The following is a 57,671-nucleotide window of genomic DNA, read 5'->3' on the forward strand; positions in this document are numbered from 1 at the left end:
ACACTCGGGAGAATGTCGGGAAAAAATCTGGAACTCTGGTAGCCTCCAAACCTATGAGCAACCTGCTGGACGAGTTGGACAAGAGCATCGCCGAGCTGCGGCGCGCGATCCGCGATGCATCCGCCGCCGGCGACACGGAGCGGGTCGGCGAACTCCGGGTGCAACTTCGCCGAACAGAACGTGCGTGGGATGCACTGCTGGAGACCGACGAACCGACCCAGTCGGCCAACATGCCGGGCCAGCCGACATCGGCCGAACCCCCATCGACGGCGCTACCTGCTCGCGAGCACGTACAGCGAGCGTTGGTGCTCCTCCAGACACCCGCCGCGCCGAAGCTCATCGTCGACGTCCACGACGCGTTCTTCCCTGGAGACCTGACGACAGCCAAACTGTCGAGTCTTCGCCGCGACGAAGAGCGGTCATACCGTGCTGCTCCCGGCGCTCGCCCCTACTACCTGTGCCCGGCACTCAACCACGAGCTTCTGTCGCCGGCCAGAGCATTGCTCACGATCAGCACCTGGTCGCTCGAGCAACGCATCGTCGGCCCACTCTCGCCGCGGGTGAACTTTCTTACCGGCGCGATTCGAATCGCCGAGGCAATTCGTGGGATGCGAACAGCTGGTTCGGAACCCACGCCGGCCGCGATGCGCTTGCTGTGGCGGTTCGCGACCAACATCCCCGACGCGATGCCGCCGGAGGCGAGCCTCGTCGTCAAGGACCTGGACCAGGTGATCGACGCGGCCCTCACCGAATTGGAAGTTCACTCAGACGCCGATCACGCGGCCAGAACCGCGTCCGCGCGACGCGCACGAAAGCAACTGAACGACGAACAGCAACTGTTCGGCGCACCGCTGCGACAGGCCCGGCTTGAGCAAGCCGACTCCTGACACAGGAACAACCCTGATAGACCCTTCTGCCCCTTCTCCTCAAGGAATCACACTGCCGTGAAGGTAGCTCCTGACAGCCGTTTGGACGCGTTGCGTGGGTCCGCGACCCGTCTGAACTTCAACGCTCGGTCACTGGCCGCGCTCGAGAACAATCCGCGCTGCACCCTGCGATCGGTCCTGGACGCCTCCGGCTCCAACAAGAAGGACATCGCGGAACATGCTGGATACCGAACTCAGTTCGGCCAGTCCACCTTCGCCATCACCCGTGGCAACAACTTCGAGAAGATGGTGAAGGCCAACGGATGCGCCGAACTGCTGCGCGTACTCCGAGACGTCCTCGACCTCCCCATTCCGCAAGTCGGGTACCGGGATCTCAATGACATCGGCGGGGTCAGCACACCGTCAGTCCGTCACAGCGAGACCGAAAAAGCGCTGGTCGCGGCTGCCCGAGGCGATGGAGATGGTCCCCTGTACGACCATCCGCTACTGCGTTTGGAGGTCGGCGGCCAGCTCGTATTCCTCGAGCCGGACCTGGTCGCGTTCAAGTTCGGCGACAAGTTCTACGTCGTGGAGATCAAGAGCTTTCCGGTCGTCGACGGACAGGCTGACCCCGCACTTGTGAAGTCCGCGACCACCCAGGCATGCGCCTACATTCTCGCGCTCCGCACGATGCTCGCGGATGCCGGCATCAACCCAGACGTCGTGTCCGACAAGATCGTCCTCATCGGGCCGAAGAACTTCACCAACCGACCGACTGGAGCATTTGTCGACGCGCGGAACCAGGTAAAGAACCTCGCCCGGCAGCTGGACCGAATCGAACGCATCGGCAACCAGCTCGACCTGCTGCCCCAAGGCACGACATTCGACCTGGACAAAGACAAAGATGGACATCCTCAGCGTCCGCAGTCCGAACTGTTGGAAGCGCTCGACTCCGTGCCGGCTGCGTATCGGCCGGACTGCCTCAGCCATTGCGAAATGGCCTTCTTCTGCCGGTCGCGGGCGCGGGCCTGCGGAAGTCTCGATGTCCTCGGACCAGCGGTCACCGAGCCTTTGGGCGGTATCGACACCATAACCATGGCATTGGGGCTCGCGCGCGGCGAACTCGAGCCGAACCAAGAACAGGTCGAGATAGCTGTCGCGCTGCGACACGCGGCGCGGCTGCGCGCCGAACTGGTCGACATCGGCGGTACCTCGACGAGGGGCGGGCGATGAGCAAGGTCTCGGCCCTTGCGCGCCTCGAAGCGATGGAATCGATGAGGGCAGTGCCCATCACGAAATTTCGCCACCGACGACTTTCAGCCAAACCACTGGTGGTCATCCCGCTAGTTATGGCCGGCGAGGCTGGGTCACCGCTCGCGGTGATGGTCGGATCCGCGAAGCGGTCGGCACGACTGATCATCGTCGGTCAGCCCCGCAATCCTGATCAGCGTTTCATCTTCGCTGCTGAATTCGGCAGCGTCGTGATGAAGTACATTAATGAGTTCCGCACAAACCGCCGCGAGATTCGCACCAAAGGCGGCGGATCGCGATCTCAGTTCGTTGCCGCCCCGCAGATTCTGGTGCCCAACCGTGGTGGGATCCAGGCACTGAAGGATCTGGGACGTACCTGCCGCTTCCGCAAGACAACCGGCGACTATCCAGTACCCGCTGTCGTGCCTGAGCTGGGCACATGGCTTACAGCCCTGACCGACTCCGCGGAGCAGGCCGGAACCTCGATGCTACTGGCCGTCACCGATCTTCTTACTGAACACTGGGCTACTGGTCAGAGCACCTTCGAGGACCAAAACCTGGCTTCCGTCATGGCTTGGATCGCCCCACCTCAGAACGTCAGTGTCGAGCAGGCCCTTCTCGACGCCGAAAACCCGGTCATCTGCCCACCCGCCGGACCGTCGACGTCTCCGGAATTCGATAATCGACAGCTGCAGTCGGCCATCCGGAACTTCGATGCCGCGCGGCAGTCCGGAAATGTGGATGCCATCAACGCCGCGCGGCAGGAACTTCACGACCTCATCGGCGAACAGATCAAACCAACGTGGCGAACGATGTGGGACGCCGTCGCTCAACTGAGCAGTGTCCCCGAGGCGCCAAGCGCGGCAAAACGTTTCGAATCGGACTGCGCAACGTTCACCGCGTTTTCCGACTACCAAGACTCTGGCACTGCGCTGCCCCAACGTGCACGAGACAACGCAGTAGGAGCCGCAAGACGACTCAGCCGACATGAACGGGCCATCGAAGAGTTCGAAGCTGACATGGCCTTCGACGACCCCTTCGTACTCGCCGACCGACGAAGCATCGGCGAAGCGTTCGCCGGAATCGTTGAAGCTGCAGAACCTGACCGAGTCGTCATCAGCGACAACAATCGTCGGATTTTGCGGCCTCGCTTCGTCATCCGGACTCTCGATCCCACCCGACTCACAGATGAAACCCAGTTGATCAGCCCTACCATGCCGGACGGCCACAAGGCCAAGATCGTCACAACAGAACTCGCCGCCGACTCCAGTCTCGTCACCGTCGAAGTCGTCGGCGGCATGGGCACGCCTGCCAAACCGAAATTCGGGTCGGTCCCCGAGGTCGGCCAAACCGTCGCCTACCTGCCGGATCCAGGCTGGCGACCCATACCTCAATTCCCACCTGCTGAGACAGCGCTGTGGACACACACCGACACGACGGCTCCCGATCTCGACATCTCGAATTCCATCACAGCGAACACCGAGGAGTGGGGCGATGACGACTGAGAACCTGATCGACGCCGATCCTGCTACACGGGCTGCAGCGGTCACGGAACGAATCATGACCGATCTAGCCGACTCTGATCACCGGGCGGTCGTGGTCGACTCACCGCCCGGAGCTGGCAAGAGCACGCTCGTCGTACGCGCTGCGGGCGAGCTCGTTGCCGGAAACGAACGTCCGATGATCGTGGCACAGACCAACAACCAGGTCGACGACCTCATCCTTGGGCTGGCTCGAGCACACCCAGGAATTCCGATCGGCAGACTCAGCGGCGGCGAGTACCGGCCATCGCCCGAGATCGCCGGTGCCTGCACCAGCGATACGAGCCTCGCTGCCCTGTCCGCGTGCCGAATCGTCGTCGGCACGTCCGCCAAGTGGGCGGTGGTTCGCGACAGCCAGTTCGGTTGGGCCATCCTGGATGAGGCGTACCAGATGCGCTCCGACAAGCTCCTGCAGATTGTCGAACGGTTCGATCGGGGACTGTTCGTCGGCGACCCCGGCCAGCTCGATCCCTTCACTATCGCGGAAACCGAACGGTGGACGGGCCTGCCGCACGACCCGACCAAGAACGGTGTCAGCGTCATGCTGCAGCACAATCCACACACTCCCGTGCACAAGCTGCCGGTGTCGTGGCGCCTCCCAGTGTCCGCTTCGCCCATTATCCAGGAAGCATTCTATCCACTGGTCGAATTCACCTCCGGCACGACAGAAGGCACACGATCCCTACAGTTCCGAACCAGGAGCTTCGGCTCCTCCGCACTCGACGAGACACTCGAGATGGCTGCGGCAACCGGCTGGGCCTACCATGAACTTCCCCGCCGCCATGTTCCCCGAACAGACGGTGAGACCGTCCAATCCGCGGCAGACCTCGCCACCAGATTGCTCGACCGTGGCGCCACCGGATACTGCGAACGCGACCCTGACGGTCGCGAGCTCCAGGCCACCGACATCGCGATCGGAGTGGCGCACCGCGACCAAGCCGACCTCATCCGAGCCGCGCTGAGTCGATCCAACAACCCCGCTGCCCGAGAGATCACCGTCGACAACGCCAACCGGCTTCAGGGGCGCGAGTACGAGGTCGTCATCGTGATGCACCCGCTGTCAGGCAGACGTGATGCGACCTCATTCCACCTCGAGTCCGGCCGATTGTGCGTTTTGACCTCTCGGCATCGCCAGGCCTGCATCGTCGTTGGCCGAGCAGGGATCACCGACCTACTGGACAGCCACCCGTCAACCGAGCCGATCCACCTCTCGGTGCCGGCGAAATTCCCTGACGGCTGGCAAGCGAACCAGGTGGTCATGGCTCACCTCGCCCAGAACCGGATAGGAGCATGACTGCCATCACCATTCCCACCGGCTCGGGTGCTGACGTGACTCGGGTGCCGCGCGGACTGCGCAGGGTGACTTCACCTTCACCCTGCAGAATGCGGCACAAAATGATCCCACACGGCACGAAGTCAGATTATTCCCATTCATTTACATTGGGAACGGGTCGCCGGGTGTACCTGCTCTCCTCCATGTTTATCCAATACGCTCGACCACACCGTCAGTAGTATTCGCGCACGTAACCGAGTGCCTTCTCGAACACATCGCTGTCCCGAATCTTGAACTGTATGTAGAGGGTTTGGCGCAGTACCTGACGAACCTGCTTGTCGCCTTGGATCGTGTCCTGCCAGCCGTCGAAGCGGACACCCCGCACCACTTCGTCGATCCGGCTCACCACATTGCCGACAATGATGGGTGTCTCGTCGGTTTCCAGCGCCTCGAACAGTTCGGTCAGCGCTGCCTGCCCCTGCTCCTCGCGCGGGACCTGCTCCGCAGCCTTTTCCGCCACCGTGTCGCGAGCCAACTCCAGCAGATCACGCAAAAACTTGAGGCCCGATTGCTGGATCCCGGCGTATTTTTCGCGCAGCGCGTTGAGACGCTGACCAAGTTCGACGAAGACCGGGTTGTTGAGATGACGAGCGATACGTGCGGTGACCTGCTTCTCTATCTCCTCCCTCGACACATCGGGCCCTTTGCCCTGCATCAGATCTTCGATGGTCGCCGCGTCGAGCACGATCTCCTCGGAGCTCTGCGGAATCTCGACCTGTACATGCTCGTTGATTAGAACGATGGTTTTGGCCCCGAGCGCATGCCACACCAGACGGCCGGTGACGTCGGACGGCCGCACCGACTCGTAAACATCTGTGAGCCAACGGTAATCGTCGCGGAAGGAAGTAAGGATCGGATCGGGGCTCAGTGCCTCCCACAACTGGGAGACGATGCTGTAAGCCCGGCCGAACGCGTCTTTGGTGTCATCGTCCGCGATCGCGGACTGAGCCTGGACGAGACCTTCGTACCCGCCAACTGTTCGATCGACCCCCGGGAAGAAGGCCAGTGCCGTCGCTATGGCCGAACACACTCGATCGATGTGTCGTGGATGCCGGATTTGCAGGCAGGATGGTGAAGCCTTCGGCCAGTGATCGGCGGTGCGGTTGACCGGTCCGTGTCTGACCAGCCCCCGGCAAGGCGAGTCGACTCCGCGACCGATATCTGTGTCTACTGGCATGACGCCCTCTACGGACTCAGCGTTGCGTGAGGTGGTGGGCGCGGAGCCGCTATGGATCCCGTGACTCAGAGGTACTGAGCACCTTATCTTTCCGGCTTGTGTGTCGGTCACCCGACGTACTCTGGCGCCGATGAGTATTGCAGGCGTAGAGGGTGCGTATCAGGGGGCTCTTCGGGCGTTCAAGACCCCGATGCTCGATTTGCTCCATCAGACGTATGCGCCGTTTGTGGTGACCATGTTGGCGACAGTGTTCACGGTCGAGCGTTCCGCGGTGGCCGTGGCGGACGCGCATGCGGAGATCAGCGATGCGTTGAACCAGTTGCGCGCAGTGGGATACGGCGAGGAAGACCAGTTGCCATTGCCGGTGGGCAGCGCGCGTGATCTGTGCCGTCAGTGGGTGAACGCTGGGTGGCTCGTGCGCCAGGTGCTGGACAACGAGGTCGAGGTGTATCGGCTATCTGCGCACGGCGTGGGCGCGTTGGAAGTTGCGGGCCGGGTGGGAGGTTCGCGGACACGGGTGTCGGAGTCGCGGGTCCGGACGCTGTTGGAAGCAGTTGAGCGGCTGGCGCAGGACGCCGACCCGGATGTGACGGCGCGGATCGCCCGTCTGAGAGGGGAGATCCAGGAACGGCAACATGAGTTGCGGCGGCTCGAGGCCGGTGGCCCTGTCGAGTCGATCGATGATGAGCGGCTGGTGGAGGAGACGGAAAACGTTCTGCATTTGGCGCGGGAGCTGCCAGCAGACTTTGCCCGCGTGGCGGAGTCGATCAAGGCCATGCAGCGGGACGTGGTTGCTGATCTTCGGCAGGATGTCCGGCCGACGGGGGAGGTGTTGCGTGAATACCTCGAACAAGGACAGCAGATCATGGACGCAACGCCCGAAGGGCGCGCGTTCGCAGGGGCGTTGCGGTTGATCGGCGATCCAGAGCAGATCGATGATTTGTCGAGTAGGTTGCGCACGGTGCTGCGGCATCGGTTCACCGCACAGTTGACCGAACCGCAGCGGCGGGAGTTCACCGATATCGCACGCCGGATCGAACGAGGCGTCAAGGAGGTGCTGACAGCGCAGCGGCAAGCGTCGCACGTGATCACGACCCAGGTGCGCAACCATGATCCGATGCGGGACCGGCAAGTGGACGAGTTGCTCCGTGAGGTGATGACCGGCTTTCAACGATGGATGCCCGGCTCCCGGCGCGGTGAGCCAATCGAGCCCCTGCGCCGCCTACCAACCGCCAGCGTCGAGCATCTGCGTCAATCGGTGAGCGATCTACGCCCATTCCAGGCGCCCGCACCGCTGGCCGAGTGGAACCCGGACATGGTGCTGGACACCGATACCCGGGCATGGGGCGGCCCGAATTACGCGGCGCTGGATGAGCATCTAGCACGGTTCGCCGCCGACACGGACACCATCGAAATCGCGGCTGCGTTCGGTGCGGCACCCGAAAAGATCCGCCGCCCAGTCGATTTGCTCGGTCTGCTCGAGCTCGCGCATCGCGCCGGTATGACCGAAACTGGAGAGGTTGTGACCGTCGAGGCGGTCCGACCGGATCAAATTCGGCGGCGATTCGCGTTCGGTGGCGTGGTCGCGGCGACGAGGGAGGGGGCGGCGGATGAGTGAGACGAATGCCGACGACAGCTCGTGGTCGGAGATGGAGATCACTGGGTTCATCGACCCGGTGTCGATGGAGGAAGACCCGACCGAGTTGTTCGCCGGCGACACGGGCACGCTGGACGCGCAGGTGCGGCGGGTGCTGGTGAGACTGCTGCAGCGCCGGTTCCTGCTGGCCGACAAGAATCCGACGCAGTGGCGAACGCTACTAGAGAACCAGCAACTCATCGAGTCGCGGCTACACGACATGTTCGTCCGGCTCGTGATCGATCACGAGCGCGGCATCGCCCACAAGCAGCAGGTGCGATCAGCGGAACTCGATGTGCCGATCCTGTTGAGAGACGACCCCTACAACCGCGCCGAGACGCTGGTACTGGTCCACCTGCGCACGGTATTCCAGCAGGAACGGGTCGCCGGTGAGATGTCGGCGCGCGTCGATATCGAAGAGCTTGAGCAAACGGTGCTGACCTACTTCGATCCTGATGACACCAACCTGGCACGAGGGCAGCAAGAGATCCGCAGCGCGGTGACGCGGTTGGCCAAGGAGGGGTTGATCGAGGAGGAAACCTCGGGCCGGTACCGGATCACGCCGCTGGTGGAGGTCGTGATGAGCACGGAGAAACTCAGTGAGCTGAGTCAGTGGTTGCGTGAACGCAACGACGGCCCAGGCCACATCGACGACGCCACGGGAGACACCGCGTCATGAATATGATCGACACGCTGTTCGGGCTGATCCCCGAGGCGTCCCGCGGCGAGCAGTGGGTGGCGCGGGATCTGCAGCTTGTCAACTGGGGCGGGTACGACGGGCATCATCGTGTGCGGTTCGCGCCCGGCGCGACCCTGCTGTGCGGTGAGTCCGGATCGGGCAAATCGACTCTGATGGACTCCTATATCGCGTTGATCATGCCGCACACGATGCCGTTCAACGGAGCCTCCAATGGTGGTGTCGTCGGTCGGCCGCGTGGCAAGGATCAGCGCAACATCCTGTCGTATGCGCGGGGGAAACTCGATGAATCCCGTACTGGCGGCGAGACGAAGGCCCGGGTTCTGCGCGGCGACGGCCGGGACACCTGGTCGGCGATCGCGATGACATGGGTGGATCAGTCCAGTGCGCAGTTCACTGCCGTGCGGGCATGGTATGTGCCGTCGTCGGCCCGCTCCCTCGACGACCTCGTCAAGGTACGAGCCACCTGCGACGGACCCTTCGACCTACGCATGCTGGCGGGACCGGCGAACAAGCGGCTCGCCGAGCCCGCAGTGAAAGCACTCGGACTTACCTGCCACCCCACAGATCTGGAGTACACCGCGCGGCTGCACACTGCCCTCGGGATCGGCGCCGCCGGTGACGGAAACAAAGCAGTCGCGCTGCTGGGCCGGATTCAGGCAGGACAGCAGATCACTACCGTCGATGCGTTGTACAAAACAATGGTTCTCGAGGAACCCTCCACCCTGTCCACGGCTGATGAGGTGGTCAAGCAGTTCGACGAACTGTCCAGCACGCGCAAACAGATGACCACGGCGCGCCAGCAGGTCAGGGCTCTGACCCCGATCCGGGAGCATTGCAGCACAATCCACGACGCGCGCGAGCGCGTGCGCATGATCGAGGTCATCGGATCGTTCACCGACTCCTCGTCGCCAGCGTGGTTGTGGCGGCACGAACGACGAGTCGAGTTGCTGCGCGCTACCAAGGAAGACCTACGGCAACGTCGCGAGGGAGCCGACCGAGAAGTCGATGCGCAGTCGGCTCTCGCCGATGCGGCCAAATCCGAACTGGAAGGAGTAGCAGAGACTCTGCGTGCTTCCGGCGGCGACAGGTTGGACAGAGCCCATGGCGCGCTTCGCGAGGTGGACAAGCGACTCGACGAGGTCAGACGGGCGCGCACGCGACTCGACAAAGTGTTGCATGTCCTGGACGCCGAGGTAGCCGGTGAAGAGGATTTCGCTGCGTTGGTCATAACCGCACGCCGATTGCTCGATGACAAGATATCCAGGCAAACCGCTCAGAACAACTTCGCCGAAGCTAAGGCGCACCAGACGACCTTGAAGCACGGACTGGTGGAGTTACGTGCCGAGCGCAAGGCCGTCGCGGCTCGTCGGGGCAATATCCCCACCGAGTTGCATCGAGCGCGCGCGGCGCTCGCGGAGGCCGCTGGTCTCACGCTGGATGATCTGCCGTTCGTCGGTGAACTGATCGAGGTGCATACCGTATTCGAGCCGTGGCGCGAAGCATTCAACCTCGCCCTGGGCGGGTTCGCCACCAAGATGCTGATCGACATCGCACACCTGAACACGTTTCGCGAAAAGATCAACACCGTGCGCACCGTTAGGCGCATCCAGTTCGAGGGCGTGCGGACCGGATTGCGGGACGAGATCGGGCTCGACGATCGCAAGCTGCCCGGCCGCCTCGACTATCGTCCCTCGCCGTTCACGGCCTGGCTCAAAAGCGAACTCGTCAACCGGTTCGACTATGTCTGCGTCGAAAACCCCCGTCTGCTGCCACAGCATCCCAAGGCACTCACGATCACCGGTCAGATCTCGGACGGCACACGCGGTGCGCACGGCGGCCAGGGACGGGCCAACGTCCTCGGCTTCACCAACGACCGGCTGCTGAAGGGCCTCGATGAACAGATTCGCGACGCCGAGAAACACGAGACCACCGCGGACAAGCGATTGAAAGACGCGCAGGACGCCCTCGACTCCTTCGAAGACCGCCGCAGCGCCTACCGTGCTGTAACCGAACTGTCCTGGGATCAAGTCGATGTCGACTCCGTCTCGGCCGAACGGGACCGATGGACAAAAATCATCGACGAGGTTCACTCGAACAACCCCGAAATCGACCGGCTGCAAGCGCGATTGAATGCGCTGGAGGCCAAGGTGAAGGACCTCGCCGAGAAAGCGGTCCGGGCCAAGCTGAAAAAGGAAGGCCTCGACGACGCTTGGAAAATAACCACCGCCGACGCAGCCGACGCCCAACAGGAACTCGACACCGCCCGCCAGTCCGGTCGCGAGATCAGCGCGGAGCATCGCGACTATCTCACCGCATTGTTCGGTACGGGAATCACTGGCGATGTCCCAGCCGACGAGGCCCTCAAGCGATTCGATGCCGCCACCCACCGTGTGACCGATCGGCTCGCCACCGATCGACTGACGGCGACGAACGCGATCGCCCGGGCCAGAAACGCACTGTCCGAAACGTTTTCGACATTCGTCGAACGCTGGCCGAACCCGAACCTCGGTACCGATCCTGATGCCTCCTACGATGATTTCGAACGCCTGCTCACCGACCTGGAGACCAGCCGACTGCACGAGCTGGAAAGCCAATGGCGCGACAGCCTGCTGAAACTGTCGGGCAACGACCTCACCAGCCTCGACAGCGAACTCGCCACGGCCATCCGGGAGATCCGCGACCGGATCGAACCGGTCAACCGCATCCTCGCCGACCTGGCTTTCTCCGATGATGACCATCGACTGCAGATCGACCCACAGGAAAGCCACTCGACCGTTCGCGCTCGCTTCCGCAAGGAGCTGCGTGATGTCCGCCGCCTGATCGACCAGGCCGGCACCGACACCGAACGCGAGCGTGCCTACGGCCGGATGGCCAAGGTGATCGACCGCATCCGACGCACGGCCCCGGACTTCGCCGACCTGATCGACGTGCGCAACCACATCCGCATCAGCGCCGAAAAGCGCAACGCCGCAAACGAACACGTCGCGCTCTACGACCACATCGGAGAGAAATCCGGCGGCGAGTCCCAGGAACTGGTGGCCTTCATCGTCGGCTCGGCCCTGCGCTATCAGCTGGGCGATGCGGGTGCTGAACGGCCCCGCTACGCTCCAGTCTTTCTCGACGAAGCGCTCATCAAGGCCGACGCCCGCTACACCGGTCGCGCCATCGGTGCCTGGCGTGGTCTCGGATTCCAGCTCATTATCGGCGCCCCCAACGACAAGAACAGCGCCATCGAACCGCATGTCGATGCCGAGTATCTGGTGCTCAAGGACACCCAGAGCCGCTCGTGGGCCAAACCCATTATCGGCGTGCCCGAGGAGCAGGAGTGACCGCCCGTCTGGTGACAGTGCAGGAGGCCGTTGACTCGGTTTGCCGCAGAATCGACCAGAAGTGGGCCGACGCTGTGTGCGCCGAGCACGGTATCGATGCCCCCGTGACCTTTTCGGTGCCGCTTCGCCCCGGCCTGTCGACGGGGAAAAGAGTCGGGCAGATCGGGTACGACCGCTGGCACGAATGGCATGTGGCCTGGCGCCTGTTCGAGACAAAAGTCATCAGTGGAATCGAACGGGTCCAGATCATCCGCAAACCGGTGACGATCCGCGGTGTAGCTGATGAGTTCCCGGCGATGCTCGTAGCCGAAACTCCCGCCGCCGCTATCGAACTCGTGGCCCGAGCCCAAGCGAGCCCCCTGGCCGTCGACATCGATCGGGCCCGCTCCCTCGCCGCGGCACTCGCCGCCGTCGGCGCGAGTCTGACTCCAGCAACCTTGAAGGGCACCTACCGGCTCGCCGACTCCGACACAGCAGTTCTGTTCGAGGCTGTGTCCTGGTTACGCGACCACCCCGACGTGGGCGGCTGGACCGCCCGCCAGCTCCCGGTCCCCGGTATGCACTCGAAGTGGCTCGAAACCCACGGTGCGCTCCTGGCGATGGTCGCAGGCCGCGACGTGCGCGCCGAAGTCAGGCCACGACTCGCCGTCGTTCACCTGACCTACGTCGACCACGACTACGCCGCTTCGGGCAGACGCAGGCACGACTCGTGGACCACCGGCGACGTACACAATCTCGCGTACGAGCCCCGGGTCGTCCTCATCGTCGAAAACCGTGACTGCCGCCTCTGGTTCCCACCTGCTCAGGACACGATCATCGTCGAAGGAGGCGGCAAGGCCGCCGCGTCTCTGCTTGCCAGCATCGCCTGGATACGCGAGGCCGAACACGTTGTCTACTGGGGTGATATCGACGCCGACGGCTATGCGATCCTCGATCGGCTTCGCGCCGCGATGGGCACACCTATGACCGACAGCTTGCCTGTCAAGACCGTCCACTCCATCCTCATGGACGCTGCCGACCTGCACCGGTACGCCCGTCACGGCGTGAACCACGACAAGGCCGGTCGCCCGATCAAGCCTTCGCCGGCGCGGCTCACCCACCTCACCCAGTCCGAAGCGGACGCCTACGACTCCGTCGCCACCGCAGGACCCGCGCCTTTCCGGCGAATCGAGCAAGAGGCAATGCCACTTTCTGACGTTGCGGCACGACTTGAGTCATTGATCAACACTCTCTCGACTCCGACCTTGCTTCCCGATCGGTGACACCTCGATCCACACAGCCAGATCTGAGATACGCCCGACGACAACGATCGTTTGACCAGTGGGTTTCTTGGGAAACGCTGAGGACTGACGCGGATTCTGCTACCAGGCAAACAGTCCTCGCTCCACATGCCACCTCGCTCCCGGATCATCACCTGAGCCGCCCTGGCATAGCGATCACGACTTGTTTATCGAAAGAGCAAGGTCCAGAACCCGCCGATGACACCGCTCACCAAGTTCAGTGAGCGCCGTCACCGAATTTCAGTCGGAAGCGGGCGCTCCCCCGACCTCCGCTGGATCTGCGCACGCAAGGTACTCGTCGCGTGCGCTAGCCGAGCTGAGCGCCAGCGATCCGGCCAGCCAGGCCCTGTCTCCGCGATTCGGCGCCTGTTCGTTCAGTGCGCGGGCGAGTGGGCGGACGGCGGTACCCGCGGGGTCGCTGTAGCACGGATAAACATCGACATGATCGGCGAACCCACCCGTCCTGGCCGAAGCCGAACTCATCGAAGCGACCACCGCCGCCCTGGCCGCCGTCGGCCTCCACACCGTCACGGTGCGGCTGTCCGACCGCCGCTTCGTCAGCGCCCTGGCCACCGACGCCGGACTGCCAGCCGACTCCTGGGACCGCTTCTTCATCACCCTCGACAAGCTCGACAAAATCGGCTGGGACGGTGTCCGCGCTGAACTCACCGACATCGGCCTGCCGATCGAGTCGATCACAGCGGCTTTGGACAAGATCAGCAGTCTCCGCGAAGTTCCCGCCGAGAAACTCGCCGACACCCTCACCACTGCCGTGCCGAGCCTGCCCGCAACCGTGATCGAGGATCTTGCGGCCACCTCCGCCAGCCTCGATCGACTGGCCCAGCAGCGACCGCTGCAGTGGAGTTCGACCCCACACTCGTGCGCGGCATGGGCTACTACACCGGCCAGATCTTCGAAATTACCCACCCCGAGGTGTCCAGCTCCGTCGCCGGTGGCGGCCGATACGACAAACTCATCGGCCGTTCTCTCGGCAAAGAAGTGCCCGCCTGCGGATTCTCGATCGGGTTCGAACGAATCGTCGGACTGCTCACCGACAACATCGCGCGAAACGCCACTGCCATCCTCGCCGAATCCGACGTCTCTGTCGCTGACACCCTGGCTGTCGCCCGCGACCACCGCACCGACGACCGGATCGTCGAAGTCGTCCGCCGCAGCGCCAAACTCGGCGCACAACTCAAACGACTCCAAGCCGCGGGATTCAAGTTGTGGAGGACGGGATGCGCCGCACGTGACACGGCATCGTCGAATCACATTGTCACGCAGGACATCGACGCAGGCGGCCCGCCGCTCGCTCGCACATTAGCCGAGTCGACGAACTTTGCCCCGGCAGGCATCTCCAACTGCGACCGTGACGACGGCACCCAGTGGCCACAGATCGCCGAGCGGCCCTGCGGGGTAAAGTGTTACAGCTCTGTGCGCGCTTGCGACCACTGGCGCTCGAATTGGTCTTGGGATATTTCTTCTGCGTCGAATTCGGGTTGCTCTGCTATTTCTTCGATTGGCGCGATCGGTATTTCCGCGACTCCGGCGGTAGCGGTTTCGTGGGTTTCGTCGGCCCACTCGAGATGCCCATCGCGGTAAACCTGAACTCTGCGTGTTTCCCAGTTGTCGTCGCCGACTTCGTGGAAGTATTCGACGGGCTCGTCCTCGAAATCATGGTGCCAGGCGACTTTCACGTATCGCATGTTCAGTTCCTTCCTGACCGAATGATTCGTCCTGCAAGATCTAGGGGTCCAGTGTTCGGTATCACGAATACTCCAGGTCGCCCCTGTACAACTGTGAGGCCGGTGACGTCGATCTCGATGAAGTGGGTGAACTTCTGGCCTGCCCAGGGTACGCGTAGAAAAGCGGCTGATAACTGGCCAAGCGTTCGGGTTCCGGGCTCGATGTCGGTCAAGTACTGGCCGTCGCCGTAGCGAGCGTCTTTGGGGTTCTGCTCGCGTAGGGAAGGGTGCAGTTCTTGGCTTTCCAGGATTCCGTCATGCCCTTCTTGGTTTGTGTAGTGGTAAAGGGTTTCAGGTGTTGGTTGGCCCGGTGCTTGGTTCTGTGGATTGCCGCCGGGGCCGGTTGAGCATTCGTTGGGTATGAGGCCGAGGGGGTCTGACCAGGTTGTGGGGTTGTGGGGGTAGGTGTTCGGGTTGGGTGCAGCGGCGAGGCCGAGTGGGTCTGGTGTCAGGTACCGGCCGGTGGTGGGGTCGTAGCTGCGGTGGAGGTTGTAGTGCAGCCCAGTTTCGGGGTCACGGATCTGGCCGGGGTAGCGCAGCGGTGTGCTGGTTTGCCCTTGCCATGTTGTGTTGCCCCATAGGTCGGTTGTTGCTGTGGCCACTGTGGTGGCTGTGCTGGGTTCGACGAGTTCGCTTGGGGTGCCGACGAGATCGGTGATGATCGCGTAGAACTCGCGGTCGACGGTGTCCTGGTCGGTGGTCTGAGTGATCGGTGAGTATGAGCCGGGGTGGTACTGCCAGCGCGTGGTGGAGTCGTCGGTTGATTGCTCGATGAGCCGGGTGCCGTCCCAGGTGTAGTCGATGCGTTCGAGGACGGCCCTGTCGGTGTCGAGGCGTTGTTTGCTGATTCGCCGCCCGAGGCCGTCATAGGTGTAATGCCACCACTGATGATCGGGTGTCCAGACGTCGGTGAGTTGGTCGAAGCCGTTGTAGCGGTAGTGCCAGATGTCGGGCTTGCGGGAGGGGCGCGTTGTTGTTTTGCGGATGAGGCGCCCGGATTCGTCGTACCGGTAACGCGTGCGGCCGTCGCGGATCAGCTGATTGTTTCGATATTCCCGGTCACCCGCGTTGCGATCCGCGGCCGGTGGCGCAGCCTGTCCAGGGGTGCCCGGCCCTGTGGAGATCGGGGCGTGAATATCATGCGCTACACGGGATTCCGGTATCGCGAGTGCATTGATGATGTTGCTCAGCGAGTCATAGGCGTATTTCTCCGCGAGGATTCCGTTGCGTGCGATGGCGGTGACGCGACCGGCCCGGTCGAGTGTGTAGTCCCGGCGCGACGGTTCAGTGTCCGGGCGGGTCAGGACGTGGCAGGTGAGATATCCATCGGGGCGGTAACGATATTCGTCGGAACGGATCTGTCGAGGTGCCGGTCGGGACGACGGGCCGAGGTCGAGGTCGAGCGAGGTGCCCGGGTAGGCGGTGACCTGTTGGCCAGCGACGTAGCCGATGTCGGTGAGTTGACGGTTCACCGTGATTTCGCCGAGTCGCCAACCGGTGAGACGACCGAGCGGGTCATGAGCGAAGTCGATGTGGTGCCCATCGGCGCCCATCGCGCGCACGCGGCCACCGGAGTCATAGTGCCAGGCGGTGGTGGCGCCTTTTGGTGACTGACGGTGGGTTCGACGGTTGTGCTCGTCGTATTCGTAGCGCATCACCCGTTGATCGTCGAGGCGTTGCGTCGCCAGGTTTCCGGTTGCGGTGAAGGTGAATTCGAGGGCGCTGATGGTCTGGTCGGCCGTGCCGGTGAGGGCGGTCAGTACTCGCCCCATCGGATCGTGGGTGTAGCGGACCCAATCGCCAGTGTCGGTGGCGATGGCCGTCAGATGACCTAGAACGTCGTAGGTGTGGTGGCGTGTGTCGCCGGTCGCTGGAGTAACGCTCGCGACTCGCCCACACCGGTCGTGTGCGTATCGGATTGTGGCGCCGCCGTAGTCGGTTTCGGCGATCAGACGTCCAGCCTGGTCGTATTCATAGGTCCAGGATTGACCGAGGGGATTGGTGATGGCGGTAAGGCGGCGTTGGCTATCCCAGCTGTAGTGGGTCGTGGAGCCATCTGGGTCAACGCGGGAGCTGACCAGGTCGAACGCGCCGTAGGTCAATCGTGTGAGGTTGCCTGCCCGGTCGGTATGCGTGAGAAGGTTGCCTTCGCCGTCGTAGGTCCAAACCTCCTCGTGCCCGTCGGAGTCGATGCGCCGCAATAGCTTTCCATCGGGAGCCCACTCGTAGTGGGTCCGGCCGCCCATGGGGTCGGTGATTCGAACGGGGCGGCCGAAGTGGTCACGGTCGATGCGGGTAACCGCCCCGGATGGATCAGTGATCTGAACAGGCAGCCCGGCGGCATCGACTTCGACGCCGGTCCGCGCGCCACCCGCGCCGATTGTCTCGGCGACCGCGCCGTTCGGGTGGTAGCTGTAGGACGTCCGTGTCCCCGCGGCATCGACGCTGCCGACAAGATTGCCGTTCTTATCCCATTCCTGTTGCCGCACGGTGGCGTCCGCGTCGACGACTCGGGTAGGACGGTTGCGCCACATGTACTCGATCTCAATGCTGCGTCCGTCTGGGCGGGTTACTTCGGCGATATCGCCGTCGCGCGTGTACCGGTATTGGGTCACCGCACCGTCGGGTGCGATAACTCTCAGCGGTTTGCGGTCGGCGTTGTAGTCGATATGGGTTCGGCCGCCACCGGGCTCGACGAGATCGCGAAGGCGCAAGTCACGATCGAAGCCGTGGGTGGTGCTCGCGCCTAGCGAGTCGGTGACGCTGGTGAGACGCCCTGTGCCGTCAGGGAATTCGAGATAGTCGAAGTCGGTGTCGAGAACGCCTGCGGTGCCTCGTTGCTGGATGACACGACCGGCTTCGTCGTAGGTGTTGACCATCTGGTTGCCGTTGGAATCGGTCCAGGACGTCAACCGATGCTCGTCATCGTAGGTGTAGGTCGTGGTTGCACCGACGGCATTCACGACCGCCGACAGCGCTCCATGCGCGTATGCGAATTCCCGTAGTCGGGTACGGATTTCGGCACCATTGGGGTCGACACCGATCAGTGATAGTCGGGTCACTCGACCGGCCGTGGTGTTGATGCGGACACGGTATCCGCCGGAGTGTGACACTTCGGTCGGGACGCCGTTGGTGTCGTAGTGGAAGCGGATCCGGTTGCGGTGGCGGTCGGTGATCGCGGAGATGGCGTAGTTGCCCAGGCGGGATTCGATGCTGTCGAGGCCGGGTTCGGGAGCGAAATGCCACAGTATTTCCCGTTGTTGGTCCCAGATCCGGTAGCCGCCGACCTCGGTGCGGGTCAGTGTCCACTGCTGTCCGCCGGTGACCGGTTCGGTGGCGATACCGACTTCGGCGTGGGGGTAGGCCAGCATGATGCCGTCCTCGCCGAGGAAGGTGACGCCGTCGTGTTCGACGACCAGGCGCATGTCCAGGGTCGCCGACCAGGAGGGACCGAACCAGCGCCCGTATCGGTAGTTCGAGCGGTGCGTGCGCCGCAGTGCGAGTGCGAGGACGCCGGGTAGGTCGACATCGGTTTCGGGGAGCAGGAATTCACCGGTCGCGATATCGACCGGGTCCTCGGAGCAGGTCTTGTCGCCGGGGGTGCGGTCGTTGTCCGCGCCGTTCTCCCGTGCGGTATCGCCTGCACCGTGATCGGCGTCGGCGCGTTCCTGCGGCGTGGGATGCTGTGATGGCGAATCCTGGTGCGGTGATTGATGTTCCGGGGATGCACCGTCGTGGCCGCCGGGGTTCGTGCCATCCTCCGTATGTGGAGATTCGGGGTCGTGCGTTTGGTGCGGGCTCTCGCCGCCGTGCTCGGTAGGGGTGTCTGGCGTATCCGGATGCTGGGTGGGTTGACCCGGCTCGGGACCCGAATGCGCGGGAGTCTCGGTGCTGGCGTGTGGCGCTGCGGGTGGATCCGAATCCGGTCGCCCCGATGGCGTCTCGGGATTGTGCTGTGAGGGTGCCTGTGGCGCGTCACCAGGATGCTCCCCGCTGGGAGGAGGTTGCGACCCAGGCTGTTCGGGATGAGTGGATCCAGGCGCGTCGGGCTGTGTGTGGCCCGGCGTTGCGTCATCCGGTCGAGCAGCGGCGGGTTCGTTTGTGTGCGTGGGGGTTTCAGGGGAAGTGGTCGTTCCCGGTTGTGGTGCAGACTCCGTGGTCGCGTTCGGGTGCGCGCCGGGCTCGGTCGCACTCGGCTGGGTTCCGGTCGGCGTTGTTGGCTCGTGCCCGGTCGGGGTCGCAGACGGCGATTCGGTCGTCGGGTGCGTGCTCGCGGGTGTGCCAGTTTCGTGCGGGGCCGAGGTGGGGGTGTGGGTGGTGCTGGGGGTGTGTGGGGCGGACGGCGAGGGGTGTGGGGCGTGTTCTGCCGCGCTGGCCACGGTGTGGGTGGCTTTGGTGACTTTGGAGACGTCGCCGACCTTGTCCAACGCCGACAGTGCGGGTTTGGCCGCGCCCGCACCGCCGGTCCCGACGGTGGTGATCAGGTCTCCGGTGAGCGAGCCCAAAAATTCCGAGGGGTTCTTGCGGGCACCGGACAGGATCGCCGAGGTCGTCGCCCCGGGATCGGCGGCGGCCACCACGAGCCCGGTGCCCAGATCCGACATGCTGGAGAAGTATTGGGCCGGATGAGTGAGGTTGTAGGCGTCGAGCGGGCTGACCTGGCGCACGAACTGCACGATCCCGGAGAAACTGGTCAAAAACCCGGAGGTGAAGTTCAGCTTCGCCTCATCGAATGCCCCCGATAGGTCCGAGACGTTGTCGGACCAGCGTTCGGTGAACGGCGGCTCGGTCGGCGCGGACTCCGTCGCCGCCGCCAGCGCTGCCGCGGCCGAGGCTGCGGCGTTGTCGCGTTGGGCGCGGGCGCCGCGCAGGATCTCGCGGGCCTCGTTGCGTATCGACGTCCACGTGTCGAGGAGTGGGGTTTTGCGTTTCTGCTCATCGGACAGCGCGTTCCACTGGGTCTTCTTGCTGGTTTCCTCGGTATCGGCGGCATCCCATCGCGCGATCGCGTCGGCGGCTTTGGTTTGAGCGGCGGCGACCTCGTAATACCAACTGTTGAGTACACCCGACGCCTTGTGCATCGCGTCCGAACCCTCCCAGCACAGCTTGGGCTGTTTGGCGAACTCGGTGTGGAACTCCTCCGCGGCGGTCCCGGTCCAGTCCGCGGTGTTCACGGTGCGCAGGGCATCGCCAGTCTGCCCGATCGAATCCCCCATCTTCTGCAACGCTTCGGCGGCATCGTGGATCGCCGAGGGGTCCCCCCGGATCAGTTCTTTCGGATCCTTGGTTTGCCCGAGTTCACGCTCGTGGATTTCACCGCCGGCCAGGTCGGCGATCTTGTCACCGAGATCGTCCAGCCCTTCGGCGACCCCGTCCGCACCAACCTTGCGGGCCAGCGTGGCGGCGGCGTCCAACCCGGAATCGGCGAGCTCGCCCGCTTTCTGAGTGACCGATTCGACACCGTGCTCGATCGCGTCACCGACCGAGTTGACGAAATCCCCGATCCCCAAAGCTATTGCCCCCCTTGCCCGTTACGAATCTCCGCCGCCCTCTCCGCCGCCCCGGTATTCCAGTGAACCCCGGGCACGGCGCCAGCGAGCGCGTCCGGGCCCACCGCCTGGATGACCTCGATGTTGGTGCCGATCTGGGTGAACGCGTTCTGGAACGACTCAGCGCTGTAGTCGCGGTTGCGGATCTGGTTGTACTGGTTATCGGCCAAAGTCTCTCCCCACGACCGTTTGTCGATCTCCTCGTTCGACAGATGCGGGTTGCCGATCAGATGGCTGGTGATCTCCTTGAACGTGTCAGAGAACTTCTCATCCATGATGTGATAGCGCCCCGCCGCCAACCCCAACGTTTGCGCGATCGCGTTACCCGCCTGCACCAACGCCCGCACACCCCACGACCACCGCTCGGTGAACGTCTCAAACGCGTTCTGCACCGAGGACTTACCCGCCTGCATCGGCGACAACGTCAGCAAAGAGAACCCGCGCCCCATCGCCCCGGTCTCACCAACACCCAGATCGGACAGTTCACTAATGACACCGGTGATCCCATCCGCGGCCTGCTGCAACACCGCCGGATCGACATTCAGCTGCTCACCCACCGCTACCCCCGCTCCCCCGCAGGCTCCTCGGTCACCTCGGGCGGAAACGCCATCGGCGCCGAACCAGTGATATCGACCGTCACACCCGTGGGCTCCGACCGTGTGTCGGCGTACTCGGCCAACCGCCACCCGAACAGTCTCTGATACCGGTACTCCTGATCAGGGTCGACACCACGAGCAGCCATATAGTGGGCGTACTCCTCGACGCTGGTGAACGCGCAAATCCAATCGACACCCCCGAGTCGGGAGGTGTACAGGCGATCCTCGTCAATCAACGGCACCAGCAGCGACGCCTGCCGGAACGCTTCTCGCAACACCTCCGGCTGCCCGAAACCCGCATAGAAGGCAGCGATTTCCGACCGCAAGGCATCAGATGTGTCGGCGTCAGACATTGTGTGCCCCCCGCGATTCATCCGCCACCCACCAGGTCAGTGATCGCAGCATACCGACGATCACCGACCGAAACGCTTGCAAGGAAAGGTAAGTCTGGCCACTGCAACCAGCCAGCCCGCGTCCCGAACTGGTCGAGCATTGTTTAGACACACGTCGGCCTCTTCCCGCGCAGCGGGGAGCGCAACTCCCCTCCCAGGCCGCTGCGCCGTCGAGGCTCGAATCATCGGTAAACTTCTCAGCGAACGTCACTGTCCCTCGTTGGTTGTCGGGGCGGGCGCGAGCGGTACAGGGATCATCAGTTGCCGATGACCACGTCGACAACGGAATGAGCGAGCTCGCGCACACCACTGGTGAGTACGTCGGCCTGGTAGGCAGGCCAATCGGCAAGCTTCGGGATGTCGCGTTCAGCGCCGGGGGCGATCATCCGGGATCGGATCTGTTCTGCCGGACATTCGAGCCACACCGTGAAAAGCGATGGCGCGCAATTGATACCGGAGCGCGCCAACATCTGCACCGAGAGCGGCAGACTGGCGTGGGCTGCTTGGCGGATGACTTCGAGGAACGGTGCGTCGAGCACGACGGGGTGTTCGGCTGCGACGGTCAAGGCGATGCGAAGCAGGGCGTCGTAGATGTGCGGGGCGATCAATCGTCGGTAGGTTTCGCTGTCACGGTCGTGCGGATCACCGGTCAGTTCCCGCATCAAGGCTTGCTCAAGCCCCGGGGCCAGGGTGTCCTTGTCCAGCACGGTCGCACCCACGAGAGAGGCCAAATAGGCGGCGGCCGTGGACTTTCCAGAAGCTGGGAAACCGCATAACGCCACAGCGTCGTGACCGTCGAGCCGCGCCGCGCACTGCTGTATGGCAGACCGGATATCTTGCGGCACAACAAGTGGCGGCGTCGTGGCTGTCAGGAGTGATGTGCGCGGGCGGGACTCGGATTCGGCTGGCACAGAGACCAGTTCATCACAGCCGACCGACATCACGCGCACCGATCGGGTTCCCGATTCCCTCCTCGCCCGTCGTTCACGCCCCTCTTCGCGGCGACCACGTTCGCAGTGAGGTGTTCGCCCACACCGAAGGTGCGCCAGCTGGTGTCGTGGCTGTGCTGTTCGAGGCCGGTCGCGAAGTGCGATCGCTTCCACACGTTTAGCGAAAATGGAAGGGCTTATTCACTGGAAGCAGCAGTATGTCGACATGGGTCAGGGTGGTGGATTCACGCACAGGGGTCTCCTATGGACGCGCACCGGCGGGTAAATCGGCGCCGGAATCGTCGTCGCGGGAGGTGGTCACGGGGTCGATCCAATAGGCGGTATCGCGGCCGTAGTTCGGAGTTGTGAACGCGGTCTCCCACTTTGCGTCGGGATCAATGAGATCTCGCCACGGCGCGACTTCGACGTAGAGCACGCGCATCGAATTCAGCGCGGCGTAATGCAGTGCGGGCCCGTCGGTGCTGACAGCATCCTCAGGGACGGCAACCTCGAAGTTGTGTTCCAGGCCCGCCCGTACGGTGGCCTCGACGCACACATTGGTCTGCAGCCCGGCGACGATGAGCCGTTCGGCGCCGAGGCTACGCAAGATCGGGGCCAGCTCGGTATACGCGAAGAAGCTGTGCCGGGTCTTCTCCAATACCAGATCGCCGGGTTCGGGAGCGATCGCACCCATCAGCTCAGATCGCCACGCCTTGTCCGGCGGCGTAAGCTTCGGCACTCGCGCTGCGCGGTATCGGCGATGTCGTGCGGCTCGGGGATTGAAGGCCAATTGCCCTGCTGGGCTGGGTATTTGGCGCGAGTAAATCACGGGTATCGATGCCGCTCTGGCTGCGGTCAAAAGTGATCGGCATTCGGTGACGACCTCATCGAGGCGCCAGATCGGCGGCCACCCGAGAGCGTCCCGCACATCCTGAACCAGGTAGCTGTTCTGCAGATCGATCATCAACAGCACAGTCGTCGGCATCGACACACGCTCCTCCCCTAGTACGACGGACATCAATTGTGCCGGTGAGAATAGGCGCATGGCAGGCAAATCAGCTCGACGTCGGATGCCATCCCGGTGCGGCCGATCCGGATGTATGCCATCGCCGAGCTCACGACGTTCTCCCTGATCGCTGCATCTTCGCCGATTTCGATGCAAGCAGAGTGGCTCCGCAGCGGATCCTCACTCGGTCTCTGATGACTACTCCAATCCCTGTCATCGATGATCACGGCCGGATCCTCATGCGATCGCAGTCGGAACCGATGCGCACCGCGCCGCCGAAGGTGGTGCGCAGAAGGTTGCCAGTGGTCATCGTGTCGGTGGATTCGGGTGGTAGCGATCCTTCGTCCGGCTACCGTTGAGAGCAGGTTGATTCGGTGGTGGGCGAGTCGACTCGACTGAGGTGGTTCGGTCAGCAGTAACGGACACATCCGATCTAGGTTGCCTGCGGTCGGCCTAGGTAATCGGTTGGACCATAACCAATGAGGTCACGCCCAGTTCTGGATGGTGGCTGCGCGAAACAACGCGAAACCCCTGGCGGTCATACAAATGGATCGCTTGGGTGTTGGAATCGCGTACATGCAGGCCGAGCCAGTCGACGCCGGCTTCCTCAGCGGCCCACTTGTATAGCTCCGCGCACAAGCCATCAGCGACGCCTTGGCCCCGGTGGAACGGATCAACATAGGTACCCCAGACCATTGCCCAGCGATCACCAGCACCAACAGGCGGATCCGGGAGATCGAACTCATCGCTGTCACGCTCGGAATCCAGGAAAGCGCCCGCCATGCCCACCCACGAAGAGTTGCCCAAGTCCTCGGCGACCACCAGGACCTGGTGCCCACGACGGCTGTAGCGGGCTATGCGGGCTTCCCAAGCAGCAGCATCCAATGCCGCTGCCTCGCACAGAGTTTCGAGGAACACGGCACCGTCAGTGCGCAGCGCCCGCATCCGCAACGCACGCAACCGCGGCCCATCACCCGCACGCGCCCGCCTCAGCGTCCACATCGGGCGGCCCCGCCTGAACTCACCATGTGAACCCGACCGTTCACCCGCCGAAACACATCCTGCCGCGACAGGATAAACAAGCCCATCCACACCATTCCCGCGACAGCAAAGCTGCCCCACACGTCGAACCGGTTCGACATCTCCAATCAGCTGCGAGCCATCTAACCTGGACCGGCTGCCGGTGACAGCGCGAATCTTCTGCTCCTACAAGCCAGAACCTCACCGCGTTCGTGTGCGCGATGTCCGGCTACTGGGCCCGCAACAGTCGACTACCTGCACCGCCGCGGTCACCGAATCTGCGCGTCCACCAAGCCGAAAAGACCCGCGTCTCTCGAGCATGGCTGACCAAGCGAATCGCGATGCCCGGACGATAGATACGGAACTGTTGTCGCCAAACCGTGAAAAATTCGTCGACGACAACCAACATCGGTGACCACGGTGCGGGATCGGCGATTACTACAAGTGCCAGAAATCGCATCCGGCACGAACCTACGACAGCAGGCCCGCACGTCGAGGCTCGCGGTGAAGACTCTCTCCACCAGTGGAATTCCGGGCCGCTGTCGCTGGCCGGATCGCAGTCCGACTGACGCGCCGTCGGACGAATGCGGCCCCTGCCAGCGGTTCTTCCCTGCGACTCACGCAGACCCGGCGGCAACCTCGCCTGTCCGGTGCCTCAGGATCAAATACGCTACTGGTGTGTACATTCCGTGTGCAGTATTTCGCCGCACTCCGCTCGAGCGAGCGGACCAGGATCTTGCCTGGCACCGGGATGACCAATGGTTCTTCGCGGCCGGTGCCTGCCACATCCTGGCCTACGCCTTCCTCGAAACCCACTCACACCGATTCACCGCGAAAGGCCTGTGGCCGGCCGATGCCGCCGACCCCGGTCACGTCTATGTCAGCGACGGGACCCGGGCGTTCGACCACTGCGGCTGGACCCTCGAACGCGAACTGCTCGCGGTCTCCCGTGCGGTTGAACCCGCGGCGAACTATCAGTCTCGCGCCATCCGAATGGGGCTCGATGAGCTCTGCGCCAGACACTGGCACCGCACCCGCGCAGAATTCCTCCACGACCCCTGGCCGCGCGCCCACGCCTACATCGCACGCCTGGACAGCAGCCCGCCAGGAAATTTCGACGGCGGTGTTGTCGTGGGTCAGAGCCGCCCGTGGAACGTCATCGGGTCGGAAGTTGTTGGTCGGCAACCATGATCGATGGTCCCGTGTATCCGGGCGTTCGATCCTCGAGCAGATCGACGAGTGTGGCAATGAGGTGAGCGAACTCGCGCGGTGCGGTCGCCCCTCGCTAACGACGGACGCTCGGCCACCGTCCGTCCCTTGAGTTGAGGTTACGCAGCGATCAGCGAGGATCTGCGGGGCTACAGGATGATGTGCGGCATCCAGATCCGTTCACGGTCCCCGCTCGGGGGCTGAGCCAGGATGCGGAAGTCTTCGGGTGGGCCGTCGATGGTGGCTGTGACGACCTGGGTGTCGGTCAGCCACTGCGCCATCTCGACGGCGTTGTCGTTGCCGGCATGCGCGCATGCTCCCTCGCAGGGGTAGCACTCGTGGATCCAGAGGAGGTAGTGCACGAACAGCTCGTCGGGCAGCGACATCCATTCATCGACGAGGGCGAGGAGTTGTTCAGGGGAGGCGAGGATCAACCTCAGCGCGGCCGGGTCAGTGGCGACGTTGTCGCCCACATGGCAGGCGATGGCAGCTTTGGCGTCGGCGACGGCGACGGCGACGGATCGGGCCGTCGCCGTCGACGGGGAACGTCGGCTGGATCTCGTTGTCGCGATCGCTCACCTGTGCACCCTATCGGGGTACCGCGGTCGCAACGATCAGCCGCGGTGGTGGATCGCAAACCTGGCGATAGCGTCTAGGTCGGGGCTGTAGCCGTTGCTGGTGTCGACGGTCAAGGTGGGCACGTCCATGGTCACCGGGACGAAGGTGTGCTCGCCGTGGTCGATCGCGGCGATCAGCCCGCTGTCGTCGTGTGCCCGCCGGTGGGGGTCGGCGTCGGCGCGGTGCACGATGCGGTCGCGCAGCACCGCGCCCGGCGCGGTGCAGCGAATGATGCGGATGTCGGCGATCTCGGTGAGCGGCAGCAGATTCGGGCGCCACAGTTTGTCCTGGAACGCCGCCTCCGCAACGTAGGCGACCCCGGCACGAGAGAGCAGCTCCAACGTGCCGAAAAAGGCGTTCAACGCCGGAATGTTCAGCGCGTCGTGTTCGTCGCCGGCTCGGCCGCCGCCAACGGCCACGACCATGCCTTGTTTGATCTCGTCGCGGATCACGACGGGGACGCCCAGCTGTCGGCTCAGAGCGCGGGCCAGGGAGGTCTTGCCGGAGCCGGGCGGCCCGGAAACGATGATCGCGAAGGCACGGGGCATGCCGCATTCTGCATCTCGTTCACCCCCAATCCGGTCGGGTCGGCCGGTCTTTGCGCAGCTGGAAGGCGATGAATCCGAGTTGCCGTGTGAGCGTGGCGTGTTCGTCAGGATGTCGGTACGCCATCTCGGGGGTAGGCCGGTGCTCGCGGATCGTTTCGATGGTGAAGCCTGCGTCGGTGAACTCGGCGCACCAGGCGCTGAGGGGCTGGCGCCAGTAGCGGATGATTCCGCAGGACCAGTGCTCTTCGGTGTGACCGCAGCAATTGATCGAGTTGGCGGGGGTCGAGCCGGTATTTCGACGCGCGCTTCGCCAGAGTGGCTTGTGGCGTGGTCAGGATGCATCCCGCGATGCAGTGCTCGTGGCTATCCACGTTGTCTTTTACCGCGTGGTCCTGCCGTTCCGCCTAGCTGCGGTCATGCTCGGCTCTGGACCCTTGTGGTGTTCGTGTGTCGACATAGTCGCCCTGCGTGTCGCGGCGATCGACAGAGTCGCGATGTTTGCGTCCCCGGCGCAGGTGTTCGGCGGCGGTGTCGAGCCTGGCGGCGTCGAGGTATGCCTCGGTGGAGATCTCCAGCAGCCGCCGCCACCGATCGACGCGGGCCTGCCAATCGATCGGGGCGAGGGCGGTTCGGTCCTCGTCGCCGGGCGGTGGGGTCAGGGGTGAGGTTTCGGGGGTGTGGCTGGCGGCGAGGGCGTCTTCCATGGTGGCGAGTTGTTGCCGGCAGTACTCGGGGTTGTCCACCTCGGCCCGCAGGTCTGCGGCGGCCGCCCGCAGCGCACGCAACCGTTGTCGCCGGTCGTCGTCGACAGATGCAACCGCACTGGCACTGGCGGTGTCGGTGTCCGGGCACACCTCGACATCGAGGTCAAGGACCGGCGGAACCAAGTCGTGGTGGCTGGCGCCGCCGGGGTCGCGAAGGTGGTCGATGCGCAGGCGTGCGTCGGCGACGGCTGTCTGGCCCAACGCGACCACGGTGTCGGCGACCTCGTCCTCGGTGACCGGCCGATGGATCAGACGGCCGGTCAGGATCGCCACGGTAGTGTCGCGGGCATCGTGGACTGTGGTGGTGACCGTGATGGGCGGGATCGGGTCGGGTTGGCCGTCGATGCGGGCATCGAGCACCGCGTCTCGGTGGTATTCGACCATCTCGCCGCACACCTCGGCGAACACCGCCACGGCCACGCCGGTGTGGCTGTCGTGGGCGCGTGCGGTGTAGGAGTCCTCGGCGTCGAACCAACCCCGGCCGCGCAAGATCGGCCGTTGATGTCCGGCCGCGTCGGTCACGATGGTGGTCCATCGGTAGTCCACCGGTTCCGCATCATCCGCTTGCGTCCCGGTAGCAGTCGCGCTCGTCTGCAGCATCAGTGCCCCCACGATTCGTCGGCAGCTTTTCCGCCCGTGACAGTCCATGGTGGCAGCCCGCGCGTTCGGCTGTTGCGTTTCGCGAGTCCATGCGTGAACGCTCCAGGGTCACTTCATCCTGCACACCAACAACGGCAGTGAATAACCGGCAGAGACCGAACCCTCGCGGCTGCCACACTCTTCGCCGACCGCCCAGCGTCAGCGTGTCGTGCATTCCGGCACTCCCGCGGGGATGCCGCCGCAGCCGTCGATGCTGCTCGTGCTCATCACGGTGCCGCGCACGCGCTTCAGGCCGATTCTGCCCGTGAATGACTGCGCCCGTAGGTCGGTGGACACCCTCGTTTCCGGTGTCGTCCTGCAGCTGTCGGCTCGCGCTGGCAAACCACCGAGGCGGCAGTGAGTGCGGCGGGGCAGTCTTTTCGTCGTCGACACGCAGGCTCAGCCGTCGTACGATCGACGAAGGCCGCACGTCATCAAGAACACAACTCGCGAACCTCAAACCTCCGGCGACGCAACTGAATTGACACCATCACCCGAGCCACACGCTCCCACAACCAAATTTTGAGCCGGACCTCAATATGTATATCCACTTCGAATAGCGCGGTCTCGTAACGGCTTCCTGGCCTCTGCCGGGATGCCTTCGCCTATTCCGAGGAGGATGTTCGTGAGTGACTACAACCTCACGGTCGCGCTGGATACGGTGGGCCACCAATATGTTTGCGCGCCAACCGATCCTGCTGATCCAGCGATGGACGAGCTTCGCGCAGGTAGCTATCGCGGTGACCAGACACTGGTGTGCGCTCTGTGCTACGCGGGTGTCGACGCAGCACCGGGCATCAGGGTTCCGCTGGTCGTGAAAGGTCGTATCGGCGGTGTTCGGCGTCCCCATTTTGCGCACCCACCAGGCCGAGGACCCGTTGGGGGACAACATGAGCCGGAATCGGTATGGCATCTGGCCAGCAAGGAGACTCTCGCTGCCTGGGCACGGACACAGCCGGGTGTGGTTGAGGTCGGCAACGAGGTGTGGCTGCCGGAGGGTGCTCGGCGCTGCGATGTTCGTGTCGTGTTCGCCGACGGCGGTGAGGTGGTGCTCGAGGCACAGAGCTCTCGGCTGACCGATGCCGACTGGGGCGACCGCCACCGCGACTACCAGGTCAGTGGTGTTGTCGATGTATGGCTCTGGCATCCCGACAGCCCGACCCCGTGGGTGATCCTCCACGACACCGAGCGCGGGCAGCATGTTTGGATGCTCGATCCGTGGAAGGCCGCTGTCACGCTGATGGTCGGCGCACCGCATCAGCACCGGTCGACCGCGATGGTCGATGACATCAATCATCGTGTACAGCACCTGCCACCGTGTATCGGAGACAGCCTCGTCCCCTACGAATTCTTGCTGTCCGACCTGGTGTTGACACCACACGGCATTACGGTCCCCGTTGAGCTGCGCAAGCAACTGAGTGCACAACTGGACTCGGAAAGGCGACGGCTCCAGGACGCCGAGAACGCACGCACCCCACTACATTCGCGGCCCGCCGTATCGGAACCACCGTCGGTCACACACATCTCGTCCGGTGACGAGGTTGACGGGATCGAGGCTGCGTGGCCGGTGATCCGGGCGAAGGCGCGTGAGTTCGGTGGCGGTGTTGTGGATGCGCTGCTGTCGGGGGTGTCGGTGGTTCGGCTGGAAGCCGATACTGTCGTATTGGCCCATCAGCACGCAGTGTTGGCGCTGCGCCTGACGATACCGAAATACGCCGAAACCCTACGCGCGGCCATCCAAGCGGTGCTCGGGCGCGATATCCACGTCCAATGGCAGGGATCGGCGGTATCACCGCTGGGCCCGCCGACCGGAAACGGTACGCCGAGACGTTCCGCGCCGCGAGGCGCACAGCGTTTCGATATCCAAGCTTCCGACGTGGAGGATTTCGATAATGTCTTCGATCTTCTCCAGTTGATGGGCGCCCGGTACGGCGGCAGCAATCGCGAGTTCGTTGTCGAAGGCCCAACATTCACCTTCGAGCAGGTCTGGGCGTTACTCGAACTGGTCCGACACCCCGAACAGCCAACAGTGCGATCGCCATGGCAACCAGAACAACGGCCATGATGCAGGCTACGACCGACCAACGCCCAAATGTCCTTAATCGACATCATGGCGCGTTCCTCCGGCCGCCAATTCGCTGGTCCTGACAGCGCCGTAAGCCAGCGAGGGGGTGCCCACTCCAACCCGGGCTAGCAGCGCAGTCCTGCTCGACGGGTACCGCAGGACCCCGCTACGCTTCGGGCCGTGAGCCATCGAAGTCGACTGTGCCACATCGTCATCGACGTGACCGATCTCGATCAAGCGGTCGCGTTCTGGGGACGCGCCCTCGACGCGAACGAGGAACCGCTAAACCCCGCCAGCCGCCGCGTCTACCGGCGTCTCAGTCTGCCCGATTCCGACATTCGGATCTTGCTGCAAGCGACTCCCGACGACAAGGTGTCCAAGGAACGGGTACACATCGACATCGAAACCGACGATGTGGAGGCCGAGGTTCGTCGCCTCGAGGCGCTCGGCGCAGCCAGGTGGGATCACCAGCAGGAGCGCGGCTACGACTTCTGGGTTCTGCGAGATCCCTGGGACAATGAATTCTGCGTGCTGCAAACCGAATTCCCTGATCTGCTGGCGCAGCGCCCGTCCTGGGACTAACACGTCGACCAGGTTCGGTCCGCGCCGTATGCGGCACCGCGAATTCATCAGTGTCCGCATGCACTTGCGCAAGCTGCCCTCCGGATCCGTTCCGGAGGCGGCTTTCTCGCTGGCGGACCTACGGTTGGTCGGGTTCCAGGACTTGCGTTCGCCGGAGGTATTCGATCCAGGCGTGCGGGTCCTCCTCGGTGGCGCGGATTCTGCGCGGCGCGTGGGTCTGCAGTGGTGGCTCGTATCGGGGTGGGTGAGTCGGCTCAGAGGTCCCTGTTGGGTTGGACGGCCCAGCTTGTGCTGCGGTTCCGTCTGTTTCGGGCTCGTGGATAAGCCGCTCGTCGAATGCGTGGTGCCGGCAGTCAGGCCGAATGGGGGGCGTATAGATCGTGTAGTCACACTCGACACAGGTGTGCGTGCAATGCCCGCCGACGGCCCGGCACGATTGCCAGCCGACTAGCACGCGCCACGGCCCGAGCCGGTGACCGCGCGGGCACGCTACGGGGCTCGGTGCCGCGCACCCGCCACGGACTTCATAGAGCCGGTCCGGGTCCACCGGGACGCGGTCGAGTTCGTACTGCGGCGACCACCCATCGAAGTTGTTCGAACCCATGTTCGAACAATACCGTCTGGTCTAGTCGGTGTCGTCGTCCGGCGGGAGCTTGAACTCGACGCCGTTCGCCGCGGCTTCCAGGGCGTCGAGGATGCGGGAGAGAACCACCGCGCCCGGCTCGCCCGGCCGGTATCGGATTGACTCGATATCGAGGATTCGCAGCACGGAATCGACATCTTCCCGCGGCGGAGGTGGGCTCATTCGAGTCGCAACCGCGCGGTAGATGTCGGTCTCGCCCGCGTCGAGTGCGGTGATCACCGCGAGAAGTAGGGCACGCTGCTGCGGACTCATCAGCTGATCGTCGGGGTACTCGCGATACTCGGCCACGGCGCAGACGGTACCAACCGGTCGGACGTCCGAGCTAGGCTGCGGCAAATGGAGATCAACCTAGGCGACCTGGTCAAACTCGGCAAGAACGGTGTGTCGCGGTTCCGGGTTGTCGACGTTGCGGTCGACGGCGACCCGGGCCGTGTGCTCGTCAAACCGGTTGGCGACCGAGGTTACGAGTTTCCCACCCGCGCATCCGATCTCGTGGTTGTCGATGAATCCGAGGCGAGCGGGTAGTGGTGGAAGACGCTGGCACGTCAGCCCGCTAACATGCCGGACCACTGGCCGCGCCCGGCCGTCGGTCTGCTGAGTGCGCTCTCAATTCGGCGTGCGCGTGCGTTCGGCTGACCGTGCGCCCCGTCAGGGTGACCGAGCGGGCAGGTCGGTACGAATGCTGGTATCACATCGACTGTTTGATCGATAGGAACCCAGCAGCTACCTGATTCCAGCCGGACCCGAACGTCGGTCTGATCTACGACGACAAGACACAGTGGCCGACCGTATTCACACCGCCCCCGACCTGCTGGCCGGACTCTACGCCAGATGCGTCCGAAATTCGTTGACAACCCGGCGAAAGCTACTCGCGCGCCGACTTGCCGCGTTGCCACCAGTCGATAGCCTTGCCCTCGTCGGCCATGCGCTGGATGAGATATGCGGTGGTTTCCGCATACGCCCCGGACTGGCCGCAGAACCCCCAAAGTTGCTGTGCGGCCCGGTGATATTGGTGAACCAACGCGTCGACCTCGAACGCGTCCAATTCGCCCATCCGGAACCGGTCTAACGCCTGCCCGACGTGCTCGATCAGCTCGCCCAACCGTTCCTCATGGTAAGCGGCGACCTGCTCCCGGGCAGCCCGCCGTTCGGCTTTCGTCCCCACTCCAGTCACGCTACCGGGGCCTGTAGATAGGTGCGTGGATGCGTGCATCGGGTGAGATGGCGATCCTTATCTACTCCGGGCGTCGGGGACCGCGATACCGACCGGTGTTTTGCGTAAATACGCCCTGAATGGCCGAAATGGTCATCTGTTTGCTGCGCGCCACAATGGTGCACGCGCCAACGCCGAACACGAACGTGAGGTTAGGCAGATCTTCTGCCGATGACACGCCGAGCCGCCCGAACGTCGCGAACGCGTTGTCCGCGGTCCTATCAGCAAACACGGCGTGTCGTTCGGAGTGTGGCCGACTAGGTTCGGCTGATGGGCAACAAACGTGAGCAGGACTCCCGCCGCAGCTGACCGATCTCGCAGGCAATCTCCCCACTCACCTCTGCCTTTGGCATTCGCTGGGCGGCGCGGCTGGGGCAAGGTCATCAGGTCCATTCGTCGTGGCAGCCGTACCGCTCCGACCAGCGGGCCAGGTCTGTGACCGTGACGGTGATGTCGCGTCGGGCGACGTCAGTAAGGGCGGTGCGCGCGTCCTCGAGGTGGGTGTAGGCGCTGGATTGGGCGAGGAATTCGGGGTGGGCGGTGACGGGGACGAGTCCGCATGTGCGCCAGTAGCAGGAAAGCCTCGCAGTCGCCAGCTGATCCGGGGGTCCGACAGGATTGTTGTGTTCGGGGACGGGTGTGAGCACGACCAAGCCGTCGTGGGAAGACAGCATACGGTCACTGATCTCGCTGATCATCCACGCGCCGAACTGATGTCCGCGCACCGGGGGCGCCAGTTCAGCCGATAGCACCACCACGACATCGTTGATCGGTGTCGCGTCGAATTGGTCCTGCACCGCGGTATCGAGCCAATCACCATCGAACAGGGGCGAAAACTCCACCGCAGTCTGCGAATACGAGTCCAGTAGGTTGTCGGCGACCAGCTCACGGCCCAACCGGATGGTCAGGAAATCGGCGCAGCCGACACACACCCACTCATCTTCGTAGCCGTCGAGATCCTCGACGCTCATCCACGCCTGCGCGCACCAATCCATACACGCGTCGTATTCGCTGATATTCATGCTGCGGTAGCGCACCGTCGGCCCACCGAGGGTCACGGTGTCATTTCCGCTGCGGTGAACGTGCTCGGCCACTTCGGCCAATGTCATCGACACGGCGGTCAGTATGCCGCACCCTCCATGCGGTGATCACGTCGGTGATCCAACGTGATGGAGAAGAACCGCGCATCCGGAGCGGCGACCGGGGAGTCGCTGGCGAGCGGTGTCCCAACTTCTGATGAGCAGTCCGCAGTCATCGTCCGAAGGCTTGGGGCGTAGCCCCCAATAGCGCGCCGCCGCGAAATCGCCTACCGGTTGTCGATGCAAGGCGCTGTTCTTGTCGTGGGTGTAGTTGGAGTTCTCGTCGATGTTGAGATTCTCGCCGAACGCTACGGTACGGCGCTGCCTGCTGGCACCGACGCGCGAGCTGGTCACCGAGCTGTTGAGATTCTCGCCGAACGCTGCGGTTCGGCGCTGCATCACAGGCGCCCGGAACTTCGCTCCGCGTGACAGTTGAGATCTCGCCGAACGCTGCGGTTCGGCGCTACCGCGCGGCGGCGAGCATGTACTGCATCAGCATCCGCATGTTGAGATTCTCGCCGAACGCTGCCGTTCGGCGCTACGCAGCCGCATGACCGGTTCGATGTTGACCAGGCGGTTGAGATTCTCGCCGAACGCTGCGGTTCGGCGCTACCGGTCACGTTGCCGCGGAAATCAAGTCGGGTGAGATCCCGTTGAGATTCTCGCCGAACGCTGCGGTTCGGCGCTGCCCCTGGCTATGTGCGGTTGCGGGCGGTGCGCGTGTTGAGATTCTCGCCGAACGCTGCAGTTCGGCGCTGCAACCACGGCCTTGCGAGCCGTGGTGCGAGCCTGGCAGTTGAGATTCTCGCCGAATGCTGCGGTTCGGCGCTGCTCGGACTCAACCCCGATGACCCGACGCTGCTCAAAGTTGAGATTCTCGCCGAACGCTGCGGTTCGGCGCTGCCTGCATCTGCCGATCTGCCATGTCGACGACGTCGTTGAGATTCTCGCCGAACGCTGCGGTTCGGCGCTGCGCGGCGCGCTGCCGCAAGGTGTCCTCCTTGTAGAGGTTGAGATTCTCGCCGAACGCTGCGGTTCGGCGTTGCCAGCCGCGACATCCTGTTTCCGCTGTCGAAGGAGAAGTTGAAATTCTCGCCGAACGCTGCGGTTCGGCGCTGCCCTGGATGAACTGGGGTTGCTCTTGTCGGGGGTCGGGTGTGTCGGTCGGGTCTTGTTGGCCGACGTGTGTTGTTGCTGGTGGCTGGTTCGGAACGTTCCTGCACTTATGGATGCGTTTGGGGTTCCGAATCTGGTTGTTACAAGACGAGGGGTTCGGTGTGCGGTGGTTTGGGTGCGGCGCCGAGGTGGTGGGCCGTGGCGAAGGTGCCGCGGTCGAGTTGGTAGATGCGAATGCTGTCGTGCGCGGGGTCTATGGCTTTGGCGAGTGCCGCTTCGAGATGTAGTCGAGTTGTTGGGGTGCAGGTGATTTCGAAGACCGATTTCTGGACTCGGTGCCCGTAGCCTTCGCAGATTTTGGCGACTTGGCGTAGTCGGCGGGCTCCCTGCGGGGTGGCAGTTTCCACGTCGTAGGTGATGAGCAGTTCGACTACGCGACCGCCCAGGGAATGTAGGTGTCGGTGTCACCGCGCAGGTGCCGTGCCAGCAGCCGGGCCTGGACGAGTGGCAGCAGTGCGGCGGGGATCTTGCGGTCGAGGTAGGTGTGCGTCCACGAACGTTCGCGCCCGATGGACCATTGTTCGAGGAAGAACTTGCGGCCTTCGTCGGTGAGCTGGACCTGTCCGCCAGGCAGTGTCTCGGTATGGGTGGGTTTGATTTGTTCGCGGTTGGCCAGGGTGAGGACAAGCCGGCCGACCAGCAGTGGCCGGAACTCTTCCATCGGGTCCAGGGCTAGGGCGGGCCGGTCGAACATTTCCCGCAGGCAGAGCACTTGCGCGGCTACCTGCAGGTCGGCGGGTCCACCAGGTTTGTAGGTGCCGGATTTGTGTTCGACCGGGATCAGCCCGCGCACGGTCCGGACAACAGTGTCGCAGATCCCGTGGACCGCGAGGTCGTCACTGTGTACAGGTAGTGACCGCCATATCCGGGCGCCGACGCGGCCGGTGAGCGTGCCGCCTCGGTCGACAGCCTCGTGGGCTAGGTCGCCGCGCACGGTGTCGACGTTGGACTCGAAATACGCTTCCTGCCAGATCAGCACGGCTTGGCGTGGGCAGTAGGCGTAGTGTTCGAGCGCCGAGATCGGCACGCTCCACCGGTCCCCTGCCGCAGACGGGTCCGGCATGACGGGTTAATCGAAGACCTGGGTGTAGGTGACTCCGGCAGGGAGTGAGTCGGTGTCGGCGGTAATGGTGTAGTCGGCGAAGCGGCGGGGGCTCCAGTCATCGGAGTGTGGTGTGGTCGGGGCGGTGGTGTGGATGCGTTCGAGGAGTTTGTGGGCGGGCGCGTTGCCGAAGGTGTTGTCGTGGCTGAACACGTGCAGTCCGCGAGCGGTCATGCGGCCGCGGGTGGCGGAGGCGTCGTGGTCGAACATCATCTCCATCACCTGGTAGAGCAGTTCGAAATCCTTGACGTCGACGCCGGTTTGGGTGCCGCGGGCGGCGGAGTAGCTGATCTCGGCTCGGTACAGTGCGTACGGGATCGTCCATTTCGACCCCATTTCGGTGGATTCGCCGTCGTCGATGTCTTGCTGGCGGGTTTGGGTGACGCGGGTGATGGCGTGTTCGGTGGCCACGACGGGGTCGACTGAGCGGGCCATCCCGAACTGCAGCGGCCCGCGGATGCTGCCGAGGGCGTTGGTGTCGCCGGTGGACAGCACGGCCCCGAACAACCGGATGTCGGCGTAGCGCTCACACAGCCATGCCCGCGCTGCGGCGGCCTGCTCAGTGGTCAGTTTCGTTTTGTCTCTACCGTTCTTCTGTCTACCCGTCTTCTCCGCGGGCTGGACACCGGTGGCAGTCAGTGATTCCACGAGCCGGGTGTTGAGGGCGTGCCCGGCTTCGACGAAGATCCCGTAGCGCGGGTTTCCTGCGGCGGCGAGTGCGAGGGTGTCGCGGATCTTGCGTTTGAGACACACATCGGTCACCAGGCCGTGGCCCGACTGAAGGTCGACGCGGGGCTGGTTACCTGCGTCGGGGTCACCGTTGGGGTTGCCGTCGGTGACATCGAACAACAACACCATGTCGTGGCGCACCGCAGGATTCAGGTGCGCGGCAGCAACTGTGGTCACAGGAGTTTCGGTCCTTTCGGTCAAAAAAAGGGGGTTGTGGTGTGGGGTCACGCCTGCTCGGCGTCGGTTTTCTTGGGGGTGTGGTGGGCGAGTTGGTGGTGGTAGCCGAGGATGAACTGTTCCTGCTGGCGCAGACTGGAGCGCACGGGAAACCCTTCGGACTGCTCGACCAGGTCATACAGCTGGTTCAACCGGTTCTTGTGCCAGTCGGCGAGACCGCCGCCGTCGCGACGCCGGATCTTTGTCAGCCACGCCCCGGACTCCTTGCGCCCCTGCGCCAGTACCGGGCGCGGTGTCTCCACAGCGCGCCGGAAGAACCGGTCTCCGAAGGTGCTGTTCACGTCCGACCGCTGGGCTTCGTCTGAGGCGCCGTCGCTGTCCCCGCCACCGCCATCACCGGTGGGACCAGTCTTCTTGCGGTGGGCCGCGCGTTGAGTCTGTTCGAGGACTGCGAACAGACGGCCAGCGAGATACGAAGAGTCGGTGCAGGTTTCGTCCAGAGACATCGGTACCAGGGTGTCTTTCGATTGGCGGGGGCAGCGGGTCAGAGCGAGCCGGATCAGCGCGGCGCGTTGGTTGTCGAGGTGTCCGTCGTTGCGGATACGGTGGATCAGATGCGCCCGCGTCGCGGCGGGCACCGATTCGGCGAGCACCGCGGCCCGCAACACCATGTGCAGGGCCTGGTCGGGACGGTCGGCGTTCTTCGCACCGAAGGACCGGTAGCGCGAGGTTGCTTCGTCCCAGCGACCCAAACACGCGGCCAGCGCGACAGGGCTGTGTATCCAGCGCCCGGCGGGGATTTCGGTTCCGTCCGCCAGCCGCAGCGGCGTGGTGCGCCGCGGGGTGTTCTTGTGATCGCGAAACCAGGCCAGCACGTTGCTGTCGTGATTAACCACGTCGTGTGTGCGGCTGGTCAGTGCGATGTCGACCCATTCGCGGATCATGATGCGGGAGATGTTGCCGCCCACGGCCAGCCAGCAAAACCGGCCCTTGAGCCGCTGCGTGCGTTCCTGCCCAGCGTGTACCGCCTCGAACAGCCGGTCGACCTCGGCAGGGTCGGGATCCAGGATCAGATCCATGTGGTCGGGTTCGTCGGTCTCACTGACCCACCAGGCCAGCCGGGTGTCCTGCCCGGCGAAGGTGAGCGTGTGCTGCGAGGACAGCACACCGGTCAGTCCGACCGTCAGATCATCAGCACACGACAGGCAGATCGGTGTATGGGTCAGTTGCGCGGCCAGGTCGTAGCCGAACACCCGCTCGTTGATACTCACCAGCGCCGCATCATTGGATGCGCCGGGCACCAGCGCAGCCGCTACCTTCCCCGGGATCGTGTTGGCCAATGGGCTCTTTCGCACGCACACCATGCAGATATCGGTGCGGCCACTGCCTTTCATCGCCTCGACCCGAGCACGCCAGAACTGCGCGACGGTGGGACTACGGTAGACGTAGCGGCCATCGACAGCGATGACCACGCCATCCTTCGCTCGGACACCGTCCTCGCGGGCGAGCGCCGCCAACATCCCGGACCGATACGCCCTGGCCAGCACGTGCGGGATCGGGTCCACCTCGGCGGGCACCGCCGCCGCCCAATCCTCGACCAGCGCCACGAAAGCCCGATGACAATCGGCGACGCGCACGCCGTCGGTCGTGTCGTCGCCCCATCCGAGCACGTACTGGATATCGTCGGCGGCGAGGTTCGGTGAAATCCCCACTGTCCGTGTGGATACCGGCACCGTGTGCACGATGCCGCGGGTCGGTTTGTCCGGATCACGCAACGGTTGCAGACGCGCGGTACCGTCGGCGGTGCGGAGGTCGAGTTTCCACCGGAACTCCCGGTCCCGGTGAAACGCCGGCACCGCATTGCGGTGCTCGCGACCGTAGAACATCAAGCGTTCCAACAACATTCAGCCCACCCCTGCCTGCTCGTCGCTGATCCCGTACCGGGGAACACGCAGAACACCGTCCACCAGTTCCGCCCGGAACCAACTCGACCGGCGCGGATTGGTCGAATAGTCGATGCTGTGCAGCATCACTCCCAGATCCGCCGACACCGGGATCGGTTCGGCGTCGTCCGGATCACCGAAATATGCTGGGAATTCCCGCGTTCCGAGGAACGGCTGGCTGAAACACTGGCCGCGACTCACCCGACGGCGCAGCTGATCACGGTAGGCAGCCTCCGGCTTGTTCGCACCCGGCAGCAGATCGATCTGCGCGTGAATCCGGTACTCGACCTCCTTCAAACACAACGCATTCCGCTGCACACGATGCGCCACAGTGTCCACCCGCCGCCCCACCGAGACCGCGTCCATCAGCGGCGCCAAATCGGTTGTCTCGTTGCGCCGCAACGAGAACGTACGGATCGGTTTCAACACTTCGATCCTGTCGATCCGATACACAAACTCGGGCTTCCAATAAATCGCGGTCAACACCCCGACCGCCGCCGTCGGCGTCATCACCGAATACGTCAACCGCTCCGCCGACAACCCCGGCCGCGTAAACAACGCACCAGAACCACCAACCTGAACCACCAACCCCATATACCCCACCCTCCTTCCGAAACGCCTGAACAGGCTACTGCGAACACATCGCTCGGACAGCCAAAAACGTTGAGCCGCATCATGCCCCACAGCACCGACAAGTAATTGAGATTCTCGCCGAGCGCGGACGCCCGGCGCTGCCTCATCCGATGCGCTCCCTGCCGCCGTACTGGACGAGGTTGAGATTCTCGCCGAGCATGGACGCCCGGCGCTGCAATCCGCACCCCCACCATGCATCCAAGCCAGTCACCGTTGAGATTCTCGCCGAGCGCGAACGCCCGGCGCTGCCTGCGAATCCTCACGACCGGCCCGCACCTACTGCGAAGTTGAGATTCTCGCCGAGCGCGGACGCCCGGCGCTGCAACCACGAGCCATCGATGTGCTCAAGCGGGCGCGTCAGTTGAGATTCTCGCCGGGCGCGGACGCCCGGCGCTGCAACCCGACCATTCCCACCGGTACGTGCGCGGCAGGTAGTTGAGATTCTCGCCGGGCGCGGGCGCCCGGCGCTGCTCGTCAAGCCAATCGAACTCGTCACCGACGTCATCGTTGAGATTCTCGCCGGGCGCGGAGGCCCGGCGCTGCGGTCGAGCTCGCCATGGCCGTGCACCAGCACAAGGTGTTGAGATTCCCGCCGAGCGCGGAATGCCCGGCGCTGCCAACATATCCACTTGTCGCGGTCTCCCGGACACAGTGTTGAGATTCTCACCGAGCGCAGACACCTGGCGCTGTCGGTGCTGGAGCCGTCGTATGGGTCCTGCCCTCCGGATGTTGAGATTCTCGCCGAGCGCGGACACCCGGCGCTGCCACCGAGGACCCGCACCGGATCGGCACCCACGCACTCGTTGAGATTCTCGCCGAGCGCGGACGCCCGGCGCTGCCCGAGCGGGGTTGCGTTGGCCCAGTGGACGTGGTCGTTGAGATTCTCGCCGAGCGCGAACGCCCGGCGCTGCCACCGCCGCGTCGGTACGACCATGTCTTGCCTCGGTTGTTGAGATTCTCGCCGAGCGCGGACGCCCGGCGCTGCGTTCGCCGCCCACAGGGCGAATCGGATGCCTCGGTTGAGATTCTCGCCGAGCGCGGACGCCCGGCGCTGCTCGATCCACCCACCCGTTTCCGGACAGGTTGTCCCGTTGAGATTCTCGCCGAGCCGGACGCCCGGCGCTGCGGGTCGCTTGCTGCAGGCCGGGGCCGAGACCGTCGATGTTGAGATTCTCGCCGAGCGCGGACGCCCGGCGCTGCCCTATCGACCGGGCGACGGTCCTCGCCGCACTGGAGGTTGAGATTCTCGCCGAGCGCGGACGCCCGGCGCTGCCCGACGCTGAGACCATGTCGAACCTGGTCAAGCAGTTGAGATTCTCGCCGAGCGCGGACGCCCGGCGCTGCCCTGGATGATCTACGGTTTTGCCGTCCTCTCGTGAAATGTGCGATGGAATGTCGTAATTCTGTGATCGTTTGTGCTGGTGGCTGGTTGGGAACGTTCCTGGATCGTTGGTCGCGCTTGGGGTTCCAAACCAATCCAGGACACATCGCTGTCGTCTGGCACGCTGGAAATTGGTCACGGTGGCGTCGGTGGTTCGGCGGTGTTACTCGTCAGAATATGGTCTCGATGCTTGCTTCATCGAGCCCGACTCCGCGGCGTGTGTGGGGATCCCAGTCGTAGGTGCCTTTCCATATGCCGAGATCGCCGATGACGTTGTCTATCAAGGCCGCAACGTCGGGGCGTTCAGCGGTCGTGGTGCGTAGCTGGACGATCCACGGTTGCAGCTGCCGCAGGGCTGCGCGGCTGTTCATGGTGCCTGCGGCGAGGTCGGCGAGGTCGGCGAGGTCAGCGAGGATGGTCTGTACATGGTCGGGGTGGTCGTGGTCGAGGACGACCAGCGGGACGGATTCGTCGGTGATCATCCGGAATGCCTTGCGCGGGTCGCGTTTTCGGCTGGTGCCGGTGTTGATCAGTGGGCCGTCGGCGACGGCGTGGAAGTCCAGGCCCTCGCGGTGGTGCTGGATGATCTGGCCCACTGGCGCGTTCGATGTGTTGATTCGTTGCTGGTCGAGTTGGAGGTCGGTGTAGAGCTCTTCGTAGTAGCGGGCCAGGGTCTGCTGGTTGTCGAGTTCGGGCCCGTCGGGCCCGAAGTGGCGCACGGCCAGCTGGCACGCCAGCTCGTACTCCGCGGGTCGGCGACCGTCGGCGGGGTCGAACACCACCAGGCCGCCGAGGGTGTGTTCGCCGTGGCGGTTGGCGCGGCCGGCAGCCTGCTGCAACGAATCCGCCGGTGCCAGCGCCCGCCACACCACAGGGAACGAGAGGTCCACACCCGCTTCGACCAGCTGTGTCGACACCACGACGGTGGGCAGCCCGCCCCGTAGCCGCTCGGCCACGGTGGCCAGGACCGCGCGGCGATGCTGCGGGCACATCCGTGTCGACAGATGCCACACGTCGTCGCGGTGTTGGGACACCAGCCGGTACAGGGTTCGCGCGTCGGCGACCGAGTTCACGATCACCAGGGCCTGCGGCTGCGCGCCGATCTCCTCGGCGATCTGCGGCCAGGTCGGCTTGGGGTCGAGCAGCCACCGATACTTGACGCGCCGGGCCTGATCGAACAACGGCTGCGGGTCGCCGATGATCTCGGTGATCCGCACCCGCTCGCGGGTGTCGGAGCCCTGCCACACCGACAGTGCCTGGAAATGGGGCTGTGTCGCCGATGTCAACAACACGGTAGTGCCGAAATCCTCTGCCAGGGTGCGTAATCCGCTCAGGATCGGCAGCAGCAGTCGGGTTGGCAGGGCTTGGACCTCGTCGAGGATCACCACCGCGTTCGCCAGCCGATGCAGCTTGCGGACCTGGGATGGTTTGCGTCCGAACAACGAGTCGAACAACTGCACGGTGGTCGTCACCACGAACGGGGCGTCCCAGTTCTCGGCTGCCAGCCGCGACCACCGATCGCGCACACCATCGGATCCCGATGTCGTTTCCTCGGTGTCGGTTTCGTCGAAACGGACGCTGGAGTGGTGTTCCAGCACCACCGGCTGATCCTCGGTGTCGAGCAAGCGGCGGTACACATCGGCGTTCTGCTCGGTGATCGTGATGAACGGTACCGCCACGATCACCCGCGACTTCCCCCACCGGGCCGCGTGATGTAACCCGAACGCTGCCTGCGCAAACGTCTTACCCAACCCGGTCGGCGCCGCCAACCGGAACAACCCCGGCTCCCCCGCCGCAGCCACCACCGCCGCGTCGTACACCTGCGAGCGCAACCGCGAAATCGCACTCACACTCTCGCCGATCATCTCGGCGCGACGACGTTCGAAACGCTCAACCAGCACGCCCATGTCCGCCGGTGGCGCTACCTGCGGGCCAGCCAGTCCGTTCCGGTGCGCGGCGGTATCGAGGTGATCAGCATCGACCAACGCCGAGAACACCAGCCGCAACCGCATCTCCCCCGCCAGCTTGTCCGCCACCCGCGACCACCGGATCGGAAACAACCCGCGCCGCAACCGCGCTCCCGCCGCTTCCGGCACCGCCGAACAGAACCTGGCCGCCGCCTCGTGATCATCGACGGTCGGTGGATCGGTCAGAACAACCTGCAGCGCTTGCGGATTCGTCAAACCGCCATGATGGCCCAGCACCGCCAGAGCGGCCAACCCTGCGGCATCGAACGCCAGCCGCGCCCCCAACTGCTTGTGCGGCAACCCGACCCGGTTCCCCGTGCCTTCCACCTCGAGCAACCGCTGCTGCCACCCGCACGACGCCTTCCCCGCGTCATGAAACAAACCCAGTGCATACGCCAACTCCCCCGCACCGAACACCGACGCGAAACGCGACGCCCACTCCGCCGTCGACCGACAATGCTCACCCAACTCGTGACGAACCCCCGAACGATCACTGCGACTATGCGCCCACAGAACCACCGCCCCAACTTAGCCAGCCACACCGACAATCCACGGACAACGCCTGCAGGAGGAAGGAATCAGTTGGTGCACAACCCATCTGCAGCGCTGACCCTCTACCTGCATCTGGTCGGGTCTCATCCCGCCACTCTCGCCGCTGGAGACCACGACGAGCTAATGGCCCGGCTCATCGAACTCGGGACGACCATTCAGGTCGCAGAAGACGAGGTGCGGCGAGAAGTGGACCGCCTGGCCAGTCATCCGGCCAGCGGGCGCATGCCGACCTGGCACGTGGGTGTGCCCGATGTCCTGGTCTCGGCCGGTCTGCTGCACGCCGACACGGTCCGGACTCACACTCACATCACCAGCTGATCCACACCGCCTCCAGCCGCTGCAACAGTCGCACGGAGCCGCCGTCCCGGCACCGATCCCGTTGGCAGGCGATCGGCCATAGTGCCCCGCTGCCGGTCGGCTGGACCTTCCGCGAGCGACCGGTGACTCAGCGGCTCACTCCTCGGGGCCTTATCGCTGCGGTAACACGCGCCCGCCCGGTCGAACGTACCTAACGTGACTGTCACTTATCGAAAACCTCTCAGGGCCAACGGATTTCCGCGCGGCGCACCCTAGGCACCAGAAGGACCTGTGGTCCTATTGATAGCGATCAGGATCTCCAACCGGGGCGTGCGGAGGTGGACATAGTTGTCGTTTCGCGGGGCTGTTGTCGGCCTTCTGCGGCGCTCACTGGTTCACCACGTGATGGAACAGGGTCTCATTAGGGGCGGGCGCGACAACGGCGGGTAGGTCGAGGTGGGTGCGTAGGTCCAGTACTGCGCTGGGGTCGGCGAGGTTCATGCCGTTGTGTCGGAAGAACTGTGCCAGTCCTGTTGTGCTGGTGTCGAATTGGCCGTAGACGATGCCTACACCCGCTTGGCGTGCGAGGGTGATCGCTTGATGTAGCAGCGCTGTTCCTACGCCGTGCTGGGTGTAGCCGGGGAGCACGGCCATGGCGTGGATTCTCATCGTCGTCAGCGCTGCCTGTAGGACCGCGGTGCGTCCGAAGGTGGCGAGTTGAGCGCACAGGAGAAACGACGGCCCCGCCGACAGCCCCCCGATAGGGCGGCCATCGGCGACGGCGACTAGAGCCATCGTCCGCGCGGCCAGCACTGTCGGCACGTTGGTCGCTGCGCTTGCGGTGTTGTGCACTGACAGTGCGTATTCTCGCGAGAGCCCGGTGGACAGAATTCCTGCGTCGCTGATCTGGACGAGGTTGCGTCCGGCCCGGCGTGCGTGGGCCACTCCGGCGAGATGGTGCCATCGGGTGAACTCGCGTAATTCGGCGCGGCAACGGGCAGGGCGTATTTGAACGGTGATCCCGATGGACCGGGCGAAGGCAGGCATAGGTTTCTCCTATTCAGTGGAGCAGAGTATCGGTTCGTCGTGCGAGGTGGGCGGGTGCCGAATAGTGCTGGAAGGGTGGCTATTCGGGTAGCCACATCTGTTCGCCGCAGGTGTCGGTGCTGACGCGGCCGAGTTGGACGTCGGAGAAGTGCATCCCGAAGCCGAGGGTGTCGGGCGTGGTGAGTTCGTCGATCAGGCGGCGGCTGGTCGTCTCTGATTCGGCGGGGTCGTCGTCGACAGCGGCGCATAGTTCGGGGTGGGTGATCTGGAGTGGGGTTTGCATGGCGTCGCCGAACGCGATCAGCCGGTGGCCGGGTGAGGTGATGGTGTAGGCGAGGTGGCCGCGGCTGTGGCCGGGGGTGGCCAGGGCGTATACGCCTGGGAAGATCTCCTCGCCGTCAGCGATGGTGTTGACGTGGGCGGTGAATGTGTCGAGCATTTCTGGGCTGATCCCCGCGGTGAGCGTGAGATCGCGGTGGTCCCATTCGGTGTCTCCGACCAGGACCGGGGTATCGGCGAAGGGACTGGCGGTGGTCGCGGGCGTGGATTGCCAGAGCCAACCGATGTGGTCCAGATGTAGGTGGGTGATGGCGATCAGTTCGATGTCGGTTGGGGCTTTGCCCGTGGCGGCGAGGCTGGTGAGTAGCTGCCCGCCGCGCATGAGCCCGTAGGGCGTGGGCACGGCCAGTGGTCCGACGCCTGCGTCGATGAGCATGGTCCGGTTGCGGTATTCGATCAGCAACGCGCCGATGCTTGCGACCAGGTATCCGTCGGGATTGACCAGATGCGCGTGCTCGGCCAAGATCCGGTCATCGGCGCCGGGCAGCCAGACGCGGGGATCGAGCAGAGCGACCCCGTCAGGTAGGTAGGTGATGCGGTGATCGCCGAGTTGGCGGTGATGGCTTATTGCGGGGCGGGTGAAGTGGTCCAAGCTCACGGTCATGGCGGGGGCTCCTGTCGTGTGGGTGTGGGACGGACGCAGGAGGCGGTGTGCGTCATCAGGGCGAACGTGGCGTGTGTGGGCTCTGGGACGACGCTGGTCACGACGGCCCGGTGGCCGTGTCATGGCGTGAACGGGCAGGGTGTCGTCGTCTGCTCGGCTGCGACGACGCCGCCAGTGGTGGTGCCGACATTCGATGAATGCATGTCGCCTCGCTTGAAACTTGTTGGTGGACAACGACTACCGACCGTTACGGATCTGGTCCGGCGTCCGGATACGCGTCGACGGCGGCGGAATCACCGCTGTCGAGCTCAGCCGAGGCGTCCCATTCGGAGGTGGTGCCTGGTATCGCGACGGTGATCACTGACTCGATGTCGGTTCCGGTGTCGGAGTCGGTGTCGTTCGTGGCTGCGGTGTCGAGGCTGTGGCGAGCGCGGTCGATCAGCGCCTGTGGTGTCGGGGGTTGTTCTGCGTCGGCTGCCGGAGTGTCGGTGTCGCGATTTGTCCTGCGCAGGCTCTTCAGTGAGCGCCGCACTGTGGCGGCGATGGCGGGGGTGGTGTAGGTGCGCCAGGCAGCGTTGATGTCGTCGAGGCTGTAGTGCTGGTAGGTCTGGACGCGTCGATCGAGGTATCTAGTGGCGGCGTTGAATACGCGGGCGCGCTCTGTGCCGTCGATGCCGAGCGAGGTGGCGGTGGCCGCGGCGCGTGTCCACAGCGCTGTCATGTTGCGTCGAAGCTGGTCGGCGGCCGCGGGTTCCGGGTCGGTAGTGACTCCGTCAGTAGCGAGTCGGTGCTGGCGGGCGACCGTTATCGCGGCCATGTCGGCGAGCTGTCGGGTGTCCTGGGCAACCCGTTCAAGGTTTCGGCGCCGTGTCGGCGATCGCGTTGGGGGCAGCAGTAGTTCGTCGGTCCAGGCACGGCCGGATCGCCCGGCCGCGCGGGCTTGGTCGACCCAGCCCGCGGGCATACCGCCTGCGCGGGCGCGGATCTCGGTCAGGTCCCGATCACGGTCGACTTCAGCGATATGGTCGAGCAACTCGATGCCCTGCGCCGAGTCCGGGCTAGTCTCCGGTAGGGCTTGGCGCAACCGCTCGCCGACGGCGGCGAGCCGGTGGATCTGGCGTAGAAGCGCTGCCTGCTCGGGCGGGATATCGCGGATCCGCAGCGGCGGGGTCGGGCCGGTCATGGCTCGGCCTCTCGCCACGTCGGTGCCGCCGCGGCTACGTCGATCTGTGTGGGGTCGATGCTCCAGGGTTCGGTGCCCGCTGAGTCACTGAATATCGGTGCATCCATGATTGTTTCGGCATCGGCGCTATAGGTGGGGTTCGCGGCGTCGACCGCGGCGTCGATGTCCGCGCCCGGTGTCGCTGCCGACAGGAACAGTGGTGTCGGGGGCGTGAGTGCGGCACTGATCGCGGGCTCGAGCGTCTCGTGGGAGGGCAGTGCCACTGCGGTGTCGATCGCGATCCCGGCTTCGGCCAGCGCACGGGCTTGTAGTGCGTCGGTACGGGTGTCGGTGCGTGCCACGTGATGCCAGCGCTGGGCAAGACCATCGACCGGGACACCGTCGAGCATCGCCACCCCTGCGGCGACCCAGTCGCCTTCGGTGCCCCACAACTGGTGGGCCTGCTGCGCATCGACGCCGAGCAGGTTCGCCACGCCCGTGGTCCTGGCCCGTAGTACCCGCAGGTTGTCGTCGAATCGTGCGCTCGCCGCGTCCTCGGCTGGTGCTGCGAGCGGGCTGTAGGCGGCGGCGAGGGCGGTCCATTCGCGCAGCCGCTGCACGTGTGCGTCGAGGCCGCCGAGGATTTCGTCCCAGTTGAGCGGTTCGGGGGTACGCAGGTAGAGGTCGGGGTTCCACGCCACTGCTCGGTCGCCGCGCTCGCGGACGTGATCGACCCACGCGCGCGGTACCCCACCAGCGAGTGCGACATCGGTCAATGCTTCCCGCAGGGTCGCGTGATGGTGGAAGACCTCGTACCAGGACGGCGGTGGGCGTTGCCCGCTGTGTTGCTCGTGCCGGGTCGCCTCGGCCAGCATGGTGGTGACTGTCACCGATTGGTTCTGCAGGGACCGCAGCACCTGCGCCTGCGGGCGTGTCGGCGTGATCACAACCCCAGCCCTCCCGCCGAACCGTTTGCGAAGGCTCGGAAGTCGGGGCCGAATCCCAGGTGCTCGATCGCGGTTTTCGCACCGGGGACGCCGAACCACGCTGTGGGGATGGGTTCGGTTGGCAGTCCGGGGATGTCGAGGTGCTGGTCGGGGGTGCAGCGGTGAAGCGGGCCATTGGCGGCGTCGAGGATGTAGCGCATGTGGGGGTCGATGTGGCGCACGAACAGCCCGCTCATCGCGGACTTGTCCTCAGCCAGGCGCGCTGCTTCAAAGACCGCGTGCAGGCCGGCGAAGCGGACCGCGACCGCCTGGTGGCGCCACCACTGCCGACACCAGCTGTATTGGCCTTCCCGATTCGAGCCCGCGATCCGCACCGCGGTAACCGGCAGCAACCAGTCCTGCACGAACTCGCTGTAATGAGCGAACCGCGGCGGTGGCTTCTTCGGGTCCTGCTCCTCGCCCTCGGGTGCGGTATCGGGTGAGCGGTTCGCGGAAGTGAACCAACCCACTGGGACCGGGTCGAACGGCAACGAGGGTGTGGGCAGGTGGGTGGTGCGGGTGCAGCGGTACAGCGGACCGTTGGCGGCGTCGAGGATGACTCGGAAGTGGGCGTCGAGGTGTGATAGCAGGAACGTGCTGAGGCTGTTGGCGTTCTGTGCGCGCCGTTGCGCTTCGAATGCGGTGTGTAGGTGCGCGATTCGCACGGCGACGCCGCGGTGGGCCCACCACTTGCTGCACCAGGTGTAGGTGTTCTCCCGGTTCGCTTCGGCCAACCGGACGTTGATCGTGGGCAGCAGCCACTTTTCGGTGAACTGGGTGAAATGCCGGTAAGCCGGTGGCATCGGCGGCTTCTTGCCCGCCGCCGCGGTCGGTGCGTTCATGACCGCTCACCACCGTCTGCCGGATCGCCGTTGATGACCTCAGCTGCCCCATAGATCAGGTGGGCCGCTTTCTCGAAGCGCTCCAACGATTTCCGGATCAAGGGTGCGTATTCGGTGTCGGACCACCAGATCTTGTGCACGACGACCGGTCCGTGGTTCGGGAGTCGAACCAGGGCACGGTCTTTGGGTAGTGCGGCCAGCAGGGCGACATCGAGGATGGGTTCGGGACGCCAGGTCAGGGTGCGGTTGACTCCCCCGGCGCCGTGGCTGCGGGAGCGGTCGGCCACATCGTGGGGGCCGGTCATCGCCGACCAGTGTTCGAGGTAGTCGACCGCGGCGATCCCACCGCCGTAGACTTCGATGGATTGGGCGCGCATCGTTTTGAGACCGTTTGCGCCCCACAGGTCTTCGCCTTGTTCGAGGACCTGCAGGATCGTGATGAGGATGATCCCGCAGCCACCGGCGTAGGTGTAATAGGAAGGCAACTCCGAGATGCGGGCGCAGTTGGCGGCCTCGTCGAGCACCCCCAGCAGCGGCACCGCCAGCCGCCCATCCGGGCGTGCCCGCGCTGCCTCGAGCCCGGCCTCGAGTATCTGGCCGACCAACGCCGAGGTCAACGGCGTGGCTCCGTCGGGACCGGCCATCGACAGCGCATACAGAGTGTCGGTGGAGGTCACGAACTCGGCCGGAATGAACTGCGGCAGATCATGAGTCGGCTCTTGTTCGGTCTTGTCGATGACGACGCGGGTTTTGCGGCTCTTGTTGTCGGCTTCCTCCCGTACCGCCAGGAGCTGGCGTCGTGGCGGGGTGACCATGCGGGCGTAGCCCTCGTCGGACAGGACGTTCAAATACCTTCTGGCCATGTCGTATAGGCCATCGCGTTGGCGGGCGTAGAGGGCTTGGGATTCGAGGATGCGTTCGGCGGGCCGATGGTGGCCGTAGTGACGCAGGATCAACACCGGGGTTTGGTCCTGATCTCTGCCAAGCCATTCGGCCACGTGCAGCAAATCCCCACCCGCACACGCCGCGGCATACGTATACAGGCTCAACAGTTCTTGGGCGCCACCGTCGAAATAGGAATCGACCCGGGCGTTGGCGGCCTGCACAGCTGACCCTGAAGCGGCCGAGACGAAGAACCCGGCCAACTTACGTGCCGCTGGCAAGTTCGTGACCTGGGTGAGCAGGTCGACCCAGAACCCGCACTCGATCGTGCCGGTGACCGCTTGCAGATCACACAGCCAGATCCTGCCGCGCTGTTCGCGCCCGTAGACGGTGTGCCGGTAGAGGTCGGGTTTGTTGCTCGTGGCCAGGCACGGTCCCCATGCCGCCATGACTGCGGGGATAGCCCACGCCATTGTCTTGCCGGTGCGGGTGCCCGCCGCGATTGTCACCCCGAGCTCGGCGGGCACGAACAACTCCACCCCACCGATCACCGTCTTGCCCAGTGGCGGGCCTTTGCTGGCTTGGATCTCCGGGGCGGCGTCGTGCAGCAGCCGCTGGTTGGCGACCGCGTTGTCGCGGGCACGGGCCAACCGAATCGCAGCCGGGCGTTGCATCGTGCGCGCTGCCGCGTCGATCTCACTGCGGGCGCTCAACATCCGCCAGCCTGCGACGACGAGGGCGGCTCCTGCGGCGGTGAAGGCGACGGCCAGGACGCTGGCTTGCCATGGCCAGCGGTGTTGTCCGGCGACGACTTCGAGCAGCGCGGTCACCGGATGGCGGGTGACCGGTAGCCCGGCCCACCAGCTGCCCAGGCTCAACGCCGCCCACAACGTCAGCGCGAAGGCCACCAACGCCAGAAATGCCAGCAGCAGCGTGGTTTCCTCACCCAGGCCGCGTTTGGTGCGGCGACGGGTCTCTCGTGTCGAGATCATGGTCAAAGTCCTCCAAGGCGTGTAAAGGATTGGGGTGAACCGGTTTTCACAGCGCGACGTCGGCGTCGACGCCGTGGGTGCGGTGTGTGGTCGTGGGGTTCTCCTCGACGCCGTCGCCGCTGCGCCAATCGGCGAACTGCGCGGCGGGCAGAGCAGCGGCGGTGGCGTCGTCGATGGCCGCGCCGCCGCCTTGGCCGGTGCGCGCTAGCCCGTCGCGGGTGTCGTTCTCGATCCCCTCGGCCACGGTCTCGGAGACGGCGAAGTCGCGTTCCTCGACCGGCGGTGTGTTGGGCTCGAACTGCGGGGCGTCGGTGTGTGCGTGCCGGTAGGTGCCGTCGCGTCCTGCCCGGTAGGCGGCCTCGATATCGGCGGACGGGACACCGGCGTCTGCGGCGTCGACGCGGGCGCGGCGGGCTTCTGCGAGCAGGGATTCCAGGCGTGCTATGTGGGCCTGGTCCTGCTCTGGTGAGCCATCCCATCGCTCGGCCAGCCAAGCGTGCTCAGCGGTGAGGTCCTGGAGTTGACGCAAGGCGGCGCGTTGGCGGGCGGCGCGTTCGTCAGCGCCGGTGTCGAGGTCCCCGAGTTCTTCCTCGGCCGCCAGCAGATCATCGGTTTCGGCGATGATCGCGTCGATCTCGGCCAGACCGGCCAGTTCCGGGCCGCGGCCACCGAGCGCTCGCTCCAGCAGGGTGGTGCGCTCGGCGTCGCGTCCAGCGGAGTGCTGCGGCGGGCGCCAGCGGACGCCGTCTTGATCGGAGCCGTTGATGGTGGTTTCGAGATGGCCGGTGACTTCGGCGGCCTGGCGCAGGTTGCGCCACACCACCGCATCGACACCGATATCTCCTGCGGTTCTGGCTCGATCGATCTGGTCGTAGGCGGCGCGGGTGGCTTCCGGGCGGTGTTCCCACCCGGCGACCGCGGCCTGTAGTTGCTCCCACTGGGTGCGGTTCTCGATGGATGAGTGGCGGCCCCACCGTGCGGCCAGCTCATCGGCCTGGGTGGTGAATTCCTGCTTCTGCTCGGGTGTTTCGGCGAACGGCGCGAACAGCCGCAGCTGGTAGTAGCGGGTGAAATCGGCCCGGATCTCGGCTTCGGTCAAATCGGCTGCGTCGTGGTAGTAGGCCGGATCGGTGGCTGCGTGTCGTGGATCGGGCCAGCTCATCGCGCAGCCCATTCGGATGTGGTGGACATCGTCGACCTCCAGTAAGGAAGGCGTGTACCGCGAACCGTCATCTGGCGGTGCGGCGGTGTTCGGATGTCCCCTGGCAGTGCGGTTTCGGCGTCCCGGTCAGTACCCGTGACCGGTGCGTCGACGAAAAGCGTGTGCTGCGAATACCTCTGACCGATCAGTAGGCGGTCAGGTGTTGGTGGCGATGTTCGGCTAGTAGGGGTCGGTGCCCAACTCGGTCGAGCGGTGTGGGTTGGTGATCTGGTCGGCGTGGTCGGTTTCGCTGTCCCAGCTGTGGGAGCCTTCGGGGAGGGCGGCGTCGATGGCCTCGGTGATGGCGGTGGGCTCGACGTCGCGATCGGATTCGCTGGCGGCGTTGTTGATGGCCGCGTCGACGAATTCCGCGCGCAGCGACGCGGTAGCGGCGTCGATCATCTGTTGCGGTGTCGGTGGGATGGCCTCGGCGCCAGCGATGGGGATGCCGGTATCGGGGTCGGTAGGAACATAAGGTGGGATGGCTAGGTCGGTGCGGACGGTCGCGTAGGAGTTCCATTCGTTGACCAGCGTCAATTCGTCATAGGTTGCGAGATTGACCGCGAGCTGGCGCCGGACGCCTTCGGCGACCGGTCCCCACAGTTCGTCGGCTTCGGTGGCGGTGATCTGCGCGGCGTGCGCCAGAGCGGTCACTCGTTCGTGGTAGAGGTGCATGTTCTGTGCGAACTGTGCCGCGGCGATGGGATTGGTGGCGAAGCTCCACCGTCCGGTCGCGATGCGGTCCGCGCGGGCCGCAGACAGGCCGGCCATCCGTTCCAGATGCCACAAGTCCAGCGACAGCATGCCTATGCACAAGTCCTGCGCGGCGTTGTCGCGAGCCGGGTTCTGCCGCACTCCGGCTTCCACACGGGGACGGGTGCTCTGGATGCCGAGTTCGCGGGCGTCTTCGATCCAGGCCGGTTCGATCCCGGCGGTGAGCGCGGTCTGTTCGGCACGCTCCCGTTGGGCTTCCAGCCCGTCCAGATGGGTTTGCCAGGCCGTGCGTGGCTCGTCCTCGGCGGTAAGGGTTTCGAAGTTCTCCCACCCAGCATCCAGGATGCGGGTGTGTTCGCCGGCCAGCAGCCGGATCCGTAGCAGCAGCTGGGCCTGCCATTGGACCACCGTCTGCGGCGGCGAGGACTCGGGGTCGGGACTCGTCAATGTCATCGTGCCTCACCGCTCGAATCCGACCGACGCGCCCGGTTCGGGAGGACGGATATCGGGTTCCGACGCCGGCTCACTGTCCCATTCCGCCGCCAGCTCTACAGGCAGCGCGGCGTCGACGGCTTGGTCGATGCTCGGGTCGGCGCCCGCCCGACTCGGTGTGCCGGTGAGGGCTTGGGTGGCGCGATCGATGAGCTCGTGCGGAGTCGGGGGCGGCGCCACATTCGGTTCATGGATCCGGTCGGCGGCGAGGGTGTCGACGCTGCGCCAGGCTTCGTGTTCTATCCCACGCCAGGCATAGGCACGCCATCGTTCGTGTAGCGCGGCGTCGCCGTAGCGGTGCACAGTCGCTGCCACCAAGTGCGTCCACCCCACTTGGTCGCGGCCCCACAGCTGGGCCCCCTCGTCGCTGGTCAAACCGATGACATGGCCGGTGTCGTACGCGCGGGACCACAAGGCGACCATGTTCCGGTCGAACTGTTCTTGTGCCTGCGGGTCGGGTGGGAAGCGTCCGTCGGCGCCGCGGAGTCGGTGGGCGACGTTGATCGCGGCCATGTGCTCGAGCTGAAACATGTCGTCGGCGATGCCTTCGACCATGTGGGCGCGTACGGGGTCCTCGCCGTGGCGCGTGGTGGGTGGGGAATGCACGCTGTCGCCCCATCGCAGTCCGTGCTCTCCCAGCTCCCGTGCTTGAGCGATCGCTGCGGGCGGAACGCCGACGGCGCTGGCGTGGATCTCGATCTCGTGACGATCGGCGGCCAGCGCCCGAAGGTGGGTGCGCCAGGTCTGCAGCGGGATTTCGCCGCTGCCGTAATGGGGTTCGTAGCTCGGGTGCCCCCGCAACAGGAGCTGTACGTGGTCGGCGGAGGCGTTCTGGATGCGTTCGAGCAGCCGCAGCTTCCAGCTGGGCAGGTCCTCCATCCCGGGGATCGGTTCACTCATGGTTGTTGCCTCTTTTCTGAAAGAGATTGGTGTTCAGTCGTTTCCGGCTTCCGGCGGTGGCAAGGGATCCACGGTCATGGGTCGTGTCCGTGGTCGGCCTCGGCCACTGCCGACGCTGGCGTCGGGTCGGTCGTGGTGTCGGCGGGTTCGAGCGCTGCGGGCGGGTCTCCGGTTAGTCCGGCGGCCTCGATCGCGGCATTGATGCCCGCGGCATCGGGCTCGCGGTCCGGGTCGGTGACCGCCAGTTCCCTGGGATGCCGGTCCAGCGTGGTGAGGGCTTCGGCGGTGAGTTCGACCATGTGGTCCGGGGATATCGGCATCTGGGCGGTGATGTCGTCGTGGGTGATTCCGGCGGTTTGCAGCACGATCACCGGCATTGTGATGGCGGTGAAGTCGGTGCCTGCCACCTGGTTCCATCGCGCCGCGAGCTGCCGGTCACTGTGGGCGGCGAACTTTGCGGCTACCGCGGTCGACCAGTGCTGGGTGCCGCGCTGCCAGATTTGGTGGCGTTCTTCTTCACTCAAGGTCAAGGCGTGGGAAACCGCGCCGAGGCGCTGCCAGGTCATCCCCATCACCCGCCGAAACCGCGCCACCGCATCGAGGTTCAGCTCGCCACGGCGGGTGTAGATGGCGGCCACACCCGCCATGTCCTGCAAACCCCGCACCTCGACGCCCAACGCCTCGGTCAGTACGGCCCGATCGACCTGTCCCGACCCGAGCAGTACTTGCCCCGGCTGCCACTGACCGCCACGCTCGCCCGCAGCGCGAACATAGTCGATCCATGCCTTCGGCACACCGACCGCCAACGCCACATCCTCGAGCTGTTCGCGCGAGAGCTCGCCGATACGCAACTGCTGCACCACCTCTGGCGGTGGACTTGCGTGTCCGGCGTGACGAGCGTGCTCGAGGCGCTGCTGGTTGTCGTAGGCCAGGTTCTGCACGGCTTTGAGCAGATGCGCCTGCAGCGGAGTCGGTGTGTCCATCTCACCGGCCCCCACCTGCAGCAGACGCCATCACTGTTGTTGTCGTTGTCACCGCTGCATCCCCAGATCAGGGATCGGCGACACGTGCGTCGTGGGCGGATCTTCTTCGGGGCCGAAATCCATATCCTCAGCGAGGGTTTCGCTGGTGAGTCCGGCGGCGTCGACCGCATCTGCGATAACTGATCCCGCATCGGGGTCGGGGTCCGGATCGCCACCCAGATCAGCGAACTCGTGGGTGATGTGGGTGGCGAAACTCAGCTCCTCGGTCAGCCCCGCGATGTCCTCGACCGCGACTGACGACGACCTGCTCCGCGCATGCGCCGTCGCATCGAGATCGTCGAAATCTTCGATGACCTCGGCGTCGATGATGTTCTCGATCGCTACTTCCGGTGCCTTGCTCTGCGGTTCCACCGTCACGTCTCGGTCGTCGAAATCTTCGACGATGTCGGCGTCGATGATGTCGGTGTAGTCGCTGCCGGTGTCCTCGACGAACCGCTCGGCGTAGGCATCGAACTCGTCGTCGAGTTCCTCGGACAACCCCTCGGCGCTCTTGGCTGCGGCGAACGCCGCGGCCGATGCCATCGCTTCGCCGGATTCTCCGTGCGCGCTGAGGGTGTCGCTGAAACCGGCTGCGCGGCGACGGCTCTCGATGAGCAGTTCCTTGTATTCGACATCGAGTTCGTGCAACTCGGCGGCGCGGGTCTCCCGGTTGGCGTAGGCGTCGATCTTCCACTCGTGGAGTTCGCTGTTCTGCTCACGTTCGAGTTCGCCCGCTGCGTTGCGGCGGTCCAGGTCGGCGTCGGCGCGTTCGGCCTGCCCCTCCTTGATCCACTGCTCCATCTCGTGCATCTCCCCGCCGCGCTCGATGCGGGCACGCACTTCATCGACTTTGGCGGTGTTCAGTTCCCGCGCCAGGCCCGCGGCCTGTCCGGCGTTGAACACGCGCTGGTGGTGTTCGATGACGGACCGCAACTCTTTGTTGTCGGCCAGACGTATCCGCTGATCGGACTCCGCCCTCGATCGTGATTCCCCACCACGTCCCCGCATCAGGGCAGCGGTGGTGTGCGCGGTTTGCAACGCTTGAACGAAACCCTGGCGCATCGCCTGACCGGATTCTTCGACGGGATCTCCACTCATGGCAGAACCCCCAATCCGGATAACACCCACGCCGATACCGCCGTGGTGCGGGTGGCGTGGGCGTACACCGCCAACCTGATCGGCGGCTGGTCACCCGGTTGCAGGTCCACACCCAGCACGCGGCTGGCCGTAGTCGCGGTGTCGGTGGGATGGTCGTCACTGGTGACATGAGCCGACGTGGTGATCGCGGTGGCGGCACCGCGCCACTGCTGCCATTGCGTCGGGCTCACCGGCGCCCACACCAGGGCCGCGGATTCCGCGCGCTCAGCGAACTCGGGATCCATCAACGTCCGCGCGGCCCGAAACGCCACCCGCGCATCGGTGTGCTCGCTCGGGCGGTAGCCGAATATGGTGCTCACCGCCGCGGTCAGGACAGCCTCGGCCGAACACGGGTCCACGGTGTCGAAGGGCCGGGCGAAACTCATTATCCTGCACTGTTGTTCGTCGTCGGCGGCACGTTGGGGTGTGTTCGCGGCGCAGGCTGCGGTTACGGCAGCGAGGGAGATGGCTGCGGTCAGGACTTTTGGTGGGGTCATGCTCATTCCCGGTGTGGGTGTAGGAGGCCGCCGAGGTCGGTGGTGGACCAGCCGACGGCTGCGTGGCGGGTGCATTGTTCGGCGGCCGGGTTGTGCACTAGTTCGCTCACCACGTCCAGTACCAGCGCGGCGACGCGGGCGGCGTGGTGCAGGTTCTCGATGTCGATGCCGCGGGTGCGGGCCAGGGTCAGCTGCAGGGTGGCCGCCTGGGCACCCCATTGGGTGCGGGCTTGCCCGGCCAGCCAGATCGCTTGTCGCGCTGAGGTTTCCGCAGCCGCGGCACCGGTGTCGATGATGGTGTCGCTCGGAAATCGGTCGTGCCAGATGACGTGTCCGTCTGCGCGGCACACGGTGAAGGCGTCCATGGTGGCGGCTGACCACAGCATCAGCCGCGGCCCCCGCGCCGCCATCGCCGCGAGCCGCTGATCGGCGGTGCGGCGGGCGGCTTCGATCTGACGCAATCCTTCGTAGTCGATTCCGGCTTCGACCAGCAGTGCGGTCAGATATCGCTCGAAGGCGCAGCCGTCGGTGAACTTGTGCTCAACCGCGACCCGATCGAATTGGCGGGTACTGGTGAACCCGTGCAACTCGGCCGCACGCACACGCACGACCATCTCCGGTGTGACGCCGGAGTGCGGGGACGCTACTGTCGGTGTGGTTTTCATTCTCGTCCTCCCGGGGTGGTGTCGAGGGGTGAAGGGGTGGGGTTGCTGTAGCGGCGCACGGCCATCCGTTCTCCGTCCCACGCCGATAGCGCGGTGAGAGTGACGTTTTGGCCGGTTTGCGGGCTGTGTAACAGCAGGTCGCGGCCTTGAGAGTCGCGGCCGTAGTAGATGCCGACGTGATGGGAATCCGTCTTGCCCGGCGCGGTGAAAAAGATCAGATCCCCCGGGGCGCGCTCGGCATACGGCACCGGTTGCGCGCTGGGGTCGTCTTGCTGGGCTTGGGTATAGTGCGGCAACCGGATTCGCCCGCGCGAGGCGTGATAGATCGCATACAGCGTCAGCCCCGAGCAGTCGAACCCACCGCTGGTCGGACCACTGGTGTCGCCGCCGCCCCATACATACGGGGTGCCGATCCATTTCATTGCCGCCTTGATGACCGCGCGACCGAACGCACCCGCGTGCGCGGGTAGTGGCGTCCCGGATCCGTTCGGCCCGCACCCGGCGGGTGAGGGCCCGTCCTGT

49 protein-coding genes and 1 pseudogene (1 of these 50 running past the window's edge) are annotated in these 57,671 nt (G+C 64.8%); 14 read left to right on the forward strand and 36 right to left on the reverse strand.

Translation table 11 applies throughout. The annotated features are described in order from the left end of the window. Nucleotides 1-53 precede the first annotated feature (53 nt). From ACHQ4I_RS29815 to ACHQ4I_RS29830, 4 genes are read left to right on the forward strand one after another with little or no spacing between them, the layout of a single operon-like run. The gene (locus tag ACHQ4I_RS29815; protein WP_420775205.1) at nucleotides 54-887 is read left to right on the forward strand and encodes a hypothetical protein; all 834 of its coding nucleotides are present in this window, start codon (nucleotides 54-56) and stop codon (nucleotides 885-887) included. A 57-nt stretch (nucleotides 888-944) separates the two neighbouring features. Then, on the forward strand, nucleotides 945-2,099 hold the full coding sequence (locus ACHQ4I_RS29820) for a hypothetical protein (protein ID WP_420775206.1): 1,155 nt from the start codon (nucleotides 945-947) through the stop codon (nucleotides 2,097-2,099). Beyond that, entirely contained in the window at nucleotides 2,096-3,622 is a 1,527-nt protein-coding gene (locus tag ACHQ4I_RS29825) for a hypothetical protein (protein WP_420775207.1), read from the forward strand. The genes ACHQ4I_RS29820 and ACHQ4I_RS29825 overlap by 4 nt, the downstream gene beginning before the upstream one ends. Before the next feature lie 55 nt (nucleotides 3,623-3,677). Then, complete coding sequence (locus tag ACHQ4I_RS29830; protein WP_420775208.1) at nucleotides 3,678-4,952, forward strand: AAA domain-containing protein; 1,275 nt, start codon at nucleotides 3,678-3,680, stop codon at nucleotides 4,950-4,952. Between the two features lie 211 nt (nucleotides 4,953-5,163). Here ACHQ4I_RS29830 and ACHQ4I_RS29835 read toward each other — a convergent pair whose 3' ends face one another. Further along, entirely contained in the window at nucleotides 5,164-6,168 is a 1,005-nt protein-coding gene (locus ACHQ4I_RS29835; protein WP_420775209.1) for a hypothetical protein, read from the reverse strand. Between the two features lie 130 nt (nucleotides 6,169-6,298). On the opposite strand from ACHQ4I_RS29835, the gene ACHQ4I_RS29840 reads away from it, so the two are divergent. From ACHQ4I_RS29840 to ACHQ4I_RS29860, 5 genes and pseudogenes are all read left to right on the forward strand, one after another. Continuing rightward, nucleotides 6,299-7,786, forward strand: a complete 1,488-nt coding sequence (locus ACHQ4I_RS29840) for a DUF3375 domain-containing protein (RefSeq protein WP_420775210.1) — start codon at nucleotides 6,299-6,301, stop codon at nucleotides 7,784-7,786. Next, nucleotides 7,779-8,483, forward strand: a complete 705-nt coding sequence (locus ACHQ4I_RS29845) for a DUF4194 domain-containing protein (protein WP_420775211.1) — start codon at nucleotides 7,779-7,781, stop codon at nucleotides 8,481-8,483. The genes ACHQ4I_RS29840 and ACHQ4I_RS29845 overlap by 8 nt, the downstream gene beginning before the upstream one ends. Then, nucleotides 8,480-11,833 (forward strand): ATP-binding protein, encoded by a 3,354-nt coding sequence (locus ACHQ4I_RS29850; RefSeq protein WP_420775212.1) that lies wholly within the window; start codon nucleotides 8,480-8,482, stop codon nucleotides 11,831-11,833. The genes ACHQ4I_RS29845 and ACHQ4I_RS29850 overlap by 4 nt, the downstream gene beginning before the upstream one ends. Next, a complete protein-coding gene (locus tag ACHQ4I_RS29855) occupies nucleotides 11,830-13,095 on the forward strand; it encodes a Wadjet anti-phage system protein JetD domain-containing protein (protein WP_420775213.1) in 1,266 nt (421 codons plus the stop codon). The genes ACHQ4I_RS29850 and ACHQ4I_RS29855 overlap by 4 nt, the downstream gene beginning before the upstream one ends. An 876-nt stretch (nucleotides 13,096-13,971) precedes the next feature. Then, nucleotides 13,972-14,139 (forward strand): annotated as a pseudogene (locus ACHQ4I_RS29860) (ATP phosphoribosyltransferase regulatory subunit); the annotation flags it as partial. A 398-nt stretch (nucleotides 14,140-14,537) separates the two neighbouring features. On the opposite strand, the gene ACHQ4I_RS29865 reads toward ACHQ4I_RS29860, so the two are convergent. The 8 genes from ACHQ4I_RS29865 to ACHQ4I_RS29900 form a co-directional block, all read right to left on the reverse strand. After that, the gene (locus ACHQ4I_RS29865) at nucleotides 14,538-14,819 is read right to left on the reverse strand and encodes a DUF6881 domain-containing protein (RefSeq protein ID WP_420775214.1); all 282 of its coding nucleotides are present in this window, start codon (nucleotides 14,817-14,819) and stop codon (nucleotides 14,538-14,540) included. Between the two features lie 2 nt (nucleotides 14,820-14,821). Beyond that, the gene (locus ACHQ4I_RS29870; RefSeq protein ID WP_420775215.1) at nucleotides 14,822-20,368 is read right to left on the reverse strand and encodes a putative T7SS-secreted protein; all 5,547 of its coding nucleotides are present in this window, start codon (nucleotides 20,366-20,368) and stop codon (nucleotides 14,822-14,824) included. Between the two features lie 2 nt (nucleotides 20,369-20,370). Next, the gene (locus ACHQ4I_RS29875; RefSeq protein WP_420775216.1) at nucleotides 20,371-20,964 is read right to left on the reverse strand and encodes a type VII secretion target; all 594 of its coding nucleotides are present in this window, start codon (nucleotides 20,962-20,964) and stop codon (nucleotides 20,371-20,373) included. A 2-nt stretch (nucleotides 20,965-20,966) separates the two neighbouring features. Continuing rightward, on the reverse strand, nucleotides 20,967-21,356 hold the full coding sequence (locus tag ACHQ4I_RS29880; RefSeq protein ID WP_420775217.1) for a hypothetical protein: 390 nt from the start codon (nucleotides 21,354-21,356) through the stop codon (nucleotides 20,967-20,969). A gap of 296 nt (nucleotides 21,357-21,652) precedes the next feature. Then, nucleotides 21,653-22,336, reverse strand: a complete 684-nt coding sequence (locus ACHQ4I_RS29885) for a P-loop nucleotide/nucleoside kinase family protein (protein ID WP_420775536.1) — start codon at nucleotides 22,334-22,336, stop codon at nucleotides 21,653-21,655. 250 nt (nucleotides 22,337-22,586) lie between these two features. Continuing rightward, nucleotides 22,587-23,309, reverse strand: coding sequence for a cysteine hydrolase family protein (locus ACHQ4I_RS29890; RefSeq protein ID WP_420775218.1), 723 nt, complete (start codon nucleotides 23,307-23,309; stop codon nucleotides 22,587-22,589). 32 nt (nucleotides 23,310-23,341) lie between these two features. After that, the gene (locus tag ACHQ4I_RS29895; protein WP_420775219.1) at nucleotides 23,342-23,557 is read right to left on the reverse strand and encodes a hypothetical protein; all 216 of its coding nucleotides are present in this window, start codon (nucleotides 23,555-23,557) and stop codon (nucleotides 23,342-23,344) included. A gap of 226 nt (nucleotides 23,558-23,783) precedes the next feature. Continuing rightward, entirely contained in the window at nucleotides 23,784-24,290 is a 507-nt protein-coding gene (locus ACHQ4I_RS29900) for a GNAT family N-acetyltransferase (protein ID WP_420775220.1), read from the reverse strand. Nucleotides 24,291-25,028: 738 nt separating this feature from the next. On the opposite strand from ACHQ4I_RS29900, the gene ACHQ4I_RS29905 reads away from it, so the two are divergent. Next, entirely contained in the window at nucleotides 25,029-25,541 is a 513-nt protein-coding gene (locus ACHQ4I_RS29905) for a hypothetical protein (protein WP_420775221.1), read from the forward strand. A gap of 167 nt (nucleotides 25,542-25,708) precedes the next feature. On the opposite strand, the gene ACHQ4I_RS29910 is transcribed toward ACHQ4I_RS29905, so the two are convergent. The 3 genes from ACHQ4I_RS29910 to ACHQ4I_RS29920 form a co-directional block, all read right to left on the reverse strand. Then, entirely contained in the window at nucleotides 25,709-26,032 is a 324-nt protein-coding gene (locus ACHQ4I_RS29910; RefSeq protein ID WP_420775222.1) for a hypothetical protein, read from the reverse strand. Nucleotides 26,033-26,173: 141 nt separating this feature from the next. Next, the gene (locus ACHQ4I_RS29915; protein WP_420775223.1) at nucleotides 26,174-26,725 is read right to left on the reverse strand and encodes an AAA family ATPase; all 552 of its coding nucleotides are present in this window, start codon (nucleotides 26,723-26,725) and stop codon (nucleotides 26,174-26,176) included. A 404-nt stretch (nucleotides 26,726-27,129) separates the two neighbouring features. After that, a complete protein-coding gene (locus ACHQ4I_RS29920; protein WP_420775224.1) occupies nucleotides 27,130-28,089 on the reverse strand; it encodes a hypothetical protein in 960 nt (319 codons plus the stop codon). Nucleotides 28,090-28,753: 664 nt separating this feature from the next. On the opposite strand from ACHQ4I_RS29920, the gene ACHQ4I_RS29925 reads away from it, so the two are divergent. Together ACHQ4I_RS29925 and ACHQ4I_RS29930 are read left to right on the forward strand one after the other, a co-directional pair. Beyond that, nucleotides 28,754-30,193, forward strand: coding sequence for a competence protein CoiA family protein (locus tag ACHQ4I_RS29925; protein ID WP_420775225.1), 1,440 nt, complete (start codon nucleotides 28,754-28,756; stop codon nucleotides 30,191-30,193). 180 nt (nucleotides 30,194-30,373) lie between these two features. Continuing rightward, entirely contained in the window at nucleotides 30,374-30,775 is a 402-nt protein-coding gene (locus ACHQ4I_RS29930) for a VOC family protein (RefSeq protein ID WP_420775226.1), read from the forward strand. Nucleotides 30,776-31,400: 625 nt separating this feature from the next. On the opposite strand, the gene ACHQ4I_RS29935 is transcribed toward ACHQ4I_RS29930, so the two are convergent. After that, nucleotides 31,401-31,706 carry a hypothetical protein gene (locus ACHQ4I_RS29935; RefSeq protein ID WP_420775227.1) on the reverse strand — a complete coding sequence of 102 codons (306 nt, stop codon included), beginning with the start codon at nucleotides 31,704-31,706 and terminating at the stop codon, nucleotides 31,401-31,403. 48 nt (nucleotides 31,707-31,754) lie between these two features. Here ACHQ4I_RS29935 and ACHQ4I_RS29940 point away from each other — a divergent pair, with 48 nt between their 5' ends. After that, entirely contained in the window at nucleotides 31,755-31,943 is a 189-nt protein-coding gene (locus ACHQ4I_RS29940) for a hypothetical protein (protein WP_420775228.1), read from the forward strand. A gap of 340 nt (nucleotides 31,944-32,283) precedes the next feature. Here the strand turns inward: ACHQ4I_RS29940 and ACHQ4I_RS29945 are convergent, their stop codons facing one another. From ACHQ4I_RS29945 to cas3, 9 genes are all read right to left on the reverse strand, one after another. Next, the gene (locus ACHQ4I_RS29945) at nucleotides 32,284-32,583 is read right to left on the reverse strand and encodes a hypothetical protein (RefSeq protein WP_420775229.1); all 300 of its coding nucleotides are present in this window, start codon (nucleotides 32,581-32,583) and stop codon (nucleotides 32,284-32,286) included. Nucleotides 32,584-33,014: 431 nt separating this feature from the next. Then, entirely contained in the window at nucleotides 33,015-33,746 is a 732-nt protein-coding gene (locus ACHQ4I_RS29950; protein WP_420775230.1) for a hypothetical protein, read from the reverse strand. Between the two features lie 826 nt (nucleotides 33,747-34,572). Then, entirely contained in the window at nucleotides 34,573-34,701 is a 129-nt protein-coding gene (locus ACHQ4I_RS29955) for a hypothetical protein (protein WP_420775231.1), read from the reverse strand. A gap of 265 nt (nucleotides 34,702-34,966) precedes the next feature. After that, nucleotides 34,967-35,272 carry a CRISPR-associated endonuclease Cas2 gene (gene cas2 / locus ACHQ4I_RS29960; protein WP_420775537.1) on the reverse strand — a complete coding sequence of 102 codons (306 nt, stop codon included), beginning with the start codon at nucleotides 35,270-35,272 and terminating at the stop codon, nucleotides 34,967-34,969. Then, complete coding sequence (locus tag ACHQ4I_RS29965) at nucleotides 35,257-35,949, reverse strand: CRISPR-associated endonuclease Cas1 (protein WP_420775232.1); 693 nt, start codon at nucleotides 35,947-35,949, stop codon at nucleotides 35,257-35,259. The genes cas2 and ACHQ4I_RS29965 overlap by 16 nt, the downstream gene beginning before the upstream one ends. Before the next feature lie 6 nt (nucleotides 35,950-35,955). Next, nucleotides 35,956-36,894: a type I-C CRISPR-associated protein Cas7/Csd2 gene (gene cas7c, locus ACHQ4I_RS29970; protein ID WP_420775233.1), complete on the reverse strand. Its 939-nt coding sequence runs from the start codon at nucleotides 36,892-36,894 to the stop codon at nucleotides 35,956-35,958. Between the two features lie 47 nt (nucleotides 36,895-36,941). Further along, the gene (locus ACHQ4I_RS29975; protein ID WP_420775234.1) at nucleotides 36,942-38,798 is read right to left on the reverse strand and encodes a type I-C CRISPR-associated protein Cas8c/Csd1; all 1,857 of its coding nucleotides are present in this window, start codon (nucleotides 38,796-38,798) and stop codon (nucleotides 36,942-36,944) included. After that, entirely contained in the window at nucleotides 38,799-39,521 is a 723-nt protein-coding gene (gene cas5c / locus ACHQ4I_RS29980) for a type I-C CRISPR-associated protein Cas5c (protein WP_420775235.1), read from the reverse strand. A gap of 1,500 nt (nucleotides 39,522-41,021) precedes the next feature. Then, on the reverse strand, nucleotides 41,022-43,337 hold the full coding sequence (gene cas3, locus ACHQ4I_RS29985; RefSeq protein WP_420775236.1) for a CRISPR-associated helicase Cas3': 2,316 nt from the start codon (nucleotides 43,335-43,337) through the stop codon (nucleotides 41,022-41,024). Between the two features lie 66 nt (nucleotides 43,338-43,403). Here cas3 and ACHQ4I_RS29990 point away from each other — a divergent pair, with 66 nt between their 5' ends. Further along, nucleotides 43,404-43,688 carry a hypothetical protein gene (locus ACHQ4I_RS29990; protein WP_420775237.1) on the forward strand — a complete coding sequence of 95 codons (285 nt, stop codon included), beginning with the start codon at nucleotides 43,404-43,406 and terminating at the stop codon, nucleotides 43,686-43,688. Nucleotides 43,689-44,054: 366 nt separating this feature from the next. Here the strand turns inward: ACHQ4I_RS29990 and ACHQ4I_RS29995 are convergent, their stop codons facing one another. The 14 genes from ACHQ4I_RS29995 to ACHQ4I_RS30060 form a co-directional block, all read right to left on the reverse strand. Continuing rightward, entirely contained in the window at nucleotides 44,055-44,714 is a 660-nt protein-coding gene (locus tag ACHQ4I_RS29995) for a GNAT family N-acetyltransferase (RefSeq protein ID WP_420775238.1), read from the reverse strand. 79 nt (nucleotides 44,715-44,793) lie between these two features. Continuing rightward, a complete protein-coding gene (locus ACHQ4I_RS30000; RefSeq protein WP_420775239.1) occupies nucleotides 44,794-45,657 on the reverse strand; it encodes an MBL fold metallo-hydrolase in 864 nt (287 codons plus the stop codon). Between the two features lie 247 nt (nucleotides 45,658-45,904). Continuing rightward, nucleotides 45,905-46,840 carry a hypothetical protein gene (locus ACHQ4I_RS30005; protein ID WP_420775240.1) on the reverse strand — a complete coding sequence of 312 codons (936 nt, stop codon included), beginning with the start codon at nucleotides 46,838-46,840 and terminating at the stop codon, nucleotides 45,905-45,907. Then, the gene (locus ACHQ4I_RS30010; protein ID WP_420775241.1) at nucleotides 46,837-47,766 is read right to left on the reverse strand and encodes a hypothetical protein; all 930 of its coding nucleotides are present in this window, start codon (nucleotides 47,764-47,766) and stop codon (nucleotides 46,837-46,839) included. Before ACHQ4I_RS30010 ends, ACHQ4I_RS30005 begins: the two co-directional genes overlap by 4 nt. Continuing rightward, nucleotides 47,763-48,647 (reverse strand): DUF4913 domain-containing protein, encoded by an 885-nt coding sequence (locus tag ACHQ4I_RS30015; RefSeq protein WP_420775242.1) that lies wholly within the window; start codon nucleotides 48,645-48,647, stop codon nucleotides 47,763-47,765. The genes ACHQ4I_RS30010 and ACHQ4I_RS30015 overlap by 4 nt, the downstream gene beginning before the upstream one ends. After that, nucleotides 48,644-50,521 carry a type IV secretory system conjugative DNA transfer family protein gene (locus tag ACHQ4I_RS30020; RefSeq protein WP_420775243.1) on the reverse strand — a complete coding sequence of 626 codons (1,878 nt, stop codon included), beginning with the start codon at nucleotides 50,519-50,521 and terminating at the stop codon, nucleotides 48,644-48,646. Before ACHQ4I_RS30020 ends, ACHQ4I_RS30015 begins: the two co-directional genes overlap by 4 nt. Before the next feature lie 46 nt (nucleotides 50,522-50,567). Beyond that, entirely contained in the window at nucleotides 50,568-51,683 is a 1,116-nt protein-coding gene (locus ACHQ4I_RS30025; protein ID WP_420775244.1) for a hypothetical protein, read from the reverse strand. A gap of 219 nt (nucleotides 51,684-51,902) precedes the next feature. Beyond that, nucleotides 51,903-52,889, reverse strand: coding sequence for a hypothetical protein (locus tag ACHQ4I_RS30030; RefSeq protein ID WP_420775245.1), 987 nt, complete (start codon nucleotides 52,887-52,889; stop codon nucleotides 51,903-51,905). A 6-nt stretch (nucleotides 52,890-52,895) separates the two neighbouring features. Beyond that, nucleotides 52,896-53,828, reverse strand: a complete 933-nt coding sequence (locus ACHQ4I_RS30035; protein ID WP_420775246.1) for a hypothetical protein — start codon at nucleotides 53,826-53,828, stop codon at nucleotides 52,896-52,898. 74 nt (nucleotides 53,829-53,902) lie between these two features. Further along, the gene (locus ACHQ4I_RS30040) at nucleotides 53,903-54,811 is read right to left on the reverse strand and encodes a hypothetical protein (protein ID WP_420775247.1); all 909 of its coding nucleotides are present in this window, start codon (nucleotides 54,809-54,811) and stop codon (nucleotides 53,903-53,905) included. 48 nt (nucleotides 54,812-54,859) lie between these two features. Then, a complete protein-coding gene (locus ACHQ4I_RS30045; protein ID WP_420775248.1) occupies nucleotides 54,860-55,948 on the reverse strand; it encodes a hypothetical protein in 1,089 nt (362 codons plus the stop codon). Then, on the reverse strand, nucleotides 55,945-56,373 hold the full coding sequence (locus tag ACHQ4I_RS30050; RefSeq protein ID WP_420775249.1) for a hypothetical protein: 429 nt from the start codon (nucleotides 56,371-56,373) through the stop codon (nucleotides 55,945-55,947). Before ACHQ4I_RS30050 ends, ACHQ4I_RS30045 begins: the two co-directional genes overlap by 4 nt. Before the next feature lie 113 nt (nucleotides 56,374-56,486). Then, the gene (locus ACHQ4I_RS30055) at nucleotides 56,487-57,149 is read right to left on the reverse strand and encodes a hypothetical protein (protein WP_420775250.1); all 663 of its coding nucleotides are present in this window, start codon (nucleotides 57,147-57,149) and stop codon (nucleotides 56,487-56,489) included. Continuing rightward, on the reverse strand, nucleotides 57,146-57,671 hold the final stretch of the coding sequence (locus ACHQ4I_RS30060; protein ID WP_420775251.1) for a C40 family peptidase. Its footprint extends 611 nt past the window's final position; the window shows 526 of its 1,137 coding nt (coding positions 612-1,137); its start codon lies beyond the right edge, outside the window — the gene reads right to left on this strand; its stop codon occupies nucleotides 57,146-57,148. Before ACHQ4I_RS30060 ends, ACHQ4I_RS30055 begins: the two co-directional genes overlap by 4 nt.

This window comes from Nocardia nepalensis (assembly GCF_048910785.1).
GTDB lineage: Bacteria > Actinomycetota > Actinomycetes > Mycobacteriales > Mycobacteriaceae > Nocardia > Nocardia nepalensis.

Coding starts and splice junctions, on each gene's coding strand:
- ACHQ4I_RS29815 (WP_420775205.1), top strand. CDS start 54: ATGAGCAACCTGCTGGACGAGTTGGACAAGAGCATCGCCGAGCTGCGG.
- ACHQ4I_RS29825 (WP_420775207.1), top strand. CDS start 2,096: ATGAGCAAGGTCTCGGCCCTTGCGCGCCTCGAAGCGATGGAATCGATG.
- ACHQ4I_RS29830 (WP_420775208.1), top strand. CDS start 3,678: ATGACCGATCTAGCCGACTCTGATCACCGGGCGGTCGTGGTCGACTCA.
- ACHQ4I_RS29835 (WP_420775209.1), bottom strand. CDS start 6,168: ATGCCAGTAGACACAGATATCGGTCGCGGAGTCGACTCGCCTTGCCGG.
- ACHQ4I_RS29840 (WP_420775210.1), top strand. CDS start 6,299: ATGAGTATTGCAGGCGTAGAGGGTGCGTATCAGGGGGCTCTTCGGGCG.
- ACHQ4I_RS29845 (WP_420775211.1), top strand. CDS start 7,779: ATGAGTGAGACGAATGCCGACGACAGCTCGTGGTCGGAGATGGAGATC.
- ACHQ4I_RS29850 (WP_420775212.1), top strand. CDS start 8,480: ATGAATATGATCGACACGCTGTTCGGGCTGATCCCCGAGGCGTCCCGC.
- ACHQ4I_RS29865 (WP_420775214.1), bottom strand. CDS start 14,819: ATGCGATACGTGAAAGTCGCCTGGCACCATGATTTCGAGGACGAGCCC.
- ACHQ4I_RS29880 (WP_420775217.1), bottom strand. CDS start 21,356: ATGTCTGACGCCGACACATCTGATGCCTTGCGGTCGGAAATCGCTGCC.
- ACHQ4I_RS29885 (WP_420775536.1), bottom strand. CDS start 22,336: ATGTCGGTCGGCTGTGATGAACTGGTCTCTGTGCCAGCCGAATCCGAG.
- ACHQ4I_RS29890 (WP_420775218.1), bottom strand. CDS start 23,309: ATGCCGACGACTGTGCTGTTGATGATCGATCTGCAGAACAGCTACCTG.
- ACHQ4I_RS29915 (WP_420775223.1), bottom strand. CDS start 26,725: ATGCCCCGTGCCTTCGCGATCATCGTTTCCGGGCCGCCCGGCTCCGGC.
- ACHQ4I_RS29920 (WP_420775224.1), bottom strand. CDS start 28,089: ATGCTGCAGACGAGCGCGACTGCTACCGGGACGCAAGCGGATGATGCG.
- ACHQ4I_RS29940 (WP_420775228.1), top strand. CDS start 31,755: ATGGAGATCAACCTAGGCGACCTGGTCAAACTCGGCAAGAACGGTGTG.
- ACHQ4I_RS29965 (WP_420775232.1), bottom strand. CDS start 35,949: ATGCCGGACCCGTCTGCGGCAGGGGACCGGTGGAGCGTGCCGATCTCG.
- ACHQ4I_RS29975 (WP_420775234.1), bottom strand. CDS start 38,798: ATGTTGTTGGAACGCTTGATGTTCTACGGTCGCGAGCACCGCAATGCG.
- ACHQ4I_RS29995 (WP_420775238.1), bottom strand. CDS start 44,714: ATGCCTGCCTTCGCCCGGTCCATCGGGATCACCGTTCAAATACGCCCT.
- ACHQ4I_RS30000 (WP_420775239.1), bottom strand. CDS start 45,657: ATGACCGTGAGCTTGGACCACTTCACCCGCCCCGCAATAAGCCATCAC.
- ACHQ4I_RS30005 (WP_420775240.1), bottom strand. CDS start 46,840: ATGACCGGCCCGACCCCGCCGCTGCGGATCCGCGATATCCCGCCCGAG.
- ACHQ4I_RS30015 (WP_420775242.1), bottom strand. CDS start 48,647: ATGAACGCACCGACCGCGGCGGCGGGCAAGAAGCCGCCGATGCCACCG.
- ACHQ4I_RS30020 (WP_420775243.1), bottom strand. CDS start 50,521: ATGATCTCGACACGAGAGACCCGTCGCCGCACCAAACGCGGCCTGGGT.
- ACHQ4I_RS30025 (WP_420775244.1), bottom strand. CDS start 51,683: ATGAGCTGGCCCGATCCACGACACGCAGCCACCGATCCGGCCTACTAC.
- ACHQ4I_RS30030 (WP_420775245.1), bottom strand. CDS start 52,889: ATGACATTGACGAGTCCCGACCCCGAGTCCTCGCCGCCGCAGACGGTG.
- ACHQ4I_RS30035 (WP_420775246.1), bottom strand. CDS start 53,828: ATGAGTGAACCGATCCCCGGGATGGAGGACCTGCCCAGCTGGAAGCTG.
- ACHQ4I_RS30040 (WP_420775247.1), bottom strand. CDS start 54,811: ATGGACACACCGACTCCGCTGCAGGCGCATCTGCTCAAAGCCGTGCAG.
- ACHQ4I_RS30045 (WP_420775248.1), bottom strand. CDS start 55,948: ATGAGTGGAGATCCCGTCGAAGAATCCGGTCAGGCGATGCGCCAGGGT.
- ACHQ4I_RS30050 (WP_420775249.1), bottom strand. CDS start 56,373: ATGAGTTTCGCCCGGCCCTTCGACACCGTGGACCCGTGTTCGGCCGAG.
- ACHQ4I_RS30055 (WP_420775250.1), bottom strand. CDS start 57,149: ATGAAAACCACACCGACAGTAGCGTCCCCGCACTCCGGCGTCACACCG.